Origin of the sequence: Gemmatirosa kalamazoonensis, assembly GCF_000522985.1 — a bacterium.
Lineage (GTDB): Bacteria > Gemmatimonadota > Gemmatimonadetes > Gemmatimonadales > Gemmatimonadaceae > Gemmatirosa > Gemmatirosa kalamazoonensis.
Genome location: NZ_CP007128.1, coordinates 633,925 through 691,595, shown reverse-complemented (window position 1 = coordinate 691,595; position 57,671 = coordinate 633,925). Strand labels below are relative to the sequence as shown.

Genomic DNA, 57,671 nt, shown 5'->3' with positions numbered 1-57,671 from the left:
ATCGCGCTCGTGCAGCCTAAACCCGTACACACCGATGTCGGCTCGTAGCCCGAGCTCGAGCTCCTCCGCGCGCTCGATCAACTCCTTGCGCACCCGCATCAGCTCGTCCGTGTCATCCGACTGCCACTTGGCAATGTACCGTCGGAGGAGAGCGCGAAACCCGTAGCAGCGGTTGCTGGTGTCCGGACCGAGTATGACTGCGTTTGCAGCATCCCAGTCTTCGATCCGCTGTGAGGTCGCCTCCAAGCCTTGAAGACTCGTCGTCTGAGCACGCATCTGTCGGGCGAGGATGCTGATCTCTGCGTACAATCCCGGGTACACGGCCAGCCGCCTCTCGATTAGCAACGCGAGCGCCGAAGCATGCGCCTGCAGGCGTGCCTTCGCCAAGTCGAGCCGCACGGCACGCCGGCTTGTGAACCATGCGACTAGCGCAGACACGACTGCGGACAGGATGGCAGGCATGAGGGCCACAAGCGGCTCGGCTGAGCGCGGACTCTGCATGGATCCGATTCTGGTTACGAGTTGCGTGTCTGCCCAACGCTGGAGTTCAGCTGCGGAGGCGCAGGGCTGGAGGGCTGCTGCTGGTCAGGAGGCCCGCGCGCCTCCGTCAGCTGCAACGATTCGTTAGGCCGCGGCGCGGTCGGCAGTCGGCGTGTAGCGGCACAGGCAGTACGTGAACGGCTGCGGGGCGCCCCACGGCGTATGATGGACCTCGCGGAGTTGCCGCAGCAGCGCGAAGTCCTCGCCGAACGCGCCGTGCAGCGCGGCGGCCGAGTAGCGCGCCACCGGCAGGCCGCTGCACCGCGCCGGGCCGTCCTCCGCGAACGTCGCGACGAGTACGAGCCCCCCCGGCCGGACGGCGCGGCGCACCTGCGCGACATACGCCGCGCGCTCCGCTGCCTCGGTGAGGAAGTGGAAGACCGCCCGGTCGTGCCAGACGTCGTACCGGCCAGGGGCCAGCGGCGCCGCGCACACGTCGGCGGCGAGCCACGCGACCTGCCCGGCGCCCTCGGCGCCGAGTCGCTCTCGCGCTCGCGCCAGCGCGCTCGGCGCGAGGTCGAGGACCGTGACGTCTCGGTAGCCGGCCGCGAGCAGCCCGTCGACGAGGGGCGAGGCACCACCGCCGACGTCGATCACCGCGGCCGTCCGGTCCGGCGCCATCTCCTGGATGCACGCCAGCGAGAGCGCCGCGTCGGACTGCTGCCAGCTCAGCTCCGTCAGATCCTTCGTGCGGTAGATGCCGTCCCAGTGGGCGTGCAGGTCCATCTCGGATGCTCCTCGTGGATAGTCGTAGCGGCCTAACGCCCGAGTTCAGCTGCGTGGCGGCCCATTCGGAGCCGTCGCGCGATGCGGAGGGCCGGGTCACCACGTCAGCTGCAACGATTCGTTAGGCCGCGGCCCGTTGGTGGCCGGCGTCCTACCGGTATTGTTCGGTCCCGCGGCGCGGGATCGCCGCCAGCGACGCGTCGGACCACGCCTCCAGCCACTCGACGAACTTCCCCAAGGTATCCTCCTCCGTCCCTCGCGTGAGGACGACGAGGGCGTCCATCGTGGGCCACGCCGCGTTCGTGATCGGGATCAGCCCCGCCCCATATACCGGCCACCCGACCGCCCGCGCCGCCGCCACGAGCGTGTCGAGCCGCCCCGCGTCCCCGTCGCGGTCCGGCCACTGGATGTGCACCGCAGGCCCGGCGGGCGGCTCGGCGTAGTCGTAGGCGCCGAGGGGCCGGTAGCGCGGCAGCGCATCCCACTCGCGCCAGTCCGGCGGCAAGTCGGGGAACACGTCCCGCCAGCCGGCGCCCGGCGGTAGGGTTCGCAATCGCGCGAGGAAGGGCTCGCGGGCGTCAGACGCCATCGCGAGACCCGGAAGCTCGGCGAGCGAGAGCCCGACGCGCGTGAGTTCGTGCTCCACCGCAGCGAGGTAGTCTGAATCGGTCACGTGCCCGTCAGATAGTGGACGTCGCGGCCTAACGCTAGAGTTGAGCTGCGAAGGCGCGAGCGTGATCTCGGCTGCCGGTGCGGAGAGTTGCGCGCCTTTGTCAGCTGCAACGACTCGTTAGGCGGCGCTCTTGCGGCGCCGTGCGGCGTCAGAGGAAGGCCGCGATTTCCGCGTGACGCTCCAGGGCCCGAAGTACCCGCCGGTGCAGCGCCGCGTCGGACGGCTCCGCCGGACTGGGGACCCCCACCAGCTCGGGCGCGCCGGTGGCAGACGCCTCCGGACCGGGCCCGACCACCACCTCATGCACGGCCACCACCTCCGGGCCGCCCTCGGGCGCATCGCGGACCAGGACGACCACCGTGCGCCCCTCCGCGGCGAACGGGAACTCCCGGCCGGCGACCCGTACGCGTCGGCGCTGCCTACTGTGGAGCACCTCCCGTGGACCGCCAGCATCGCTCGCCTCCTCCCACCCGGCGGGCAAGGACCGCGGCCCCGGGACGCGCGGCGGGGCGGCCGATCGCGCCGGTCCCTCTGGAGCCGGCGCCGCGGAGCGGTCCGTCGGCCCCTGCCGGACGACCACGGCGGTCACCCAAGGCTCGCCCTGGGGCCCCGTCTGGTGTGCGAAGAACGTGATCTCCCGGTCGGGCGTCTCGATCGAGCCGACACTGCTCATGTCTGCGATGTTCGGTGGATGGCGTGGAAGTCTACCGGTGGCCAAGCCGCCTAACGCTCAGGTTAAGCTGCGTGGGCGCGGGCCTGAAGCTTTCCCGTTCGAGGGACGTCGCGCGCCCACGTCAGCTGCAACGATTCGTTAGGCCACGGCTCCGCGCCGGTGGCTTGCGGCGCGTCCAATAGTATGATATATTGTCATACTCGGAGGTGCCAGATGCCCAAGCTCAAAGTCGCGGTGACCCTCGAGCGCCGCCTGCTCGACGAACTCGACGCGCTCGTCGACGCGCGCGAGTACCCCAACCGCAGCCAGGCGATCGAGGCCGCGCTGGCCGACGCCCTGGCGCGCCGCGCCCGGACCCGGCTCGCGGCCGAGTGCGCGAAGCTCGACCCTGCCGAGGAGCGCGCGCTGGCCGAGGAAGGCATGGGGGTCGAGGCGTGGCCGGAATACTGAGGGGCGAGATCCGGTGGGCCGACCTCGACCCCACCCGCGGCCACGGGCAGGCGGGCCAGCGGCCCGTCCTGATCCTCAGCGCCGACGTCTTCAACGAGCGCTCCGGCACCGTGATCGCCGTCGCGCTCACCAGCCAGGAGCCACGCGCGGGCTTCCCGCTCACCCTGGAGCTCACCGCGCGCGGGCTCCCCAAGCGGTCGTGGGTGAAGATCAGCCAGATCCGCACGCTGGCTGCCGAGCGGCTCGGCCGGCGGCTCGGGCGCGCGTCCGCCGAGGAGATGGCGCGCGTGATCGAGGGCCTCAACGAGATCATCGGCGGCTGAACGTCCCACGCGGGACGACGATGCCGGTCGTGGCCTAACGCGGGAGTTCAGCTGCGAGGGCGCGAGCGTGATCTATGCTGCCGCGAGGGGCACCGCGCACCCTCGTCAGCTGCAACAATTCGTTAGGCTGGCGGCTCGCGATCCCGGCCAGTTCGTCGGCGGGCGCGGAGCCAGACGAGCATGAAAATCGCCGGCGGCCCGAGGACGAGGGCCCCGAGCGTAGCAGCGGCCGGCCCGCTGACGAGCACTACGAAGTCGTGCGGCTCTGGCGGAAGATAGGCGATACGGTCACGCGTGGCGGCCGCGCGGGCCGCGGCATCTTCAGCGGCCTGCCTGCGCACGGCGCGAAGCGCAAGGGACGCCGCGCCGGCGGTGAAAAACAAGAGCGCGGCGGGCCACGCGAGTGCCGTCAGAGCCACGCGCCGCGCCGACCAGACGCCGAGGGGCCTCACTCGGCGGCTCCGGTTTCCGCACCGTCTTCCAAAGTACCCTCCCATTGTTGAAGGTCGTGCCAGCCTAACGCTAGAGTTCAGCTGCGGAGGCGCAGGGTTGGAGCCTTCCGATTTACGGAGCGCTGCGCGCCCTCGTCAGCTGCAACGATTCGTTGGGCAGCACGGGCGTCGCTCTCTGCCTCGCCGACTCCGCCTCGCGACTCTCGAGCCACAAGACAACGAGCACGGTCGCTGCCATGACCTTCTGCATGACCACCTGGGTGACCAGCCCGCGCTCCGAGTCGGGACTCGGGCCCAGGTGCGCCATCGCGATGAACCCCACGAGCACGAGCGTCAGCGCCGTCCAGCCCACCGTCGCGGGTCGTCGAAACCGCGCGTCCCGAGTCGTGGCCACGCCGAGTAGCGCGGTCCCCACCGGGAAACAATAGAACGCGACTCGCGACGACATGACGTGCAGGCGGAACGCGCGATCCGCGGGCGCGAGCGCGACGACCAGGAACCCTCCGCAGACGAGCGCGCCGGCGACGGCGGCGAGGCGCGCGAAAGGGCGCGCGCGCGGGGCGGCCGAGAGGAGTCGGACGGCCCCGACGAACGAGCCGGCCAGCACGACTACCCCGACGAGCATGCCGACGGCGAACAGCACCGCGCCGCGCGTGTTCTCCGCGCCGGCGAACGTGACGGTGCTTCCGAGATCGCTCAGGAAGTTGTGCGTGAACGAGTACCCGCGCGTCGATGGGTCGATCACCGTGCCACCGGGGTACAACAGCCCCGACGCGACGGCGGCCAGCACTGCGACGGCCAACGCGTAGCGGGCAAGTGCCCAGGCCCCTCGTCGAGCGTTCATGTCGGTGTCTGCGTAGGGGGCCGCGGTGCTACCCAACGCCGATTAGGCGGAACCGCCTTTGTCTTCCACCGCTACCCCTTACGGCAGCGTCTCTCGCGCCAGAACATGCGTCATGTGCTCGACCTCGCCAACGCCCGCCGCGCATGGCGGCTCTCAGCCCGTTTAGACAGCGTCTACCGGCCGCCACCACGCATCGTTGCCCGAGCACTAGCGGAGAAACGCTGCGCGTGAACGCTGCAGGCCGACCGAGCGCCACCACCATCGCACGCGGCTCATCGAACGCACAGCGGGGGCGCCGCTCTTCGAGCGACGCCCCCGCCGTCCATCTACCGCCTAACGCCTTACCTCACCACCACCACATCCGGAACGCCGGCGCATCCTTCTTCGGGAAGATCCCGCCATTGATGTCGGCCGAGTCCTCCTCGTCCTGACTGTCGGCCATCGCGGCGTTCTCGCCCATGCCGACCTTCTCCACGCGGAAGGTCTGCTTGTACGTCTGCCCGCCCGCGGTGAGCGTCACGACGTAGGACCCGGCATCGGCGAGCGAGCCACCGAACCCGCCGAACCCACCGCCGCCGCCACCGCCACGACCGCCGGCCACCTGCGGCGCGTGCATGCCGATGATGTCCCACACGCGCTGCACCGGATCGAGCGTCGCCGCGGCGCCGCCGCGCCGGCCGGCGTTCTGCGCGCCGGCACCCACGCCGCCGCCGCCGAAGCCGCCCTCGCCGCCCGCGGTATCAGCGGCAGCGCCGCCGCGTCCACCGCGACCCGCCGCCGCTGCCGGCGGCTCCGCGGGGCGCGCGCAGAACGTCTCCCACATCGTCGCCGGGTGCTCGCAGCCCACCTGTGCGTTGCGGCCCTGAGCGCCGCTGCCGCCCCCCCGGCCGCCGAAGCCGCCCTGGCCGGCCTGCTGCGGGTTCATGGCGAGGTTCACCACGCGCCTGACGTTCGCGAGCGCCGTCGTGTCGTAGCCCGCCTGCTTCAGCGAGTCGAGCACCTGCGGCGCACGCGTCTTGAGAAGGATCGAGTCGCGGCGCTCCGACGGCGTGAGCTCGCGGCGCGGCGCCGGCGCGCCCGTGAACGGCCACACCACCGTGTGCACGCCACGGCCCGCGGGGCCCGTCGCCGAGAAGAGCTGCGTGCCCGCGGCGTCGCTCACCGCGACGCGCACCGGGCCCGTCACCGAGTCCTTGAGGCGGTAGACGATGTTCGCGCCGTACGACGGCGGCGACACCACCCACGGCGCCTGGCCCCAGCCGTTGCCCGGCAGGCCGAGGTTCGGACCCTCGCCCCACTGGAACGCCGTGCGCGGCGCGTACAGCGCCACGTTCTCCGCGAGCGTCTTCGGCGTCATCTGCTCCAGGGCCGAGACGTCGACGAGCCAGATGCCGCGGCCGTGCGTCGCCGCCATCAGCTCGCGGTCGCGCGGATGGATCTTGAGGTCGTACACCGGCACGCTCGGCAGACCGCTCGAGAACTTCGTCCACGTCTTGCCGCGGTCAAGCGACGCGTACACGCCGATCGACGAGCCGACGAACAGCAGGTCGCGGTTGTGCGGGTCCTCGCGGACGACGTGCAGGTAGTCCGCCGGCGACGTGTTAGGCAGGTTGCTCACGATCGACTTGAACGTCTTGCCGCCGTCCTCGGTCATGTAGAGGTACGGCGTGAAGTCGTTCCACCGATGGTTGTCGAACGCGACGTAGAACGTGAGCGTGTCGAAGTGCGAGGGCTCGACGCGCGTCACGTACACGTCCTTGCTCGGCAGGCCGGGGAAGCGATCGCTCAGGTTCTCCCACGCGCCGCCGTCGGTGTGCGTGATCCACACGTTGCCGTCGTCGGTGCCGGCGAGCAGCAGGCCGGGCTTGATGTAGCTCTCCGCGAGCGCGACCACCGTGCCGTACGTCTCCGCGCCCGTCACGTCCGGCGTCACGCCGCCGGTGTACTTCGTCGCCGTGTCCATCCGCGCCTTCATCTGCTTCGACAGATCGGGCGAGATGGTGAACAGCTCCTCGCCGCGCTTCAGCGACTTGAGGACCTTGTTGCCGCCGAGGTAGAAGACGCTCGGGTTGTGCGGCGAGAGGAAGAACGGCGAGTTCCAGTTGAAGCGCAGCGCCTCGTCGACCGAGTCCTTCACCTGGCGCGCGCGGAGCTGCGCGATGCGCGCGTTCGCCTGCGACGTCGACGGCTGGAGCGGATCGCCGCGCACGACCGCGATGGAGTCCTCCCACTGCCGGTAGTGCTCCTGCCAGCTCGGCCGCGTCACGCGGAGCGTCTGCCCCGTCCTCAGGTTGCGCCCCTGCACGCCGGCGTTCTGCGACTCACCCCACACCCAGTCGCCGGCCGGGTCCTGCGCCGTGTAGAAGCCGTCACCGCCGGAGATCGTGAACCAGTAGCTGTTGTTGTTCACGCCGCGCCGCCGGCTCGGTCCGCACCACGCGCCGTTGTCCTGCGCGCCGGAGCAGACGTTGTACGGCACCTGATAGTCGTAGCTGATCTCGTAGAACTGCCCGATGGGGAGGTTCATCGGGTAGAAGAAGTTGCCGCCCTTGTCGAACGTGATGGCGACGCCGCCGTCGTTCGCGAGCGCCCACCGCTCCGGATCGTTCGGGTCGATCCAGATCCCGTGGTCGTCGACGTGGACGCCCTGCGCGGCGTTCTGGCTCGTCTTGCCGCCGTCGTTCGAGACCTGCAGCTCGGTCGACGAGAAGTACACGCGGTCCGGGTTCTTCGGGTCGACGCGCACCTGCGAGTAGTAGAACGGGCGCGTGTCGATGTTGTTCATGTGCTGCCACGTCTTGCCGCCGTCGGCCGAGCGATAGAGGCCGTTCGCGGACGGGCGCACGCCCTGCTGCATCGTGCCCTTCTGCGGCTCCATCGAGTACGCCTCGGTGAGCGCGTACACGACGTCGGGGTTGCTGCGCGAGATCGCGATGCCGATGCGGCCCTTCACGCCCTCGGGGTAGCCGTTGCCCTTGATCTCCGTCCACGTCTTGCCCGCGTCGGTGGACTTCCAGAGGCCCGAGCCGGGACCGCCGGAGTTCAGCGAGTACGGCGTGCGGTAGCGCTCCCAGCTCGACGCGTAGAGCACATCGGGGTTGCGCGGGTCGATCTGCACGTCGACGAAGCCGGCGCGGTCGCTGACGAACTTCACCAGGTTCCACGTCTTGCCGCCGTCGGTCGTCTTGTACAGGCCGCGCTCCGCGTTCGGCTTCCACGCGGCGCCTAACGCGGCGACGTAGACGACGTTCGCGTCGCGCGGGTCGACGGCGATGCGGCCGATGTGCTGGGTCTTCTCGAGCCCCATCAGCGTCCACGTGTTGCCGCCGTCGGTGGACTTGTAGATGCCGGCGCCGGGCTCGATGGTGTTGCGGCTGTTGGGCTCCCCCGTGCCGGCCCACACCACGTTCGTGTCGGAGGGCGCGATGGCGAGCACGCCCATCGAGATGATGCGCTTGTCGTCGAACACGGGGCGCCAGGTGACGCCGTTGTTCGTCGTCTTCCAGATGCCGCCGCCGGCCGCGGCGACGAACATCGTCTTCGACGGGCCGGGGATGCCGACGACGTCGGACAGGCGGCCCTGGAAGTTCGCCGGACCCACGGTGCGCCAGCGGAAGCCGGCGACGGCCGTGGAGTCCAGCGTCTGGCCGGAGGCGGGGACGGCCGCGGCGAGCAGCGCGGCGCCTCCGAGGAGCGAGGCGAGACGGGGGGTGCGCATGGGTCTCTGAAAGGGTGAGTCGAGCTTCCAGAGTACGGCCGGGCCCGGGACGGCGTTGTCCCGGCGCCGGTCGACGGCCGGTCGATCGTCGGTCAACCGGCGGAAAATAGCGACCGCACCTCCTCGCTCACCCGCCGCGGCCGCCCCGACCGTGGGTCGATCGGACACCACAGCGTCCGCGACTCCGCCAGCACGCGCCCGTCCGCCGCCCGCCGGATGTCGGTGAGCCGCTCGAACGTGATCCCCTCGAGGTGCCCCACCCGCGTGCGCACGATCACCTCGTCGCCGAGCCGCGCCGCCGCGCGGTAGTCGATCTCGTGGCGCAGCAGCGCCCACCCCACCGTCGCCTGGATGTCCGTGGTCGTCAGCGCCCGCCAGTGCGCGATCGCCGCGTCCTGCACCCAGCGCACGTAGACGACGTTGTTGACGTGGTCCTGGTCGTCGAGGTCCGTGGGCTCCACGCGCACGCGGACCTCGTATGGGCTCGGTGCGCTCACGCGGAGACGCGGAGAACTGCCTCTTCGAATCGAACCGCAGAGGACACAGAGGAGAACCACTTCAATTGGCTTCCTCCGTGTCCTCCGTGTCCTCTGTGGTTCAATTCAAAGAGGGCAGTCCCCTGCGGCCCTCTGCGTCCTCCGCGGTTCAACGTCACGCGCCGGTCGCGTCGACGAACGCCGAGGTGGCCAGCTCGCCGGCCGGGCCGCGGTGCGCGGTGAGGAAGACGCGGGTCAGGCTGCCTCGCTCCACCGAGCGCTTGAGCTGCGCGAGCTCGCCGCAGAAGTAGCGGTTGCAGGTGTCGGAGCGCATCTCGCGCGTCAGCGTGCAGCCGGTGGGGCCGTGGTAGATGCACGAGTCGTCGTGCGAGGTCTTCCCGACGCGCCGGAGGTAGCGCGCGACGACCGCGTTCACGGTCAGGCCGGGCTCCTTGCGCACCACGCGGCGGATCGTGTCGGCGGAGATGTAGGCGCGCTCGGAGCCGTTGCGGCAGCAGTGCCCCCCGCAGGTGGCGCACGCGGTGCCGAGCAGCCGCCCGACCGCGGGAGGCAGCGCGGGGTCGGTCTGCGGGTCGGGCGCCTCGTCCGAGCCCGCGTCGGGCTGCGCGATCGCCGCGGTCGCCACGCGCGTCAGGTGCGCGCGCAGCGCCCGCCGCCGCTCGCGCGGCACCGGCACCAGCCCGCCGCGGACGTATGCCGGCGTGAGCGCCACCACGTACGACTCGGCGTCGGCGATGCCTAACGCCGCGGCGCGCTCGGCCCGCAGCGCCGCCGCCTCCGCGCGCAGCGCCGTGTCCTCCTCGCGCCGGCGATCGCGCCACTGGCGCCACTCGCGCATCCGCTCGTCGCGGCACGCCGCGCGCCCGCACAGGCGCGACACCCGCTCCGCGAGGGCGAGCGGCCGGCCGCACACGCGACACTTCTCGCCGGCCGGCATCGTCGAGTAGCGCCACCGGCACGCGGACGAGCGGCAGGTGGGCTGCGTCGCGGCGTCGAGCAGCGTCAGCGGCGCGTCGCAGATCACGCAGTGGTCGGGGCTCGTCTGCATCCGATGTCCAGGGGTCGCGGGGTCGGCACGTCGGCCGCGCGTGCCATGCGTGCCACGCGTCGTGTCACGCGCAGCCCTTGTTGCGGCAGTCGATCACCCTCGACACCGAGCTCGTGGCGCCGATGGAGTTGGTCGCGGTGAGCGTGACGGTGTAGCTGGCGTGCCGCCGTGGAAAGGTATGGCTCACGTTCGTCAGGGTGGACGTCGTGCCGTCGCCGAAGCTCCAGGCGTACGACGTCGCCCCGGTCGACGTGTTCGTGAAGCTGCACGTCAGCCCGGCGCACGAGTAGACGAAGCTCGCCACCGGGGGCGGCGGCGGCGGGGCTGCCGGGGCGCGCGTGTAGAGTAGCAGGTTCGGCGTGCCGAGCGGGACGCCGATGATCGCCCCGGACGTGGCGTTGCTCGTCAGCGCGGACGCGACCTGCGCCGGCGAGTCGCCCGGGTGCGCCGCGAGATACAGTGCCGCCGCGCCGGTCACGTGCGGCGCGGCCATCGACGTGCCCTTCATCGTGTGCGTGCCGCCGTCCAGCCAGTCGGACACGATGTCCACTCCCGGCGCGAGGAGATCGACGCAGGCGCCGCGGTTCGAGAAGTACGCGAGCGAGTCCACCCGGTTGGTCGCGCCGATGGTCAGCGCGTCGGGCGCGCTGCCGGGCGAGTAGCTGCACGCATCGGCCGTGCTGTTGCCGGCCGCGATCACGTACGTGACGCCCGCGGCGATCGAGTTCTCGACCGCCTGGTTCAGCGTCGCCGAGTACGCGCCGGCGAGGCTCATGTTCGCCGACGCCGGGCGGCCGCCGACCTTCGTCGGATCGCCGCTCGCCTTCTGCACGTCGGCCGTCACCCAGTCCACGCCGGCGATGACGCCGGACACCGACCACACGCCCGTGCAATCGAGCACGCGCACGGCCACCAGCCGCACCTTCTTGGCGATGCCGGTGGAGGTCCCGCCGACCGTGCCCGCGACGTGGGTGCCGTGCCCGTGGCAGTCCGCCGCGGTACCGCCGGGCGTCACCTCGTCCACGCCCGTCACGGCGCGCCCGCCGAAGTCGGGGTGCGCGAAGTAGATGCCGGTGTCGAGGATGTAGACGCTCACGCCGGTGCCGTCGGTGTCGTACGTGTAGCTGTTGTCGAGCGGGAGCGCGCGCTGGTCCACGCGGTCGATCCCCCACGACGGTGTCGGCGACTCGACGCCGGCCGCGCGGATCTCCTGATCCTGCTCGACGAGCGCGACCCGCGGGTCGCTCGCCAGTCGCGCGGCGTCGGCGGCGCTGAGCGCGAGCGCGGCGCCCTTCAATGCCGACGTGTACAGATGCGCGAGCGTGCCGGCGTGCCTGCTCGCGAGATCTCTCGCCACCGCGCTCGGGTCGACCACGTCGGACCGGAAGACGACGATGTAGCTCCCGGCGATCGGCACCGACGCGGCGGCCGAGGTGAACGACGGAGCGACGACGTGCAGGTCGGTCGTGCGGGTCGCGGCGGTCGGCGCCGGTGCGTCGCCGCAGGCGGCGAGTCCGGCGAGCGTGCCGACCGCGACCGCCGTCGTGCCGAGCATCGTTGCACGCATGAGCGACCTCCTGTCGCCTCGGGTGGGCGAGCGTGCGCCGCGCGACGGTGTCGTCGTCCGGCGTCGTGACGGCGCTCGGCTATTGTATGCCCCCCCGATCGGACGGCAACCCACGCCGCCGGCCCCATCGGGAGCGCCACTCGACCATCTTTCGCACGACCTCCGCAGGAGCCTCGATGACGAACCGGACCGCCGCGGCGCTGGCCCTCCTCGCCGCGCTGCCGCTGCCGTCGCTGCAGCCGCTGCACGCCCAGACCCGCACGCCCCCGCCGCCACCGCGTGCCGTGCGGCGCGACATCCCGCTCACGAACATGATCCGCCGCGCGTTCGCCGCCGGCACGCGCGACTCCACCGGCCGCCCGGGGCGCAGCTACTGGCAGCTCCGCGTCGACTACTCCATCGACGCGCGGCTCGACGCGGCGACGTCGATCGTGCACGGCACGGAGCGCGTGACGATCCACAACGCGAGCGACTCCGCGCTGCGCACGATCGTGCTGCGGCTCGACCAGAACCTCTTCCGCCCCGACGCCGTGCGCGCCGAGGCGCTCACCGGCATCGAGATCACGGACGGGATGCGCGTCACGCGGCTCGCCGTGAACGGTCAGGCCGTGGACCTGAACCCCGCGCCGCGTGGCCGCAGCGACCCACCGTCCACCGTGCCGGCGGCGTCGGGGCTCACGACGACGGTGGCCACGATCCGCCTGCCCGACGCGATCGCCGCGCGCGGCCAGGCCACGCTCGACGCCGAGTGGTCGTTCAAGGTGCCGAGCGTCGGCGGCGGGTTCAGCGAGCGCATGGGCCGGTGGGCCGACTCGCTGTACCAGGTGGCGCAGTGGTACCCGCGCGTCGCGGTGTTCGACGACCTGCGCGGCTGGGACACCGATCCGTACCTCGGCCCGAGTGAGTTCTACAACAACTTCGGGAGCTTCGACGTGCGCGTCGACGTGCCTGCGGGATGGCTCGTCGCCGCGACCGGCACGCTGCGCAACCCCGAGGCGGTGCTCTCGCCGACGACGCGCGAGCGGCTGACGCACGTGCTGGAGTCGGACGCCACGCGGCCGATCGTCGGCGCGGCGGAGCGGGGCAAGGGAACGTTAGGCGCCGCCGGCGGCCGCCTCGTCTGGCACTTCACCGCGGACTCGGTCGCCGACTTCGCGTGGGCCACGTCGGACCGCTACGTGTGGGACGCGACGCGCGCGACGATCCCGGGAAGGGGCGCGGTGCCCGTGCACGTCCTCTACGAGCCGTCGCACGCGGCGCAGTTCCGGCAGGCGGGGCCCGTGGTGCGGCACGCGCTCCAGTTCTACTCGCGGCTCTGGATGCCGTACGCGTTCCCGCAGCTCACGATGGTCGACGGTCCCGAGCGCGGGATGGAGTATCCGCAGATCATCTTCTCCGGCGTCGGCGCGGCGGACCACGAGGCGGGGCACGAGTGGTGGCCGATGATGGTCGGTGTGAACGAGACGTGGTACGGCTTCATGGACGAGGGGTTCAACGAGTACATGAACCGCCTCTCCGACTACGACGCCGAGGGGAAGCCGGCGAACCTCGACACGCTGGGCCAGAGCTACGGCCGCGTGGCGGGGAACGAGCGCGAGGCGCCGCTGATGTGGAACGCGAACTACGGCGGCCCGATGTACTCGTTCCAGGCGTACGGCAAGGCGCCGATGATGCTCTCCGCGCTCGGCGGCGTCGTCGGCGACAGCGCGGTGTGGCGGGCGATGAGCGGCTACGCGCAGGCGTGGCGCTTCAAGCATCCCACGCCGTGGGACTACGCGTTCTACATGCAGAACGCGCTCGGCCAGGACCTCGGCTGGTTCTGGTACTCCTGGCTGTTCACCACCGCGTCGGTCGACGGGTCGATCGCGCGCGCGACGACGGTCACCGGCGGGCGCACCACGGTCACCGTGCGCCAGGACGGGGACATGCCGTCGCCGGTGGTGCTGGAGGTGAAGTTCGCCGCGGACGGCCCGGCGATCACGCCGATGTCGAACGCGCGCATGGTCGACGCGCGCACCGCGATCGTCACGTTCCCGGTGGACGTCTGGTTCGACGGGCGGCGGACGTACGACGCGGTGCTGGACTTCGGGCCGCGGAGCATCGAGCGGATCACGCTGGACCCCGGCATGCGGTTTCCGGACGGCGATCCCTTGGACAACGTCTGGCCCAGGGCGGGCGTGCCCTGACGTCGATCTGCGTGGCGACACCGGGCTCCACGTACGATATCTGGTGGGACTGAAGAAGGACTGAAGGAGGACTGAAGAAGGAGAACACCAACAGAGTTGTTGGTCCTTCTTCAGTCCTTCTTCAGTCCTTCTTCAGTCCAATGAAACCACGTACGTGGAGTCCGGAGAGGCGCGAAGCAACCCTCCTGGCGGTTCGCGCTGTCTATGCTCAAAATGAGCACAGCTACCTCCACCCGCCCGTCCCGTGTCCCCTCCGCGCCGCCGTGACCCGGACCCGCAGGACCTGCTCCCGCTGAAGCCGATCGAGCTGCTGATCCTCACCATGCTGAGCGCCGGCGCTCGGCACGGGTACGGGATCCGGCAGGACATCGTCGCGCACACGGAGGGGCGCATCGCGCTCGAGGCGGGGAACCTGTACCGCCACGTCCGCAACCTCGAGGGCGCCGGCGTCGTCGCCGAGTCGGACGCGCCGGACGAGGGGGACGAGCGGCGCATCCACTACTCGCTCACCCCGTTCGGCCGCCGCGTGCTCGCCGCCGAGCTGCTGCGGCTGCGCGAGCTGCTGCGCATCGCCGAAGAGCGGCGCATCATCGCGCCGGCGCGCGCGTGAGCGTCGAAGCGCGGATCGCCCGCGCGCTGCTGCGCCTCTATCCCGCCGAGTTCCGCCGCCGCTGGGGCCGCGCGATGGCGGAGTTCCATCACGACCGGCTGCGCCATGCGCGCGCGCTGGGCGAGCCGCGTGTGCTCGTGTGGCTGCGCATCGTCGTCGACACCGCGCTCTCCGCGCTCGCCGAGCGGCTGCGCGCGCGAAAGATCGTTCCCCTACACCGTCCGCCGGAGGATCCGATCGTGCGCACCCTGCTGCAGGACGCGCGGTTCGCGCTGCGCGACCTCGTCCGCCGTCCCGCGTTCACCGCGGTGGTGCTGGCCACGCTCGCGTTGGGCGTGGGCGCGAACGCCGCGATCTTCTCGGTCGTGAACGGCGTGCTGCTGCGCCCATTGCCGTACCCGCACGCGGAGCGCGTGGTCGCGTTCGGGCACGAGCCGCCGCACTGGCTCGCGGCGCCGCAGGACTTCCTCGACTACCGGCGCGAGCTGCGGAGCTTCGAGAAGCTCGCGGCGTACACGCGCCGCGAGGACACGCTCACCGGCGAGGGCGATCCCGAGCGCGTGCGCTTCGTGCCCGCGACCGAGGACTTCTTCCCGCTGCTCGGCGTCGCTCCGTTGCTGGGGCGCACGTTCCTCCCCGAGGAGTTCCAGGGTGACGCCGAGCACCCGTCGACGGTCGCCGTGTTGAGCCACGCGCTGTGGAAGCGGCGCTTCGGCGGCGACCGGTCGATCATCGGCAAGTCGATTCACGTGAACGGCCTGCCGCGCACCGTGGTCGGCGTGATGCCGGCGCACTTCGACTTCCCCGAGGCGCGCACCGACATGTGGGGCCCGATGCCGCCGCCGCGCCCCGACAGCGTGAACGGGCGTACGAATCACTTCCTGTTCATGGTCGGGCGTCTGCGGGCCGGCGCGACGATCGAGCAGGCGATGCGGGAGGCGACCGCGCTCGACCGGCGCATCATGCGCGACGAGCCGCAGCACTTCGACCCCGCGAAGCCGCTGCTGCCCCACATGGAAGGTGTGCGCGAGCAGCTCGTCGGGCCCACGCGCCCGTACCTGCTCGCGCTGCTCGGCGCCGTGGGCTTCGTGCTGCTCATCGCCTGCGCGAACGTGGGCAACCTGCTGCTCGCGCGCGGCGAGTCGCGGCGCAAGGAGATGGCGCTGCGCAACGCGCTCGGCGCGTCGACGCGTCGGCTGGTGACGCAGCTGCTCACGGAGAGCCTCGTGCTCGCGGTGCTCGGCGGCGTGGTCGGCGCGGCGGGGGCGTGGGGGCTGACGCGGCTGCTGCGCGCCGCGGCGCCGGACGGGCTGCCGCGCGTCGCCGCGATCGGTCTCGACTGGCGCGTGGCGCTGTTCACGTTGGGCATCGTCGCGGCAACGGGGCTGCTCATCGGCCTCGTGCCGGCGTGGCGGCTCGCGCCCGATGCCGCCGCGACGCTGAAGGAAGGGGGCAGGGGGACCGGGCCGCAGACCACGTCGGCGGGCGCGCGGCGGGCGCTCGTCGCGGCGGAGGTGGCGCTCGCCGTCGTCATGCTCTCCGGCGCCGGCATGCTGCTGCGCAGCCTCGCCCATCTGCGCGCGAACGATCTCGGCTTCGTGCCGCAGGGGGTGCTCACGGCGAAGGTGTCGATCTCGCGGCGCGACTACGACGACGCGCGCACCGCGGCGTTCTTCTCGCGCCTCATCGAGCGGCTGCGCGCCGTGCCGGGCGTGCGCGCGGTGGGCGCGTCGGGGTGGCTGCCGGTGGTGGACGCGGGGGGGCTGTGGGGCTTCCAGCCGGAGGGGGGCAACTACCCCGACGGGCGGTGGCCGTCCGCGGTGCCGCAGCAGGCGACGCCGGGCTACCTCGCGGCGATCGGGCTGCCGCTGCTCGCGGGGCGCGACTTCACGACGGCCGATGCCGCCGGCGCGCCGCTGGTGGCGATCGTGAGCGAGCGGTTCGCGAAGCTCGCGTGGCCGGGGCAGGACGCCGTCGGGCGCCGCTTCCAGCTCAGCCGCGAGTCGCCGCTCGTGACCGTCGTCGGCGTGGTGGGCGACATCCGCTCGCACGGCTTCGACGACACGCCGGAGCAGACGATGTACTTCCCGCACGCGCAGGCGGCGCAGAGCGCGTACTTCGTGCCTCGCGCGATGGCGATCCTGCTGCGCACCTCGGGCGACCCGGCGCGCCTCGCGCCCGCCCTGCGCGCCGCGGTGCGCGAGCTCGAGCCGACGGCGCCGGTGTCGGAGATCCGCACGCTGAACGACGTGGTCGCGACGTCGGTGGCGAGCCGGCGCTTCAGCACCGCGCTGCTGTCCGCGTTCGCGGCGCTCGCGCTGCTGCTCGCCGGCGTCGGCACGTACGGGGTGATCTCGTACGGCGTCTCGCAGCGCGCGTTCGAGCTCGGCCTGCGCATGGCGTTAGGCGCCGAGCGGCGCACGGTGCTGGGGCTCGTGCTGCGCGAGGGGCTGCGGATGTGCGGCGCGGGGCTCGCGGCGGGGCTCGTCGGCTCGGTGCTGGTGGCGCGCGCGATCCGGGCGATGCTCGTCGGCGTGTCGCCGGTGGATCTGCCGACGTTGGGCGGCGTGTGCGCGGTGCTGCTCGGCGTCGCGGTGTTGGCGAGCCTGGTGCCCGCGCGTCGAGCGATGGGCGTGGACCCGACGGAAGCGCTGCGTGGGTGAGCGCGGCGAGTCCTTACAAAGGACTGCGCCGACTGTACAATTGAACGACAGAGAGGGGGCGGGATTCGGGACTCGGGACTCGGGACTCGGGACTCGGGACTCGTTAGGCCCCGAGTCCCGAGTCCCGAGTCCCGAGTCCCGAGTCCCGACCCCTCTCTCCGGTTCAACACCAGCGAGCCACCGTCTCATGCGTCTCACGCCGCTCCTCGCCCTCCTCGCCCTCGCGGCGACGCAACCGCCCGCCAACCGCCGCGCGACGACGCGCCCGCCGAAGCTCGTTCGCCTGACGGCGGCCGAGCAGCGCAAGCTCGCCGACTCGGCGCAGCGCGCGGTGAGCGTGCAGGCGATCGGTGGGCTCGTCGCCACGCCGTGGGCGCCCGAGGGACTCGTCGCCGACCCGATCGCCATCGACGTCGACCCGCAGGGCGTCGTCTACGTGACCGGCTCCGAGCGCGCCGGCGCGGTGGGCAGCCTGCTCGACATCCGCGGGCACCCGACGTGGGTGCCCACGGTGCACACGCTCACCACGGTGCCGCAGCTCCACGACTTCTACCACAAGGAGCTCTCCCCGGCGCGCAGCGCGCAGAACCTCTGGATCCCCGACCTCAACCGCGACGGCTCGCACGACTGGCGCGACCTCACGGTGCCGGTCGACCGCGTGTACCGCGTCGTCGACCGTGCCGGCCGCGGGATGGCCGACGAGTCGCGCGTGCTGTACGAGGGGTTCAACGCGGACGCGGTGGACGACGTCGCCAACGGGCTCGTCGCGCTCCCCGGCGGCGACCTGCTCGTCGCCGCGGCGCCCGACGTCTCGCGGCTGCACGAGCGCAACGGCGTCGTCACGCGGACGCCGATCAGCAGTGGGTACAACGTGCACCCGGCGTTCTTCGGCCACGGCCTCGCCGGACTCACGTTAGGCCCGGACGGCCGCGTGTACTGGTCGATGGGCGACCTCGGGTTCGACCTCGTCGACAAGACGGGCAAGCGCTGGCGGCAGCCCAACAACGGCGCGATCCTGCGCGCGAACCCCGACGGCACCGACTTCGAGGTCTATGCGTCGGGACTGCGCAACCCGCAGGCGTTCGCGTTCGACGAGCTCGGGAACATCATCGCGTCGGACAACGACGGCGACCACCAGGGCGAGTACGAGCGCGTCGTCTACGTCACGAACGGATCCGACGCGGGCTGGCGCTCGACGTGGCAGTACGGCAAGTACACCGACCCGGCGAACAACCGCTACAACGTCTGGATGGACGAGCGGATGTTCACGCCACGCTTCCCGGGGCAGGCGGCGTACATCGTGCCGCCGGTCGCCCCGTCGCACGCCGGGCCGTCCGGGCTCGTGTACGAGCCGGGCACCGCGTTAGGCGACCGGTGGCGCCGCACGTTCTTCCTCACGAGCTTCGTCGGCACGCCGTCGGGCGCGCGCGTCTACGCGTTCACGGTCGCGCCCGACGGCGCCGGCTTCCGGCTCCAGTCGGACACCGTCGCGCTGCAGGGGATCCTGGGCGTCGGCCTGCGCTTCGGCCCCGACGGCGCCATCTACCTCGCCGACTGGATCGACGGCTGGGGCTCCAAGGGGCGCGGCCGCATCTGGAAGATCGACACCCCGGCCGACTCGGCGAGCCCCGCGCGCGCCGAGACGCGGAAGCTGATCGCCGAGTCGTTCGCGGGGCGCACGAGCGACCAGCTGCTCGCGCTCCTGCGCCACGCCGACATGCGCGTGCGCACGAAGGCGCAGTTCGAGCTCGTGCGCCGCAAGGACGCGCCCACGCTGCTCGCCGCGGTCGCCGACGCGCACGCCAGCCCGCGCACGTGGGCGTTCGTGCACGGCATCTGGGGCGTCGCGCAGCTCGCGCGCGTCGACGCGCGGCAGGCCGCCGCGCTCGTGCCGCTGCTCCGCGACACGGACGGCGAGGTGCGCGCGCAGGCGGCGAAGATGCTCGGCGACCTGCGCTACGCACCGGCCGCGGACTCGCTGCTGCCGCTGCTGAAGGACGACGCGCCGCGGGCGCGCTTCTTCGCCGCCGAGGCGTTAGGCAGGCTGGCGTACCGGCCCGCCGTGCAGGGAATCGTCGGCATGCTCGCCGACAACGACGACCGCGACGTGTGGCTGCGGCAGGCCGGCGCCACCGCGCTCGCGCGCATCGGCGACACGGCGCAGGTCGCGGCGCTCGCGTCACACCCGTCGCGCGGCGTGCGGCTCGCCGCGGTCGTCACGCTGCGCCGGTTGCGGAGCCCCGACGTCGCGCGCTTCCTCGACGACGCCGACGAGGCGGTGGTGACGGAGGCCGCGCGCGCGATCAACGACGACGGTGGGATCGTGCCGGCGCTGCCGGCGCTCGCGCGGCAGCTCGCCGCGACGCGCTTCGCGAACACGCCGCTCGTGCGCCGCGCCATCAGCGCGAACCTGCGCGTCGGCTCGCGCGAGGCGCTCGACCGGCTGGCATCCTACGCCTCGAGCAGCGGCGGCGCGGCGAACGCCGACACGCTGCGCGCCGAGGCGCTCGCCGCGCTCGGTGCGTGGGCGAACCCGTCGCCGATGGACCGCGTGGACGGCGCGTGGCTCGGCCCCGTGCCGCCGCGCGACGCCGTCGCCGCGCGCGCCGTGGTGGCGAAGCTCGTCACGTCGCTCCCTGCCGACGCGAACGAGGAGCTCACGCTCGCCGCGCTGAACGCGGTGGCGAACATCGGCGCGAAGGAGGCGGCGCCGATGCTGCTCGCGAAGTTCCAGTCCAGCGCGCCGCGCGCGGTGCGCGCCGCCGCGCTGCGTGCGCTGCGCGCGGTCGGCGCCGACGAGACGGAGCAGGCCGTGCGCACCGCGCTCGCCGACCCGGATCCGGTGCTGCGCTCCGCCGCGTTGGGCATGGTGCCGGCGCTCCGTCTCTCCGACGACGGCAGCGCGGAGCTCCTCGGCGGCGTCGCGGAGAAGGGCACCACGACGGAGCAGCAGAGCGCGCTCGCGTCGCTCGGCGCGCTCCACGGCACGCGTGCGCAGGCCTCACTGGATCAGTTGTTCGGCAAGCTGGAGTCGGGCGCGCTGGCCCCCGAGGTGCGGCTCGACGTCGCCGAGGCGGCGAAGGCGGGCGCGTCGCCGGCGGTGCGGGAGCGTGCGCGTCGCTGGCTCGCGCCGGTGGCCGAGGGGAAGGCGCCCGGCGCGCTCGGCGAGGCGCTGCGGCGCGGCGGCAGCGCGCAGCACGGCCGCGAGATCGTGCTCGCGGGCCCGGCGTCGGAGTGCACGCGCTGCCACAGCATCGGCACCCCGGGCGCCGACGTCGGCCCCGACCTCACGCACATCGCGTCGCGCATCACGAAGGAGCAGATGCTCGAGGCGCTGCTCACGCCGAGCGCGCGCCTCGCGCCGGGCTACGGCACCGTGCTGCTCACGCTGAAGGACGGCAAGTCCGTCGTCGGCACGCTGCGCGAGGAGTCGGGTGGTGAGCTCGTCGTCGAGACCGCGCCCGGCAAGCGCCAGCGCGTCGCGACGGGCGACGTCGCCAAGCGCACGAATCTGCCGTCGCCGATGCCGCCGATGGGCAAGCTGCTCACGCCGCGCGAGATCCGGGACGTCGTGGAGTATCTCTCGACGCTGCGTTAGGCGTAGCGGCGGCCCGACTCTCACCGCAGAGGGGCGCAGAGGACTGCACTCCTCTGCGGCTCATGAAGGCGCCTAACGCCGATGCCGCGCCCGCTCGAGGAACGCGGTCACCGAGTCCGCGAATGCGGTCGATCGCATCGTCGCGCCGTGATCGCCGGGCACGGTCACCAGCGTGGCGCGCGGGAACAGTCGCGCGAGCTCCTCGGGCGAGCCGTCCTCCTGGTCGGCGTCGCCGGAGATCACGAGCACCGGCACGCGCACGCGCCCCAGCGCCGCGCGCGAGCTGCTCGGCTGCGCCTGCTGCTGCATGGCGAGCACGCGGCGGTCGAGGCCGCGCTGGTCGGCCGCCCGCACCATCCCGGCGACCGGTGCCAGCGCCGCCGAGTCGAGCGGCAGGCCGGCGAGCGCGCGGTGCGCCGCCACGCGACGCGGCCACGCGGGGTTCGTGAAGTCGGCGCCCATGCCGCCGAGCACCGCGCACCGCACGTGCGGGTCGAGCTCGAGCAGCCGCGCCGCGACGATGGAGCCGCGCGAGTAGCCCGCCACGCAGTACTCGCCGAGGCCGAGCGCCTGCGCGACGCCGACGACGTCGCGCGTCTCGGCGTCGTTCGCCCAGGCCTCGGGCGCCGTCGGCTTGTCGGAGGCGCCGTTGCCGCGCAGGTCCACCACCACCACGCGAAAGCCCGCGTCGACCAGGCGAGCGTACGCCGGCGTGCGCCGCCACGACGTGCCGTCGTTCAGGAAGCCGTGCAGCAGCACGACCGCGGGGCCGGCGCCGGCCGCGGTGTAGTGGATGCGCGCGCCGTCCGCCGCGGTGTAGAGGCCGCCCGTCGTGTCGCTCTGGGCCGGCAGCCGCGCGGCCCAGAGCGTCGCGCCCAGCAGCGCGCCGCGCAGCGCCGGTCTCACCGGTCGGCCGCCGCGGCCTTCGGGCTCTTCTTCAGGTGCTCGTCGTACCAGCCGACGATGCGCCCCACGTAGTCGCGGTAGTCCGCCTCGCTCGCGTTCCCCGCGCCGTGGCCGCCGTTCACGTAGTTCACCCACGTGACTTCCTTGCCGAGCCGCCGCAGCGCGTAGAACATCTCGCGCGTGTTGTCGGCCGGCACGTTGGAGTCCTGGCCGCCGGTGAGCAGCAGCAGCGGCGTCGTGATGCGGTCGGCGAACATCACCGCGGAGTGCTGCACGTACTTCTGCGGCTGCTGCCACAGCGTGGCGCCGAGTCGGTCCTGGCTCTTCTCGGCCGCGTGCACGTTGCGCACGCCGAGCCGCGGGCTGTCGGTGTAGAAGGAGATGATGTCCACCTTGCCCGAGATGTTGATCGCCGCGCGGAACCGGTTCGTCTGGGTGATGAGCAGGTTCGTGGCATAGCCGCCGTAGCTCGTGCCGTGCACGCCGAGCTTCGACGAGTCGGCGACGCCGAGGTCGATGAGGCGGTTCGCCGCAGCGGTGACGCCCTTCACCCACGCCTCGCCCGGGTAGCCGACGTCGAAGTCCACCGACGGCTGCACGACGACGTAGCCGTTCGCGGTGAGGACGTTGATCACCGGGTCGAACGTGTCGTTGAAGAAGTCCTCGTACACGTTGAACACCGTCGGGTAGCGCGTCCCCTTCGCGTAGTCGGGCGGGTAGTAGACGACGCCGTACTTGCGGTGCCCGTCGGCGTCGAGGTAGTCGACGAGGCCCGCGGTGCCTAACGCCTTCCCGTCGAGCTGCGGGTTCGTGCGCACCAGGCGGCGGAGATCCTTGAGGTCCGGGCCCGCCGCGTACACGTCGCCCGGCCGCGCGACGTCGGCGATGGTGAGCACGATCGTGCTGCCGTCGCGCGCGACCTGCACGTTGCCGTAGCTGCGCGTGTCGAGCGCCAGCGTGTCGAGCCGGCGCGCGGTGCGATCCCAGCGCACGATGCCGCGCTCCCACTTGTCGCGCGATGCCTGCGACAGGTAGATCCACCGCCCGTCGGCGCTCCAGCCGATGACGCTGCGCGTCGGCGCGCGCGCGACGTGGAGTCGGGCGTCTCGACGAACATCTCGCGCCGGCCCGTCGCGACGTCGACGAGCCACAGCCCGTCCTTGCTCGACGCCACGAGCGCGTCGCCCGCCTTGCTGAAGCGTACCGGCGTGAAGCGGAGCTTCTCGCGCGCCTTGCGTGCGCTGTCGGCGGCGGCGCTGTCGGTGGGGAGCTTGGCGGTGTCGGCGGCGGCGAGCACGCGCGCCGTCGTGTCGTCGATCGACGCGACCGAGAGCCGGCCGTCCTTCGCCCACGCGTAGTGGCGGCCGTCGTCCGCCCACACGACGGTGACGTTCTTCAGCGACGGCAGCAGCACGCGCGGCGTTCCGTTCGTGCCGCGGGTGACGAGCTTGTTCTCGCTCCCGAAGATGACGTCGTAGTCGGTCTTCTTCGTCACGTCCTCCGTCCACGTCACCGCGCCGCCGTCGCGCGCGAGCACGTACGACCCCATCATCGCCTGCGGCAGCACCTCGCGCGTGCGTCCCGTGGCGAGGTCGTACGCGACGACGGACCGCACGTTGCCGCGGCGGCGCAGCTCGTCCCACGCGAGGAACGGATCCTTGCTCGACTGGACGAAGATCGGTCCCGCGGTCTGCCGCGCGAACTGCGCGCGCGCCGAGTCGCGCCACGCCGTCGTGTGCGTCGAGAGCAGCACCGACTTCCCATCGCCGCTCCACCGCACGTCGCCCTGCTCGGCCGGGTACGTGCCGTCGGGGAGCGGGATGCTCGTGAACTTCCCGGACGCGCGCTCCCAGATCAGCGGCTGCCACGCGTCGCCCTTGCGCACGAGCAGCGCGAGTCGGCTCGCGTCGGGCGACCAGCGCAGCGCGCCGACGTCGCGCTTGTCGGGGAACAGCGCGCGCGTGGCACCGGTGCGCGTGTCGACGACCCACACGCGCGACGGCAGCGGCCGCAGGTACGTCGGGTCGCCGTCGCGCCGGTAGTCGACGCCTAACGCGTCGCGCCGAGTGCTGGACGTCGCGACGAGCCACGCGCCGTCGTCGGAGAGATCGGCGAGTCGATACGTCGCGAGGTCGAGCGCGTCGTCGACGGTGAAGCGCGTCGGCGTCTGCGCGGCGGCCGGGAACGCGGCGAACGCGGCGCACGTGGCGAGCGCGGCGAGCGCGGCGATGGCGAGATGGCGGCGGTTCATCGGGAGCGGGAACGGGTGGGAGGCGCGGCCGAACGTGCACTCCGCTCTCGGGCACCGCCAGGCCGAGCCGAGTCGCGGCACGCAGGCTGCCAGCGGACCCGGTGCCGCGCGCCGGCGAATTCACGGCTGCGTCGTGTCGTCGATCACAGACGAGCGCGAACGGGCGGGAACGGGTCGCCGGGCGCGGTGTCGGTCATGGTGACCGAGCGGGGCGTGGGCGGGGTGGGGTGGGGAAGAGACTCGACCGAACCACGAAGACCCTCGCGTCGCATTCACTCGTGGTTCGGAGGATCGAAGTCATGTCGTCAGGCTGGAACACCAGGCTCGGCGCAGCCGCGTGCGCTGCCGCCCTCGCGCTCGCCGCGTGCACCGATCGCGCGCTCGTCGGTCCCACGGACGTCGCGTCGAAAGACGGGTACGTGCCGGGGCAGTACATCGTGATGTTCAGGGGCGGCGAGTCTGCGGGCGCCGCACCCGGCGCCGGCGTCGCGCGCAGCGTGACCCCCGGCGTCTCGCGCCTGCGCACGGCGATCACGGCGCACGGCGGCACGATCGTGCGCACGACCTCCGGCGTCGTGGACGCGATGACGGTGCAGCTCAGCGACTCGGCGGCCGAGGCGCTGCGCGCCGATCCGTCGGTCGCGCTCGTGGAGCGTGACCCCATCGTGGAGCTCGACGCCGGCGGCACGGAGACGAGTGCGCCGTGGGACATCGACCGCCTCGACCAGCCCGCGCTGCCGCTGAACGGGACGTACGCGTACCCGGGCACCGGCGCGGGGGTGTGGATCTACGTCTTCGACAGCGGCATCTGGTACTCGCACACCGACTTCGGCGGCCGCGCCGTGAAGGGCTACGACGCCACGAAGGCGATCGGCGACGCGAGCGACTGCGCCGGGCACGGCACCGAGGTCGCCTCGATCGCCGGCGGCGCGACGTTAGGCGTGGCGAAGGGCGTCCGGCTCGTCTCGGTGAAGGTCCGCGACTGCAAGCTCGCGACGACCGGCTCGATCCTGCTGGATGGGTTGAACTGGATCGCGACGCAGCGGCAGGCGAACCCGAGCCAGCCGGCCGTCGTGAACATGAGCATGTCGGGCACCATGGCGTCCACGCTCGACAGCGCGGTCACGCGGCTCGTGAAGCTCGGCCTGCCGGTGGTCGTCGCGGCCGGCAACGGCACGACGGACGCGTGCACGAAGTGGCCGTCGCGCGACACGACGGCGATCGTCGTCGGCGGCTCCGACGCACGCGACCTGTGGTACTCGGCCTCGAACTACGGCCGGTGCGTCGACGTGGTCGCGCCGGCGCAGTACGTGGTCACCGCATACCTGAGCGGCAGTCAGACCGTGGTGACGACCGGCACCTCGTTCGCGTCGCCGGCGGTCGCCGGGATCGCCGCGCTGTACCTCGAGACGCACCCGACGGCGACGCCCGCGCAGGTCGCGGCGGCGATCGTCGGCGGCTCGGTGAAGAACGTGCTCCGGAACGTACCGGCGGGCACGCCGAACCGGCTCGCGAGCGTGTCGTTCCTCGGCGGCAGCACCGCCGCGATCAACACGCCGCCGACGGCGAGCGTGACCTCGCCGCCTAACGGCGCGAGCTACGTCCAGGGCGCGAGCGTGACGTTCACGGGCACGGGCAGCGACGCGGAGGACGGCGCGCTCTCCGGCGCGTCGCTCGTGTGGACGTCGAGCCTCGACGGCCAGATCGGCACGGGCACGAGCTTCACCACGTCGGCGCTGTCCGCCGGCACGCACACCATCACGCTGACCGCGACGGACTCCAAGGGCGCGACCGGTACCGCGACGCGCACGCTCACCGTCACGGCGAGCGGCAGCACGAGTCAGACGCCGGTCGCGGGCTTCACGTGGACGTGCACGGCGGCGGGCCTGAACACGCACCAGTGCGCGCTCGACGCGAGCGGCTCGACGTCGAGCGCGGCGATCGTGTCGTACGCGTGGAGCTGGGGCGACGGGCGCAGCGAGACGAAGACCACCCCCACGACGAAGAACACGTGGGCCGCGGCCGGCACGTACACCGTGACGCTGAAGGTCACCGACGGCAGCGGCCGCACGGCGACGACGAGCCAGGCCGTCGTGGTGCGGTGAGACAGTGCGAATCGCGTAGTGCGCATGACGTCGTGCGCACTACGCGATCGCTCACGGCACCGTCCCGTTCGCGGACGCGAGCGCCTTCGTGAGCCGGTACAGGAACTCCTGGCCCTCGTAGAACGACTGCACGCGCATGCGCTCGTCGCGGCCGTGCGCACGCGCGTCGACCTTGGGATCGCTGAACAGCCCCGACACGCCGTACGAGGGGACGCCCAACGCGAGGAAGAAGCGCGAGTCGTTCGCCCCCGTCGACATCGTCGGGATCACCGGGATGTCGCCGAACATGTCGCGGGTGATCTGGGTCACCGGACCCACGATCGCCGGCGACAGCGGCGACGTCGGCGACGTCGGGCGCTGGGTGCGGATGAGCACCTGCACCGCGGTGTCGTTCACGACGCGCGCGAGCGAGTCGCGCACCTGCTCCGCCGTCTCGGACGGCAGGATGCGGCAGTTCACGTTCGCCTCGGCGAGCTGCGGGAGCGCGTTCGTCGCGTGGCCGCCGGAGAGCATGGTGGCGACGCACGTCGTGCGCAGGATCGAGCTGTAGCGGTCGTCGCGCGCGATCGCCGCCGCGGCCGCGGCGTCGTTGGGGTTGGCGGCGAGGGCGCGCATCGCGCGGGCGATCTCCGGCGACTCCACGGCGGCGGTCTTCGCGAAGAACTCGCGCGTCACGTCGCTCAGGTGCACGGGGAAGTGGTAGCGCCCCACCTTCGACAGCGCGTCGGCGAGCGACGTGATCGCGTTGTCGTCGCGTGGCACCGACGAGTGGCCGCCGCGGTTCGTGGCCCGCAGCGTGAGGTTCGTGGTCACCTTCTGCGCCACCTGCAGCGCCTGGAACAGCGGCTTGCCGTCGCGCAGCGTGCCGCCGCCGCCCTCGTTGATCACCATCCCGGCGTCGACCAGCTCCTTGTGGTTCTTCAGCAGCCAGTCGACGCCGTTGTACGCGCCGCTCTCCTCGTCCGCGGTGAGCGCGATGATCACGTCGCGGTCGGGCACCCAGCCCTCGCGCTTCAGGCGGATGGCGTTCGCGACGAAGATCGCCGCCATCGCCTTGTCGTCGGCCGTGCCGCGCCCGTAGTAGTAGCCGTCCTTCTCGGTGAACGTGAACGGGTCGAACTCGGGCGACCAGTCCGCCTTCAGCGCCTCCACGACGTCGAGGTGCGCGAGCAGCAGCAGCGGCTTGCCCGCGTTAGGCCCACCCTTGCCGCGGATGCGCGCCACGACGTTGTGCTTCTCCGGCCGCGGCCCGCCCACGAACACGTCGGAGTCGAGAATCCCCGCGTCGCGCAGCCGGCGCGCCATCGCCACCGCGGCCGTCGTGACGTTCCCCGTCGTCACGCCGCTCTGGATCTCGACGAGCTCCTTGTACACGTCGCGCGCCACCTGCTGGTGCGGCGCGAGCTGGCCGGGCACGTAGACCGGCGACTTCGTGACGCGCTGGGCGGCGAGCGGCGCGGCGAACAGCGCCGCGGCGAACAGCGCCGGGGAGACGGCGAGCGTGAGCGGGGCGAAGCGGGCGTGGCGCACCGGGCGAGGCTCCAGGATCCGTGACGGAAAAGTGTGACGCGACGTCACCCATCGTGCGCGCACGCCTCGCGTTCGGCAAGGCGCGAGTCATGGGGATCCCCCTTATCACCCGCGCACTCCCGACGGCCAGGTACGCACGTCATGTTGAGCGCCGGCGACGCTGCCACACGAGACGTACACGAACGCGGAGTACACGATGACGCACGTGAATCTCGCCCGACGACCGGTGCTCGAACTCGCGCTCGGCGCGGTGTTGCTCGCGGGCTGCGCGGGGCCCGACGCCGTCGTGGCGCCTAACGCGACGCCGCCGGCGCACCCGAGCCTCGCGGCCGCGGCGGCGGGAAGGGTGGTGCGCGTGCGCCCCGGCGAGTCGATCCAGGCCGCGGTCGATGCCGCCGGCGCGGGGGGCACCGTGCAGATCGAGCCCGGCGAGTACGCCGAGGCGGTCACCGTCGCGGTGCCGAACCTGCGCATCATGGGACTGGGCAACCCCGGCGACGTCGTGCTGCGCAACCCGGGCAGCGCCACCAACGGCATCCGCGTCACCACCGCCGGCGACGGGTTCGACCTCGACAACATCACCGTGCGCGGGTTCGAGGCGAACGGCGTGCTGCTCGTGCGCGTCGACGGCTTCCGGCTGTCGCGCGTGCGCACGGAGAACAACGGCGAGTACGGGCTGTTCCCGGTGCTCTCGTCGCACGGCGTGATCGACGGCTGCACGGCCACCGGGCACGCCGACACCGGCATCTACGTCGGGCAGTCGTCGGACGTCGAGATCCGCAACAGCGTCGCGTGGGGGAACGTCGCCGGCTTCGAGCTCGAGAACACGACGCGCGCGTCGCTCACGAACAGCGAGGCGTACGACAACACGGTCGGCATCCTCGTGAGCCTCGTGCCGCCGGCGCCGTACATCTCCGTGCTCACCGCGACCGACAACCTCGTGGCGCACAACCGGGTGCACGACAACAACCACGCGAACTTCGGCGAGGAGGGCGACCTCGCGGCGCTGCTCCCGGCGGGCACGGGCATCCTCGTCGTCGGCCCGGACCGCACGACGATCGAGCACAACACCGTCACGAACAACGTCTCCAGCGGCATCGCCGTCGTGGACGCCGCGGTGCTCGCGCTGCTCTCCGGCGACGCGGATGCCTACGGCACCCTGAACACCGCCCCCGACGGCACGCGCGTGCAGCTCAACACGGTGCTCGGCAACGGCACCGCGCCGCAGCCGCCGCTGAACGAGTTCTTCCCCGGCGTCGACCTGCTGTGGGACGGCTCCGGCGTGGGCAACTGCTGGTGGCAGAACAGGTACGGCACGAGCTTCCCGGACCCGCTGCCGGCGTGCAAGTGAATTGAACCGCAGAGGACGCAGAGGGTCGCAGAGGACTGCCGCTTCGAACGGCAAAAAATCTGGGGGTCAAAGGATCCTGGGATCCTTTCATCCCCAGGTCTTTGCTGTCGATGTTCTCTGCGGCCCTCTGCGTCCTCTGCGGTTCAATGATTCCTGCCGTAGCCCGGCCCCCGCACGAGCTGCCCCGGCGTCGCCCCGGTGACGCGCGAGTCGCGCACCGTCGCGACGCCGTTCACGAACACGTCGCGCACGCCCACGGAGAGCTGGTGCGGGCGCTCGTACGTCGCGCGATCGATGATGGTGTTCGGGTCGAACACCATCACGTCCGCCTTGAGCCCCTCGCGCAGCACGCCGCGGTCCTGGATCGACAGCCGCGATGCGACGGCGCCGGTCATCTTGCGCACCGCGTCCTCCAGCGTGAGCACGCGCTGCTCGCGCACGTACCGGCCGAGGATGCGCGGGTACGTGCCGTAGGTGCGCGGATGCGTCGCGCCGCGCGCGCGCTGTCCGGGTTCGCCGCCTCGGCGTCGGTGCCGAACTTCATCCACGGCTGGCGGATCTGCATCGCCACGTTCGAGTCGCTCGCCACGAAGATCACCTGGCCGAGCTGGTTCCGTTCGGCGAGCGTGAGGTCGATGAGCGCGTCGGCCCAGTCCTTCCCCATCGCGCGCGCGATGTCGGGGAGGCGCATCCCCTCGTACTGCTTCAGCGCGGCGGTCTTGAAGCCCACGACCTCGACGCCGGCCGGCGTCGCCGCGACGCACAGGCTCTCCCAGTCCGCGTCCTCGCGCAGCATCTCGGCGTGGATGCGCGTGCGCGTCGCCGGATCCGTTAGGCGCTGGAGGAGCCGGCCGTCGGCGTGCGCCCACGGCGGGATGCAGCTCGACAGGTTGTTCGAGCCGGCGACGTACGGGTACTGGTCGGCGGCGACGTCCTGCCCGGCGGCGCGGGCCGAGTCGATCTTCGCGACCACCAGGGCCGCCTTCGGCCAGTTGCGCACGCCCGCCGCCTTGAGGTGGTAGATCTCCACCGGCACGCCCCCCTCCCGGCCGATGCGGATCGCCTCGTCCACCGCCTCGACGAGCCGGTCGCCCTCGGAGCGCATGTGCGTGATGTAGATCCCGCCGTACGGCGCCATCGCCTTCGCCTCCTGCACCAGCTCCTCGGTGGACGCGTACGAGCCGGGCGGGTAGATCAGCGCGCTCGCCACGCCGAGCGCGCCGTCGCGCATCGCGTCGCGCACCACGCGTCGCATGGTGTCCAGCTCCGCCGCCGTCGCCGGCCCCTCGGCCTCGCCCTTCGCGTACGCACGCACCGTGGCGGCGCCGAGGAACGAGCCGACGTTCACCGCGCCGCCGTGCGCGTGCATCGCGTCGAGCCACGCGCCGAAGCCGCGTGCGCCGCCGAACGCGCCGATCGCGCGCAGGAACGTCGTGTCGCCGGCGAAGTCCGCGAGCGCGAGGATGTGCGCGTTCGCCGGTGCGGGCGTCGTCCCCTCGCCGAGGATCATCGTCGTCACGCCCTGCGTGGCCATCGACACGACGCGTCCGTCGCCGGTGAGCAGCGGTCCGTACGACTGCGCCTGGATGTCGATGATCCCCGGCGCGACGACCATCCCGCGCGCGTCGATGCGCTCGTGCGCGGACGCATCGCGGAGCAGGCCCGCGGGGGCGATGCGCGCGATGCGGTCGCCGCGCAGCGCCACGTCGCCGTAGAACCATGGCGAGCCGGTGCCGTCGACGATGCGGCCGCCGGCGATGACCACGTCGTACGGCGCATCGTTAGGCGCTCCTGCGGTCTGCACGGCATGCGCGCAGGCTGAGACCACGAGCGCGAGGGCGAGGTACGGGCGAGGGCGCATCGGGACGAGGTGGAGGAAACCAAGACGCATCAGGTCCATCGCGTTTCCATCACTTCCATGGGTGACGGCATCTGGCGGCGAAGCGCCATGGGTATGATGGTAACGCCATGAACATGATGCGTATCGCCCTCGCCGCGAGCCTCGTCCCGACCCTCGCCCTCGCGCAGCAGCAGCCCCCCACGAACCTCGGCTTCGAGGAGGCCCACCCCGCCGCGGACGGCCACCTCGTGCCGGTGGGCTGGTACACCGGCGGCGATGGCTACGAGGTCGCCGTGGACACCACCGAGCGCGTCGAGGGGCGCGCGAGCCTGCGCATGCGCCTCGTGCAGGCGACGCCGACGTCGGGCGGGCCGCCGCGGTTCGCGGTCTCGTCGCGCATGTTCCCGCTCCCGCTCGCGATCGGGCGGACGCTGCGCCTCACCGGGTGGATCCGCACCGACGGCATCACCGACGGCTTCGCCGGATTGTGGATGCGCGTCGACGGCGTGGGCCGGACGATCGCGTTCGACAACATGCAGGAGCGCGGTCCGCGCGGCACCACGCCGTGGACCCGCTACGTCGTCGAGCTGCCGGTGGACTCGGGCGCGACGGCAGTGCTGTTCGGCATGCTGCACCCCGGCAACGGCAGCGCGTGGTTCGACTCGCTGAGCGTGGAGGTGGTCGGCCCACCGATGCCGCGCCGCGTCGCGAGCACGCCGCCGTACGCCGCGCCCCCGCGCCCCGCGGAGGACCTCGGCCGCCTGCTGACCGACGCCGAGCTCGCCCCGGCCCCCGACTCCGTGGCGCCCGCGGTCGACTCGGCGGCGGCGGCGTGGGTGCGCGCGAACGCCCACGCCGTGCGGTCGTTAGGCGCCCGCGAGGCGAGCGACCTCGCGTTCCTCGCGCCGCTGCTCGCCGGCAAGCTCGTCGTGCAGCTCGGCGAGAGCGGCCACGGCGTGCGCGAGTTCGACCTCGCGAAGGTCCGGCTCATCCGGCACCTGCACGAGGCGCTCGGCTACGACGTGATCGCGTTCGAGAGCTCGCTGTTCGCCTGCGACCGCGTGGGCCGCAAGGCCGACTCGCTCTCGGCGATGGAGCTCATGCGCGGCTGCATCTTCGGCGTCTGGCACACGAACGAGGTGCTGCCGCTGTTCGAGTACATCAAGGAGACGCAGCGCACCGCGCACCCGCTCGTGCTCACCGGCTTCGACGTGCAGCGCAGCGGCGACGGCGACCGCGAACGCTCGACGTTCCTGCGCCGCGTCGTCGCGACGCTCGACACGGCGTACGCGCGGCGCGTCTACGCGACCGATTCGGCGTTCTACGCGACGATGCCGACGGGCAACGGGCCGGCCGTGTCGCCGGCGGACCGCGACCGGCTCGTGGCGTTCTACGACTCGCTCGCCGCGTGGATCCGCGCCCGCGAGCGTCCGCTCGCGAAGTCGTTCCGCGACGACCCGATCGCGCCGGCGCTCGCGCGGCAGACGGCGATCTCCATGTCGTTCTTCGCGCGCGAGCTCGCCGCCGGCGTCGCCACCGAGGGCACGGTCGTCCGCGACCGCGGCATGGCCGACAACCTCGACTTCGTGCTCGACGAGCTGCACCCGAGGAAGAAGGTGATCGTGTGGGCGCACAACTTCCACATCCAGCACCGCGGGTTCGCGCCGCGCGCCGCGCCGAGCGTTCCCGTACGCACGATGGGCACGTACGTGGCCGAGCGCCATCGCAAGGAGCTCTACACGGTGGGGCTGTACATGTACCGCGGCAGCGGCGCGATGAACAACCGCCAGGTCTATCCCATCGCGCCCGCCACGGCGGGGACGCTGGAGGCGATCGTGCACCAGGCGCCGTGGCGCTACACGTTCGTCGACCTGTCACGCGCGACGGAGGGCCCGGGCACGGCGTGGATGTTCCGGCCGCTCCTCGCGCGCGAGTGGGGCACGAACACGCTGTCCATCGTGCCGCGCGACGAGTACGACGGCATCCTCCTCGTCGACACGACGTGGCCGCCGGACTACGTGCCGTACGCGCGGTGACGCGCGCCCGACGTCAGGGCCGGTTCGCGACCGCGCGCACGAGCGACTCCGCCACGTCGACGACGCGTCGGATCCCGGGCACGTTCACGCGCGCGGGCGTGTCGCTCGCGCGGTGATAGTCGGCGTGGAAGCCGGTGAACAGCGCCACCGCCGGTACCGGCCACTCCGCGAACGTGCTCTGGTCCGAGCGCCCCGATGTCTCGCTCGTCGGCACGGGGCGCAGCGACCCGGCGCGCGTCACGCTGTCGACGAGCGCCTGCACCGCGCGGCCGCCGCGTGCCACCTCGACGTACAACCGGTCGGCGCGCAGCCGGCCGACCATGTCGAGGTTCAGCATGAGCCGCACGGCGGAGCGCGCGACCGGCGGGTGCTCGATGAACGCCTGCGACCCGAGCAGCCCGAGCTCCTCGGCGTCGAAGTGCACGACGAGCACCGTGCGACGCGTCGGGCGGGCCGCGAGCCGTCGCGCGACCTCGAGCACCGCCGCCGTGCCCGATGCGTTGTCGTCGGCGCCCGGGCGCAGCACGGGGCCGAGGTCCGGATCCATCGCGAGCCACGCCGAATGGCCGATGTGGTCGCGGTGCGCGCCGACGACGATGACCTCGCGCGCGAGCGCGCGGTCGGTGCCGGGGATCACCGCGGCGACGTTCGTCGCCTGACCGTCGGACATGCGGAAGCGCTGCCGGTAGCCCGACTCGTACGCGCCGGCGATGCCTAACGCCTGGTAGCGCCGCTCGAGGTACGCCGCCACCGAGTCGCTCTCGCGCGTGCCCGCGTAGCGCCCGTTGCGCGCCGGCGCCGCGAGCCACGCGACGTCGGCGCGGAGCTGCGCCTCGGACGCCGCGGCCGCGGAATCGAGCGGCGTCGCCGGTGCTGGCGGCGTCGCGACGGCCTCCGGACGCCCCGCGCACCCGACGACGGCGACGAGCACGGCGACGGCGAGGCGCGACGCGCGACGACGGGCAGAGCGGGGAGACGGAAACGTCACGATGGGCAACGGCGGGGGATGTGCGCTAACCTAGTGCGGGGCGCGCTGGCCGCGAGGCGGCGGGCCGGATAGCTTCGGCGAGCCACGCCCCCGCCTAACAGGACGCCCGATGCCCCGTCGACGACACACATCCGCCGCGCTCGGGCCGTTGCTCGCGCTTGCCGCCGCCCCACTCGGAGCGCAATCGGCGCCCGCCCCGCCGATCGAGGTGCCGGCGTGGGCGTTCCCGCTGCTCTCGTCGGGCGCGCCGCAACCGCCGTTCGACTCGGTGACGCGCGTGACGGTGCCGGGGAGCCGCATGCTGTACACGGAGGCCGAGATCCTCGGTCACAGCGTCGTCCCCGACTGGCACCCGGCGGATCACCCTCCCATGCCGCCGTCGGTCGCGCGCGGCCGCATGCCGGCGGTGCAGGGGTGCGCGTTCTGCCATCTGCCGAACGGCCTCGGTCGCCCCGAGAACGCGCAGATCGCCGGGCTGCCCGCCGAGTACATCGTGCGCCAGGTCGCCGACATGAAGTCCGGTGCGCGCCGCCCCGCGTGGACCGGCAACCCCGCGTGGGGCACGTCGATGACGCGCGTGGCGATGAACGCGACCGACGCCGAGGTGGCGGAGGCGGCGGCGTACTTCGCGCGGCTGCCGGCGCGGTCGCACGTGCGCGTCGTGGAATCCACGACCGTGCCGGCGACGCGCGTCGCGGGGAGCCTGTACGCGCTGGTGCCTAACGGCGGCACGGAGCCGCTCGGCGCGCGGCTGGTGGAATTCGCGACCGACCACGCGCGGCACGAGCGGCACGACGACGGCGTCGGGTACGTCGCGTACGTGCCGCCGGGGAGCGTGGCGCGCGGGGCGCGGTTGGCGGCGCGCGGCACCGACGGCCCGGCGACGGCGTGCGTCGCCTGCCACGGGCCTGGGCTCCGCGGTCTCTCGGGGACCGGCGCCCCGCCGCTCGCCGGCCGCTCGCCGTCGCACCTGCTGCGCCAGCTCCTCGCGTTCCGCACCGGCACGCGCGACACGCCCGCCGGCCAGCCGATGCGCGCGGTCGTCGCGCCGATGACGATCGAGGACATGATCGCCGCGGTGGCGTACGCGGCGTCGCTCCGGCCCTGAGGCGAGCGTTTCGGGCCGCCGTCGCGTAACTGGTCGGACGCGCCCGAGCACGACTCCACGGAGAGGGGTTTCAATTCATTGAATTTCGAGAATTCATTGAATTGCGAGCCAGAGAACGTGGAGCCGTTCCCGGCGCGACAAACGAGCACCACAGAGGAGGTCTTTCCATGATCGGCAGTCCCCTGCGGCTCGCGATCGCGCTGCCGCTGCTCGCGCTCCCGACGCCGAAGCGTCCGCCGGTGCTCGCGCCTGCTCGCGCCGCGGTCGCCGACATCGACACGACGTTCCTGAAGGGCTTCCGCTGGCGCTCGCTCGGCCCCGACCGCGGCGGACGCTCCATCGCCGTGAGCGGCGTGCGCGGGCGGCCGCGCGAGGCATACTTCGGCGCGACGGGCGGCGGGCTGTGGAAGACCACCGACGGCGGCGAGACGTGGACGCCGATCACCGACGGCAAGATCAAGAGCGCGTCGGTCGGCGCGATCGCCGTGTCGGAGTCGAGCCCCGACGTCGTCTACATCGGCATGGGCGAGTCGTGCATCCGCGGCAACATCATGCCCGGCGACGGCGTCTACAAGTCGACCGACGCGGGCAAGACGTGGACGCACGTCGGCTTCTCCAACAGCGACGCGATCTCGAAGATCCGCGTCCACCCGAAGGACCCGAACACCGTGTTCGTCGCGTCGTTCGGCAAGTACGGCGCGCCGAGCGCGGAGCGCGGCGTGTACAAGAGCACCGACGGCGGCAAGACGTGGAAGCGCGTGCTGTTCCGCGACGACAGGACCGGCGCCGTCGACATCGCGATCGACCAAACGAATCCGAACGTGATGTACGCCGCGCTGTGGGAGGCGTACCGCGTCGAGTGGGGGATGTCGAGCGGCGGGCCGGGGAGCGGGCTGTTCAAGTCGGTCGACGGCGGCGAGACGTGGACGGAGCTCACGCGCACCACCGGCATGCCCGCCGGCGTGATCGGCCGCATCGGGGTCACCGTGTCGCCGGCGAACCCGCAGCGCGTGTGGGCGCTCGTCGAGAACGAGAACGGAGGGCTGTTCCGCTCCGACGACGGCGGCGGCACGTGGACCAAGACGACCGCCGACCGCAGCATCCGCCAGCGCGCGTTCTACTACACGCACGTCTTCGCCGACCCGAAGAGCGCCGACGTCGTGTACGCGCTGAACACGAGCGCCTATCGCTCCGCCGACGCCGGCAAGACGTTAGGCCCGTTGGGCGGCCGTGGCGGCCAGGCGGACGGCGGCACGCACGGCGACTTCCACGACCTGTGGATCGATCCCGACAACCCGCAGCACATGGTCGTCGGCAACGACGGCGGCGGCGCGGTGACGACGAACGGCGGCCGCGCATGGACGGCGGAGGATTATCCGACGGGACAGTTCTATCACGCGGTCGCCACCGCCCACGTGCCGTTCCACGTCTGCGGCTCGCAGCAGGACTCGAACGAGCAGTGCGTGCCGACGAACCTCGGCGGCGGCTTCGGGCGCGGCGCGGCGGCGGCGACGGCGGTGTACAGCCCCGGCGGATCCGAGAACGGCTACATCGCGCCGGATCCGCTGAACCCCGACGTATTCTACTCCGGCACGAACGCGAACGGCGGCGGCTTCCTGCAGCGGCTCGACCGGCGCACGGGCCAGTCGCGCGAGGTGAGCCCGTATCCGCGCATGTTCCAGGGCGAGGAGTCCGCGGTGCTGAAGGAGCGCTGGCAGTGGACGTATCCGATCGTCTTCTCGCCGGTGAACCCGCGCGTGCTGTACGCGAGCTCGCAGCACGTGTGGAAGACGACGAACGGTGGCCAGAGCTGGACGAAGATCAGCCCCGACCTCACCCGTCACGACCCGAAGACGATGGGCCCCTCGGGCGGCCCGATCACGCGCGACATGAACATGCCGGAGGTGTACGCGGTCGTGTTCGCGCTCGCGCCGTCGAAGCGCTCGGTGAACGTGATCTGGGCCGGCTCCGACGACGGGCTGATTCACGTCACGAAGGACGGCGGCACGACGTGGACGAACGTCACGCCGAAGGACATGCCCGACTTCGGCCGCGTGAGCATCATCGACGCGTCGGCGTTCGACTCCGCGACCGCGTACGTCGCCGTGAAGCGGCCGCTGCTCGACGACCGCGCGGCCTACGTGTGGCGCACGCACGACTTCGGGAAGACGTGGACGAAGATCACGAACGGCATCGCGCCGAACGACTACGTGCACGCCGTCCGCGAGGATCCCGCGCGGCGCGGGCTGCTCTACGCGGCGACGCAGCACGGCGTCTACCTCTCGCTCGACGACGGCGACCACTGGCAGCCGCTGTCGCTCAACCTCCCCGACGTGCCGGTCGCGGATCTCATCGTGGAGGGGAACGTCGTCGCCATCGCCACGCACGGGCGCGGCTTCTACGTGCTCGACGACGTGACGCCGCTGCGCGAGTACGGCCCCACGATGGTGGCGTCCGACGTGAAGCTGTTCGCGCCCGTCGCCGCGACGCGCTCGGCGAACCCGGCGCAGATCCGCTACTGGCTCGCGCGCCCCGCGCAGAAGGTCACCGTCGACATCCTCGACGCGTCGGGGAAGGTGCTGCGTACGTTCGCCCCGGACACGGCGCGCCGCGACTCGACGCGTCGTGACTCGACCTCGCGCCGCGACTCCACGCGTGCCGACTCGGCCCGCGCCGACTCGGCGGGCGGCGGTGGCGGTGGGCGCGGACGCTTCGCGCAGGCGAACGTCGCGCCGCCGACGACGGCGGGGCTCAACACCGTGACGTGGGATCTCCGCACGGCGAGCGCGGTGACGTTCCCGGGGATGATCCTGTGGGGCGCGACGACGAACGGCCCCGCGGTGCCGCCCGGCCGGTACACGGTGCGGCTCAACGTCGACGGCAAGGTCGCGACGGCGCCGATCACGGTGCGACGCAACCCGACCTCCGAAGCGAGCGACGCGGACCTCCGCGCGCAGTACGCGCTCGCCACGCGCATCCGCGACAAGGTGAGCGAGGCGAACGACGCGGTGGTGCGCATCCGCGACGTGAAGACGCAGGTCGCCGACCGGCTGAAGAAGTCGACCGACGCCGGCCTCAAGACGCGCGGCGACACGCTCACGCGCCATCTGAGCGACGTCGAGGAGGACATCTACCAGGTGCGCAACCAGAGCGGCCAGGACCCGCTCAACTTCCCGATCAAGGTCAACAACCGCCTGGCCTCGCTGCTCGGCGTCGTCTCCGGCGGCGACAACCGGCCGATCGACGCCGCGGAGCCGATCTTCATCGACCTGAGCGGCGAGCTGAAGGTGCAGATCGACCGCCTGAACCGCGTCCTCTCGACCGACCTGCCGGCGTTCAACGCCGAGGCGCGCCGGTTAGGCATCGATCCCGTCACCCCCAAGGCGCCGGCGACGGTCACGTTGCAGTAGTGATCGTCCGCAGATTACGCAGATTACGCGGACTGGTCTTCACCAGCTCTGCGTAATCGGCGTAATCTGCGGACACCACGAACAGCGACAGCCGATGACCGACCTCCTCGCCGCGCGCTCGCAGATGGCGGTCTCGCTCGCGTTCCACATCGTGTTCGCGGCGCTCGGCATCGCGCTGCCGGTGCTGATGTGTGTCGCGGAGTGGCGCGCGCGGCGCACGGGCGATCCGGGCTACCGCGCGCTCGCGAAGCGGTGGGCGAAGGGCACCGCGATCCTGTTCGCCGTCGGTGCGGTGTCGGGCACGGTGCTCTCGTTCGAGCTCGGCCTGCTCTGGCCGACGTTCATGGCGCGCTCCGGCGCGGCGATCGGGCTGCCGTTCGCGCTCGAGGGGTTCGCGTTCTTCACCGAGGCGATCTTCCTCGGCATCTACCTCTACGGGTGGGACCGCGTGCCGCCGCGCGCGCACCTCGCGGCGGGGATCATCGTCGCGGTGAGCGGCACGCTGTCGGGGATCTTCGTCGTGCTCGTGAACGCGTGGATGAACGCGCCGGTCGGCTTCGCGCTCGCCGCCGACGGCACGCTGCGCGACGTCGACCCGCTGCGCGCGATGGGCTCCCCGGCCGCGCTGGCCGAGGCGCTGCACATGACGCTCGCCGCGTACGCCGCGACCGGGATGGCGGTGGCCGGCGTGCACGCGCTCCTGCTGCGCCGTCCCGCGACGCGCGCCGACCGCGTCGCCGCGGCCTTCCATCGAAGAGCATTGGGCGTCGCGCTGCTCGTCGGCGCGCCGTCGATGATCCTCCAGGCGGTCGCCGGCCACTACAGCGCGGCCACCGTCGCCCGCGTGCAGCCGGTGAAGCTCGCCGCACTGGAAGGGCAGTGGACCACGATGCGCGGCGCGCCGCTGCGCATCGGCGGGTGGCCCGACGAGCGGGCGCAGCGCACGCGGTGGGCGCTCGAGATCCCGTACGGGTTGTCGCTGCTCGCGTTCGACGACCCGCACGCGCTCGTGCGCGGACTCGGCGACGTGCCGCCTAACGACCGCCCGCCGGTGCTCGTCACGCACCTCGCGTTCCAGACGATGGTCGGATGCGGCATGCTCTCGGCGCTCGTCGCGGCGTGGGCGCTGTGGGCGCTGTACCAATCGCGCCGCGCACGTCGCGCGGGGCGGCCGGGCGTCGGGCTCGCGGGGCGGCCGCGGCTGCTGCTCGCGTTAGGCATCACCGCGCCCGCGGGCTTCGTGGCGATCGAGGCGGGGTGGGTCGTCACCGAGGTGGGGCGGCAGCCGTGGATCGTGCAGGGCGTGCTCCGCACCGCCGACGCGGTGACGCCGATGCCGGGACTCGTCGTGCCGTTCGCGGGCTTCACGCTGCTCTACGTCCTCCTCGCCGCGGTCGTCGTGTGGCTGCTGCGCCGGCAGATCGACGCCACCGAGCGTACCGGGCCGGGGCGGCTGACCGCGGAGTACCCGGCGCGCGCGTGATGACGGCGCTCACGTTGGGCGGCGTCCCGATCGGGCTCCCGGAGATCGCGGCGGGGGTGATGGCGCTCGCGCTGAACGCCTACGCGCTGCTCGGCGGCGCCGACTTCGGCGGCGGCGTGTGGGACCTGCTCGCGCGCGGACCGCGCCGCGCCGCCCAGCGCGCGCTCATCGCCGAGACCATCGCGCCGATCTGGGAGGCGAACCACGTCTGGCTGATCCTCGTGGTGGTGCTGTGCTTCACCTGCTTTCCGCCGGCGTTCGCGCAGCTCGCCACCGTGCTCCACGTACCGCTCACGCTCATGCTCGTCGGCATCGTGCTGCGCGGCTCGGCGTTCGTCTTCCGCGCGTACGACGTGCAGTCGGACGACGTGAAGCAGCGACGCTGGGGACTGCCGTTCGCCGTGGCGTCGCTCGTCACGCCGGTGCTGCTCGGCGTCACGCTCGGCGCGCTCGCGTCGGGCGCGGTCGGGGCGGTGGACCCGACGCGCGGCACGTTCGCCGAGCGGTTCGTCGCGCCGTGGGCGACGCCGTTCTCGCTCGCGATCGGCGCGCTCACGCTCGCGCTGTTCGCGCTCCTCGCGGCGACGTACCTCACCGTGGAAGCGGACGACCCCGCGCTCGCCGACGACTTCCGTCGTCGCGCGCTCGCCGCGCAGGCGGCGACGGTGCTCGCCGCGGCGGTGGCGCCGCTGCTCGCGCCGGCGGAGAGCCCCATGCGCGGCGTGGCCGCCGAGGGCGCGCTCGCTCGGCTCATCGCGGTGGCGGCGGCGGTGTGCGCGGCTGCGGTGTGCGTGGCGCTGTGGCGTCGACGCTGGCTCCTCGCGCGACTCGCCGCGCAGGGTGAGGCGGCGTGTCTCGTGTGGGGATGGGCATGGGCACAGTTCCCGGCGGTGATCCCGCCTAACGGCACCGCGGCGCGCCTCGCCGCGCCGCCGGCCACGCTGGCGTGGGCGCTGGGCGCGCTCGCCGTCGGCACGGCCATCCTGCTGCCGTCGTTCGTGTACCTGTTCCGCGTGTTCGACCGGCACCGGCAGGGGGCCGGCTAGCGTCGGCGCGCCATTCAGGACTCCACGTACGTGTTTCTCGAGGACTGAAGAAGGACTGAAGGAGGACACACGTACGTGGAGTCCCGAGCGGCGCATCGAAACCGGCATCGTGGCGACGACGTAAGCGGACGGGAAACCTCGAGCATCGGGCCATGTCTCTCTCCTCCTCCGTCCGCCCCGTCTGGCGATCGCTGCGCCGCACGCCGGCGTTCACGATCACCGCCGTCATCACGCTCGCGCTGGGACTCGGCGCCGCGGTCGCCATCTTCGCGCTCGTGAACGGCGTGCTGCTCCGACCGCTTCCCTATGGCGACCCGGACCGGCTGGTCGCGGTGTGGCACGACATGCCCGGCGTGTCGATGCACAAGGGGAATCAGACGCGGTCGACGTACTACACGTACCGGACGTTCGCGCGGTCGCTCGCCGCGATCGGCGTCTATCAGAGCGGCGCGGTCAACCTGTCCGATCCGCGCGGCGGGAGCGAGCCGCAGCGCATCACGACGGCGTGGCTCACGCAGAGCGTCTTCCCGGTGCTCATGGTGCCGCCGCTGAAGGGGCGCGGCTTCACCGAGGCCGAGGATCTGCCGAACGGGCCGCGCGTCGTCGTCATCAGCGAGGTGCTGTGGCGCACACGCTTCGGCGCCGACCCCGCCGTCGTCGGCCGCACGCTCGAGGTGAACGGACGGACGCACGAGATCGTCGGCGTGATGCCGCAGCGCTTCCGGTTCCCGACGGCGGCGACGCAGCTCTGGCTCCCCTTGCAGCTCGAGCGGAACGCGCAGTACTCGGGCGGCTTCAACTACGACGCGGTCGCCCGACTCAAGCCCGGCGTGACGGTGGCGGCGGCGGATCGCGACCTCGCCGCGGTGCTGCCGCGCATCATGGATATCTCGCCGAACCTCGCCCCCGGCGTCTCCACGGCGATGCTGCTGGAGCAGGCGCGGCCTCGGCCGTTCGTCGTCCCGCTCAAGGACGACATCACCGGCGGCATCGCGCGGACGTTGTGGATCGTGGCCGCCGCGGCGGGGCTCGTGCTCGTCGTCGCCTGTGCGAACGTCACGAACCTCATCCTCGTGCGCGCCGAGGCGCGCCAGCGCGAGACCGCGGTGCGCGAGGCGTTAGGCGCCGGACGCGTGCGCGTGCTCGCACACTTCTTCGCGGAGTCGGTGGCGATCACGACGGTCGCCGGCGCGGTGGGAGTCGCTGCCGCGGCGCTCGCCCTTCGCCTGCTGGTGAGCCTCGGCCCCGCCGAGCTGCCGCGTCTCGCCGAGGTGCATGTCGATCCAGCGACGATCGCGTTCGCCGCGGTGGCGTCGCTCATCGTCGCTTGCCTGTGCAGCATCGTCCCGGCGCTGCGACTCGGCGGCGTGCCGCTGCTGCGAGCGCTGCGCGAGGGCGGGCGCGGCGGCACCGCGAGCAAGACGCAGCAGCGCGTGCGCGGCGGGCTCGTGGCCGCGCAGATCGCGTTCGCGCTCGTCGCGCTCGCGAGCAGTGGGCTGCTCATGCGCACGTTCCAGCGCCTCAACGCGGTGCGTCCCGGCTTCGACGTCGACGGCGTGGCGACGTTCTGGATGTCGCTGCCGCGGGCGCGCTACGCCAGCGACACCGCGGTGGTTCGCTTCTACGGCGCGCTGCTCGACCGCGTGCGCGCGCTGCCGGGCGTGCGCGCCGCGGGCATCACGTCGCGGCTGCCGCTCGAGACGAACGGGATGGACCAGGACCCGTTCTATCCGGAAGGCGACGCATCGTACGACAAGAAGATCCCGCCGCTGCAGCTCTACACGTGGGTCGACGGCGGGTACTTCCGCACGATGGGCATCTCGCTCGTCGCCGGGCGCACGTTCGGCTCGCTCGACTCGCAGCGGTCGGACGAGGCGATCATCAGCCAGGCGACGGCGTACCAGTTCTTCGGCGACTCGACGGGCCGGAGCGTCATCGGCAAGCGCTTCCGCGAGATCCCCAGCACGCCGTGGCGCACGATCGTCGGTGTCGTCGGCAGCACGCGGGACACGGCCCTCGCGGCCGCACCGTCGATGGTCGTCTACAGCCCGCAGGTGCTCGCGGCCTCGAGCGACGACAACGGACCGCAGAACACGATGGCGCTGGCGGTGCGCACCACGGGCGACGCGAGCGCGATCGTCCCGGCGGTGACGCGCGCCGTGCGCGAGCTCGATCCGTCGCTGCCGCTGTTCGACGTGCGCCCGATGCCCGCCGTCTTCCGCGCCTCCATGGCGCAGCTGACGTTCACGATCCTCGTGCTCGGGGCGGCGGCGCTCGTGACGCTCGCCGTCGGCGCGGTCGGCCTCTACGGCGTGATGGCGTACGTCGTCTCGCTGAGCACCCGCGAGATGGGCGTGCGGCTGGCGCTCGGCGCGAGCCCGCGCGCCGTGGTCGCGATGCTCACGCGGCAGGGCGTGCTCCTCGCCGGCGCCGGCATCGGCGTGGGGCTCGTGCTGTTCGCGCTCGTCGCGCGGTTCCTGCGCACGCTCCTCGTCGGCGTCGCGCCGGGCGACCCGCTCACGCTCGCCGCGACGTCGCTCCTCCTCGTCGCGATCGCGGCGCTCGCGAGCTGGATCCCCGCTCGCCGCACGGCACGGCTCGACCCGGCGGACGTGCTGCGAGTCGAGTAGCGAACCGCCGTCCGGCGGCGTCGTTCACGACTCCACGTACGTGTTTCTCGTAGGACTGAAGAAGGACTGAAGGAGGACAACTGCAAGGACCAACAACGAGAGTCGTTGGTCCTTCTTCAGTCCTTCTTCAGTCTTTCTTCAGTCCCACGGAAAACACGTACGTGGAGCCCAGCCCGGAGCGCCCGAGCCTAACGGTTCACCGACGACATGTCGGCGTACCGCTCCCCGGCGGCCTGGCCCACGGCGTCCAGCCGCGCCAGGTCGTCGGCGGTGAGCGGCACGTCGAGCGCGGCGACGTTCTGCTCGAGGTACGTGCGGCGCTTCGTCCCGGGAATGGGCACGATGTCGTCGCCCTGCGCGTGCACCCACGCGAGCGCGATCTGCGCCGGCGTCGCGCCCTTCGCGCGTGCCACCTGCTCGATGACGCCGACGATCGCGCGGTTGCGCTCGAGGTTCGCGCCCTGCAGCCGCGGCTGCGAGCGGCGGAAGTCGTCGGGCGGCAGCTCGTCCGGGGAGCGGAAGCCGGCGGCGAGGAAGCCGCGGCCTAACGGGCTGTACGGCACGAAGCCGACGCCGAGCGTGCGCAGCGTCGGCAGGATCTCCGCCTCCGGCTGCCGGGCCCAGATCGAGTACTCGGTCTGCAGCGCGCTCACCGGATGCGTCGCGTGCGCGCGGCGGATCGTGTCCGGCGCCGCCTCGGAGAGGCCGATGTAGCGCACCTTGCCCGCGCGGACGAGATCGCCCATCGCGCCGACGGTCTCCTCGATCGGCGTCTTCGGATCGACGCGGTGCAGGTAGTAGAGGTCGATGTGGTCCGTACCGAGCCGCCGCAGCGAGCCCTCGCACGCCTCGCGCACGTACTCGGGGCGGCCATTCAGTCCGCGGCGCGTCGGGTCGGCGGGGTCGCGCAGGATGCCGAACTTCGTCGCGATCACGGCCCGCTCGCGCCGGTCGGCGATCGCGCGCCCGACGAGCTGCTCGTTCGTGTACGGCCCGTACATGTCGCTCGTGTCGAGCAGCGTGACGCCCAGCTCGAGCGCCCGGTGGATGGTCGCGATCGACTCCGCGTCGTCCCGCCCGGCGTAGAAGTCGGACATGCCCATGCAGCCGAGCCCCTGGCGGGAGACGACGAGGCCCTGCGTGCCGAGTGTGGTGGTCTGCATGTGGTGCAAGCTACCGCATCGCACGCGGAGACGCGGAGAACGCGGAGTGGCGCCTCCGCTGTGTGAATGAACCGCAGAGGACGCAGAGGGCCGCAGAGAACATCAACAGCAAAGACCTGGGGATGAAAGGATCCCAGGATCCCTGAGGATCCTTTCATCCCCAGATCGCTTGCTGTTCGAAGAGGCAGTCCTCTGCGGCCCTCTGCGTCCTCTGCGGTTCGATCATGCAGCAAGGGTCGCCTAACGCTCCCTCACGGCGTCGCCGTCCCGGTCGCGCGCGCCATGAGGTACACCGCCCCGTCGGCCGGCGCCGTGATCCCGGTCCGTGCTCCCGTCCACCGTGCACGCGTGGTCGCGAAGATGTAGCGCGCGTCGAAGAGGTCGAGCGACGGACCGCCGCCGCTCACCCACCAGTCGACCGCGGCCCCCGTGCGCAGCGCGAACTGCGTGTCCCAGCCGACCGCCGCGCTGAGGTCGGGGATCTGCAGGTCGTAGCTCGTCGCGCCGCCGAGGAACCCGCTCGTGGCGTGCACCGTGGCGAAGCGCGCCGTCGTCGTCTGCGTGACGTCGAGCGACACGCCCGCCGCGTACTCAGCCGGGAGCGTGCCCTGCGCGCGCAGCCGCCCCGCCGGCGCGCCGGTGATCGCCGTCACCGTCGGCGCGGGCATCGCGGGACCGAACGCGATCGTGCGGTCGGCGAGCGTGTGCGCGTAGGCGATGATCTGCCGCGTCGCGCGTGGCTTCGCGACCGTGCTCACGGTGGCGATCACCTGGTGCAGGTCGCCCGCCACGAGCTGCGCCGCGGGCACGGCGTACACGGTCCGCGTCGTCACCGCGGCGTCGGTCTGCGGCACCGCGTGGAACAGTCCCACCGTGCCGGCGGCCGTGATGAGCTGCTGCGTCACGCTGAACGCCTGCGCGCCGGTGTTGCCGAACGTCCACGTCACCAGCTGCGGCGCGAACGCTTCGGTCGACGCGAAGTCGAGCGGCGGTACCGACGCCCCCGCGGCCGGGTTGATGCCTCGGCGGAGGATCATGCGGTTCGGCCCGAACACGATCGTGCCGCCGAGCGGCGTGCCCGTCGAGCGCACGGCGAGCAGGTCCAGCGGACCGTTAGGCAGGTTCTGGAGCGAGTACCCGCCGTTGCCCGCGCTCGAGCCGGACCACCAGCCCATGCTCGCGATCACGAAGTCGCTTCCCACGCCGGCGAACGTGCCGCTCGCCGTGCGCGTCGTGACGCCGGGATACAGCGCGCACTCGGCGGCGGCGAGCGCGGCGATCTCCTGCGCGGTGCCCTCGTAGAGCGTCGTGCGGAAGCCGCCGGAGTCGTTCGTCACGAGCGCGACCTGCGCCGTCGGCTGCGACAGGTCGAACGCGAACGTCGAGCCGTTCGGCACCACGCGCGTCCACGGCCCGCCGCCGTCCTTCACGGCGAAGAAGTAGCGCGGCGACCGCACGCCGTTCTCGCAGAACTGCCACTTGATCGAGCCGGTGGACGGTGGCGCGACCACGACGCGCAGCGTCACCGTACGCTCGCCGAGCCCGCCCGCCGCCGCGCCGCGGATCGTGACGTCGTAGCTGCCGTTCGGCGCGCCGCCGTTCAGGACGACGAGCGAGGCCGTCGAGCCGGTGACGTTCGTCGGTGTCACGCCGACCACGAGTCCGACCGGCAGACCGCTCACGCTGACCGCCACGGGACCGGTGAAGCCGGCGTTGCGCGCGATCGTGAGCACCGGCGTCGCGGGGAGGATCGTCGCCGGCAGCGCGAGGTACGACGACGCGCTGAGCGACATCGTGAACGGTCCCGGCACCGCGGCGGGCGGCGCGACGGTGAGCGCGAACGTCGCGGCCGATCCGGTCGCTCCGGTCGCCGTGCCCGAGACGCTCGCCGTCGCCGGCCCCGCGGCCGCCGTGCTCGACGCCGTGAGCGTGAGCGTGCTCGTCGTCTGTCCAGCGGCGATCTGGGCGGGGTCGAACGCCGCCGTCACGCCGTTAGGCAGGCCGGTCGCGGCGAGCGTCACCGCGCCGGTGAAGCTGCCGGTGCGGGCGAGCGTGACGGTGGCCGTGGTCGTGGCGCTCTGCGAGATGCTGAGCGTCGCCGGCGACAGGGCGAGCGTGAACCCGCCCGCCGTGCCGCCGCCCGTGCCGCCCCCCGTGCCACCGGTCGAGCCCCCGGTGGTGCCGCCCGGGGGCGGCGGCGTGACGCCGCCGTCGCTGCCCCCGCCGCCGCACGCGGCGAGTCCACAGGTGAGCAGCACGGCGCGGGCGGTACGAGCGGTGGAGGGGCGCATCGAGGATCCCGGGGCGCGGCGTGAAGCGCGCACCGCCGGGGTGTCGACGGCGCGCTCACCGCGCCTTGCGCAGAACCCCCGCGCGAGCCGTCATCGCGTCGGGCCGCGCACCGCGAGCGTCCGGGTCACGCGCACGTCGGCGGAGCTCCCGCCCACCTGCAGCTCCACCGGCTCGCTCTCCACCGCCCATGCGTGCCGCTCGGTGTTCCAGTAGGCGAGCGACCGCGCGGCGAGCGGGAACGACACCGTGCGCGTCTCCCCCGGCTTCAGCGACACGCGCCGGTAGCCGCGCAGATCCTTGATCGGCCGCTCCACCTTCGAGCCGGCGTGGCGCACGTACAGCTGCACGACCTCGTCCCCCGCTCGGCGGCCGGTGTTGGTCACGTCGACGCTCACCGTCACCGTGCCGTCGCTCGCCAGCGACGGCGCGCTCGTGCGGAGGTTCCTGTACGCGAACGTCGTGTAGCTCAATCCGTAGCCGAAGGGAAAGAGCGGCGTCCCCTTGAAGAAGCGATACGTGCGCCCCTGCATCGCGTAGCTCGTGAACGGCGGCAGGTCGGTCGTGTCCTTGTAGAACGTGACGGGCAGTCGGCCGCCCGGGTTGTAGTCGCCGAACAGCACGTCGGCGATCGCCTGGCCGCCCGCCTGTCCGGGGTACCACGCCTCGACGATCGCGGGGACGTTCGCCTGCGCCCAGTTCACGGCGAGCGCGGATCCGTTCAGCAGCACGAGCACCGTCGGCTTGCCTAACGCCGTCACCTGCTCGAGCAGCCGCTGCTGCGGCGCCGGCAGGTCGAGCGTCGTGCGGTCGCCGCCGCGGAAGCCGGGGATCTGCACGCGCATCTCCTCGCCCTCCAGGTTCGCCGTGAGGCCGAGGAACAGCACGACCGCGTCGGCCTGGCGGGCGACGCCTAACGCTTCCTCGGCCAGCGTCTCGCCCGGCGGCGACCAGACGAGCTGCATCTCCGCCTCGCCGTACGACTCCTGCGCGTCGACGCGCAGCCGGTACGTGCGCCCACCCTCGAGCGTGACGGGCGGCGACTGCACGAGCCGCGGGTCGGGGAACTCGCCGTCGCGCGACGGATAGACCGAGCGCACGATCACGCTGTCGTCGAGCGCGAGCGTGAACTTCATCGTCCCGATGAGGCCGAGCCGATACGTGCCGCTCTTCGGCGGCGTCAGCGTCGCGGTCCACCGCACGCCGAAGTCGTCGGGGTTCATCCCCGCCCGCGGCGCGGCCTCGTGCCAGTTCACGTCGAGCGTCGTGTCGGTCGCCGTCTCCGCCGGCGCGCCCGTCATCGCACGCCCGGCGAAGTACTCGGCCCGCAGCCCCGGCCGCCCGTCCGCCGACAGCGCCGTCGATGGCACGACGCCGAGCACCGGGAATCCCTCGGCGAGGTCGGAGCCGCGCGCGGTGAGCACGCGCGTCGACTTCGCGACGGCCTCGCGGATCCCGCGCAGCGGCGTGACCGGATCCTTCGGGATGCCGTTGTAGTTGCCGAGCAGCATGCGCCAGTTGTCGGCGTTCGGCCCGATGACGGCGATCGTGCCGAGGTCCTTGCGCAGCGGCAGTGTGTTGCGGTCGTTCTTCAGCAGCACCATCGACTCGCGCGCCACCTGCCGGGCGAGCGCGCGGTGCTCCGGCGAGTCGACCGTGGAGTACGGGATCTGCGCCCACTTCACGCGCGCCGGCGGATCGAACATGCCGAGCTTCATGCGGGCGAGGAACAGTCGTCGAAGCGAGACGTCGATCTCGCGCTCGGTGATGAGCCCCTGCTGCACCGCCTGCGCGAGGTTCGGGTACACGCGACCGCAGTCGAGGTCCGTGCCCGTCTTCACGGCGAGCGCCGCGGCGGCGGGTGCGGTGCTGACGTCCTTGTGCCGGAGATAGATGTCGTCGATCGCGCCGCAGTCGGAGACGACGTAGCCGGGGAACTTCCACTCGCCGCGCAGCACGTCCTTCAGCAGCAGGTCGCTCGCGCACGCCGAGTGGCCGTAGATCGCGTTGTACGCGCACATCAGCGAGTACGCGCCGCCGTCCCGGATCCCCATCTCGAAGTGCGGCAGGTACGTCTCGCGCAGGTCGCGCTCGCTCACCACGGCGTCGAACTCGTGGCGCTCCGGCTCGGGCCCCGAGTGCACGGCGAAGTGCTTCACGGTGGCGACGGTCTTCAGGTATGTCGGGTCGTCGCCCTGGAGTCCCTTGATGAACTGCACCGCGAGGTGGCCGGTGAGCCACGGGTCCTCGCCGTACGTCTCCTGTCCGCGTCCCCACCGCGGGTCGCGGAACAGGTTGATGTTCGGCGACCAGATCGTGAGGCCCTGGTAGCGCGCGTGGCTGTCGTGGCGCAGGTACTCGTGGTGCTTCGCGCGCGCCTCGTCGGAGATGACGGTCGCCATGCGGAAGACGAGCGGGTCGTCCCACGTCGCGGCGAAGCCGATCGCCTGCGGGAACACCGTCGCGAGCCCCGACCGCGCGACGCCGTGCAGCGCCTCGTTCCACCAGTTGTACTCCGGCACGCCGAGTCGCGGGATCGCCGGCGCGACGTCCTTCATCTGCTGCACCTTCTCGTCGAGCGTCATGCGCGACACGAGATCGGCGGCGCGCTGCTCGAACGGCAGGTTGGGATTCTGGTAGGGCGCCGGCGACTGCTGGGCGGCGGCGGTCGATGCTGTGAGGAGCAGGGCGGCGGCGGCGAGCGTGCGCATCGTCTCGTGAGGGCGGGGGCTGGTCGTTGGCACGTTCCAAACGTGGCGGGCGATGCGGGGGAGCGCCAGCGGCGATGCGGGGTGAGGCGAGGGCAACTGCCCTGGGGATCCAAGGGCGATCCGGTGGGATCTCGGGATAGGCTGGAGGCTCGAGCCGCGAGCCTATCCCAGGATCCTTTCGGTCGCCGTCGGATCCCCAGGGCTGTGCTTTTCCCAGGACCGTTAGGCGACGGCTATCGGGCTCACTCTTCGTGCGCCCTGATCAACCGCTTCGGCGCCGTCATCCGCCACGCGTCGCGCAGCAGCTCGCCGAGTTCCTCCCAGTCGACCGCGCCGTCGAGGTACACGCCCACCCAGCCGCTCGTCCCGACGTACGGCGGTCGGAAGAACCGGTGGGGATAGGCGTGGATCATGAGGTCCTGGTTCTCGGGCGACGCCTTCACCCACACCGCCTCGCGCCCCTGCGTGTGGTGCGTGCCGACCGACGCGTGCATCGCGAACAGCTTGTTGCGCACGCGGAACGTGGGCTCGCCCCATGCCTCCACCTCGTGGGCCTCGGGCAGCGCGAGCGCGAGCTTGCGCAGGCGAGTGAGCGGACGCGGGGGCACGTGCCTAACGAATGCGCCCGGCCGCGCGGTCCACCCGCAGATCCGTGACGAGGAGGTCGAGGTTGTGGTTCACGCGCACGCCGACGACGCCGTCGGTCGGGATGCGGAGGTCGGCGCGGGCGAGCGCGCGCACCACGCGGTCGTTCGCGACGAACCACACCGAGTCGACGTCGACGCGCACCGCGAGGCGGTTCGTCGCCGCGCCGTCGCCCGCGCGCTCGCGGTGCACCGCGGGGTGCACGGTCCACGGCACGAGCGCCGTCGGGCGCGCGTCGGACGTGCGCCGGCTCACGAGGATGCCGCCGTCCTGCGGACGGACGACGAAGTACAGGTACCGCTCGCGTCCATCGTCGAGATGCGCGCCGCCGACGAGCAGCCCGTACGCCTCGTGCGCCATGCCGCGCGTCTGCGTGAACGTCGCCGATACGGTGAACCGCCCGCTCGCGACGTCGCTCGCGCGCCAGTAGATCGCGGCCGGTCCGGAGCGCACGCGCACCCCGCCCGCGACGGCCTGCACGTCGACGTCGGTCGCGCGTGGCGGCGCGGGCGCGGGGCGTCCGGCGCGCGCGACGATCGGATCGAAGCGCATCGCCCACCCTGCCGGCATGCGACCGCTGCCGCTGACCTTGTGCGTCGGGTCGCTGTACGGCCCGGCCCCCACGCCGATCGACTGCGCGCCGGCGGGCGTCACGAGTGTCAGAAGCAGGAGGACGGCGGAGCGCACCCGGAATACTTGGCGCGTGGCACGGGCGGGCGCCAGAGTGTGCGCAGCCACCCCATCGTCTCGTCCATCATGCGCGCCCAGTCCTCGCCGGACACGAGATGCTCGGCGCCCGCCAGCTCGACGTAGCGTGCGCGCATCGTGTCGGGCAGCGTGTCATGGAACCGACGCGCCTCCTCCGGCGGCACGCTCGCGTCGCGCTCCGCGGTGACCGAGAGCAGCGCGACGTCGCGGAACGCGTCGGGGCGACGGTGTGGGCTCTCCATGTCGTCGGGCCACACCGGGGAGCCGAGCAGCGCGACGACGGCGCGCAGCGTCGGCATGCGGAGCACGGCGCGATACGCGACGTAGCCGCCGAGCGAGATGCCGACGAGCGACACACGGGCGGGGTCGGCGAGCCCCTCGGCCGCGAGCGCCGCGACGAGCGCCGGCGTCTCGTCCGCCGTCGCGGCGGCGATCGACAGCATGAAGCGGAACACGCTCCCCGGCGGCCCCGCGCGCGCCGCGGCGAGCCGCGCGTCCCAGTCGGCGAACCGCCGCGCGCCGTGCCCCACCGCGTCGACGCCGGCGGCGCGGAAGCCCAGCGCCGCAACGCGGGCCAGCTCCGCGCGATGCGATTCCTTCGCCGCCGAGAAGCCGTGATGCCACAGCACGAGCGGCGGTGCGGCGACGTCATCGGGCGCGGCGAGCAGCAGCGGCACGCCGGCGACGGTGCGCTCGGTGAACGAGACGGGACCGGTCATCCGTAGGATCCGAGCGCGTTAGGCGGTTCAGTGAGTCCACCCGTGCGTGCCGCGCGACCCGAAGCGGGCATCACGACACTGCCGGATCCCGCTCCAGCGCGCGCGCGAGCCGCTCGCCCCCGCTGAACCAGTTCGCGCGCACCGCGCGCTCGCACGCCGCGCCGTCGCCCTTCGCCACGGCGTGAATGAAGGCCGCGTGCTCGCGGAACGTGGCGCGGAAGTCGGGGCCGATGAGCGGCGCGTACATCCACTCGTAGCGGTCGAGGCGCGGCCGCACGGTGTCGAGCAGCGCGCGCGTCGCCGGACCCGCGCACGCGTCGAGCAGCGCGTCGTGCACCGCGTCGTGGCACTCGAACAGTAGGTCGTAGTCGAGCGGGCGTCGACGCGTCGCCTCGCGGAACGCGCGCTCGCGGCGCCGCAGCTCGGCGGCGAGCGCGCGGCGCGCGGCGGGGGCGAGGGTCGCGACGTTGCGCGCGGCGATGCCCTCGAGCGCGCCCGCCGCGCGATACAGCTCGAGCGCGTCGGACGCGCTCACCGGCGGCACCGCGACGCGCGGCCGCGCGCCGCCTCCCGCGCGCGACAGCAGCCCCTCGGCCAGCAGCCGGTGCATCGCGGCGCGCGCCGGCGTGCGGCTGATGCCGAAGCGCCCCGCCAGCTCGGCCTCCGACACGCGGGCCGCCGGGGCGAGCCGACCGCGCACGATGAGCGCGCGCAGCCGCCGGTACGCATCCGCGTGGGCGGCGTCGCTGTCGGGCGCGGAGAGCGTCGCGGTGGCGGTGGTGGGCATCGGTGGGTGGCGGAAAGGGATACCAATAAGGTATACCTTTTTCGCGCCAGCGGAAACCATTCCGGGGTCGGTCGCGTCCTAACGAGGAGGCGGCCGCGCCGCGGCCGCGCCGGACCCCCACCCCCCGCCCGATGCACCGCTCCATCCGACTGCGCCTCCTCCTGGCCGTGGCGATCGCGCCGGCCGCCCGCGCCCAGGCGCCCATGGCCGCCGCGCCGACCGTCGATGCGCCGACGCGCCGCGACGTCGTCGACTCCATCGGCGACCGCCTGCGCCGCTACTACGCCGACGCCGACACGGGCCGGCTCATCGCCGAGCACCTCGAGCGGCGCGCGAAGGCGGGCGCGTTCGACACGCTGACGAATGCGCTGCGCTTCGCCGACGTGCTCACGCGCGAGCTGCAGGTGGTCAACGGCGATCGGCACCTGTACGTGCGCTACGCGCCCGACGATCCCGGCATGCGGCCCGGGCCCGAGGGGATTCGCATGCTCGCGCGCGCGGGCGGTGGTGGACGCGAGCCGTCGCCGGCCGCGATCGAGAGCGCGCGCCGCGCGCACTGGGCGCTCGGCCGGCTCGACGTGCTGCCCGGCAACGTCGGCTACATGGACGTGCGCGGCTTCGCGTCCGGGCCCGGCGTCGACGACGCGATCGTGAACGCGCTGCGCTACCTCGACGGCACCGACGCGATGATCATCGACCTGCGCCGCAACGGCGGCGGCAGCGCGGAGTCGGTGAACATGCTCCTGAGCCACTTCACGACCGCCGACACCGTCGCGTCGCTGCGCGTCTCGAACCGCTCGGGGCAGGAAGCGTTCACGCGCTACACGCTCGCGCGCGTCCCCGGTCCGCGGCGGCCGGACGTGCCGCTGTTCGTGCTGACGAGCGGTGTCACCGCATCGGCCGGCGAGGACTTCGCGTTCGTGGCGAAGAACCTCGGCCGCGCGAAGCTGGTCGGCGCCGTGACGGCGGGCGCGGGGCGCAACAACGCGCAGCTCGACGTCGGCCACGGCTTCGGCGCGTCGATCTCGTTCTCGCGCGTGCAGGACCCGCGCACGGGCAAGGAGTGGGAGCGCGTCGGCGTGCAGCCCGACGTCGCGGTCGATGCGACGCGCGCGCTCGACGTCGCGCACGCGATGGCGCTCGCGGCGATCGCCGAGCGCGAGCCGGCGCCGCCGCGCAAGCAGCTGCTCGCGCTGCTGCGCGAGGCCGTGCTCGCGCAGTCCGAGCCGCGTGCGGTGTCGCCGGAGCTGCTCGCGTCGTACGCCGGCACGTACGCGAGCGGCCGTATCGTGACGCTCGACGCCGGCCGCCTGCTGTGGAGCCCCCGCCCCGGCGCGCTGCCGGAGCCGCTCGTGCCGCTGTCCGATTCGACGTTCGCGCAGGGCGCGCTCCGCATCGCGTTCGAGCGCGACGCCGGCCGCGTCGCGCGCCTGCGGCTCACGTCCCCGGGCGACGTCGTGACGTTCGCGCGCGTGCCGTGAATTGAACCGCAGAGGACGCAGAGGGCCGCAGAGGACTGCCAAGACGAGTGCAGTCCTCTGCGGCCCTCTGCGTCCTCTGCGGTTCGATACGAACAGCGCCTAACGCGCCCGAATCCTCCGGTACCGCGCGTTCAGCAGCTCGTACACCCCGTACGCCACAAGGCCCAACGCGATCGCGGCGAGCGGAAGGCGGCCGAGCCGCGCGACCTCACGGAGCGCGTCGCCGATGCCGCCCGCCTCGCCGGGCGAGTGGTGCAACGCCGCACGCGTGAGCAGCAGGCCGATGGCGCCGAACACGATCCCGCGCGCCGCGATCCCCACGCGGCTCACGCCGATCACCCACCGTCCGGCCTCCGCGGACATGCGGCCGAGGTCGAGCTGCTTGCTCAGCTTCGCGGCGGCGGCGCGCCAGATCTGCCACGCGCCGTATCCGATGAGCGCCGCGGCGGCGGCCCACACGAGCGCCTCGCCAGCGGGAAGGTCGAGCGCGCGCGCCGTCCATCCTTCAGCCTTGCCGCCGCCGCCGTCCGACGAGCCGCCGTTGCGGAGCGCGATGCGCGCCGCGCTCACCGCGAGCGCACCGTGCACCACCGCGCGCGCGACGAAGCTCGCGCGGACCGCGATCCCCTTCGCGTCGCTGCCGTGCCCCTCCGGGTCCGCGATCGCCTCGATCACGCGCCAGATCGCGTGACCGAGCAGGCCGAGCGCGATGACGGCGAGCAGCGCGCGACCGAACGGCGCCGCGACGACGGCCGCCATCGCGCCGCGCTGGTCGGTGGTGCGGCCGCCGTCGCCGAGCGCGGCGCGGGCCGCGAGCAGGCCGACGGTGGCGTAGAGCACCGCCTTCGCGGCATAGCCGACGCGCGCCAGGCGCTCGACCCACGGGGCGGCGGCCGCGGAGGCCTGGGAGGTGACGGGCATGCGGCGCGCCTGAAGCGAGGAGCGTGCCCCGGAGCGCCCGAAGCGTGACGCGCGACGCGTGCGCTCGGGCCTGTCGCGCGTCGGATTGGTACCGCGGCGCGCTCGGCGCGTAGCACCTTGGGCGAAGGGGGGGGAGCCCCCCCTGGTAACTGCGATCCCGCGCGTGACGCCTAACGCTCCCGCCGCACCAGCCGCTTCAGGTGCGACAGCGCCGGCACGCGCGCCACGGCCGCGGCACCGTACTGCGTCTCGACGAGCGTGAGCGCCTCGGCGGTGAGGCGGCGCAGCGTGACGAAGCTCGCCACGAGGCGGCGCAGCGGCTCGTCGCCCGCCGCCTTCGCCCGCGCGAGGAGCGCGCGCAGCTCGTCGTCGGTGAGGCCCGACGCGTCGTCGGGGGCGAGGCCGTCGGTGAGGGGAATGTCGGAGGGCATGTCGGCGCGGGTGAGGTCGGACCCCACCCGCACCGCGACTACCGGGCCACGCCCATCGGCCCGGCGCCTATCGCGCCAGCGCCGCCGCCTGTCCGAACGCGCGCACCGCCGCGCCGATCTGCGGGTCGAGCTGCGCGTCGGCGCGATACCAGCCCGCCTCGCCCCATCTCGCCGCCGCCACCGCGCGCACGAGCGCGCGCTGCAGCCGCGCGTCGGCCGCGGTGTCGGTGGGGATCGCCACCCCCTGCTTCGCGGCGAACGCGCGGAAGTCGGCGATCGCCTCGGCCGGCAGCGAGGGGGTGACGTGCAGGAACGCGTCGAGCGACGCGAGCGCGGTCGCGTGCGCCTCCACGTACCCGCCGACCCACGCCAGCACGAGCGACTGCTCGGCCACGCGCGTGGCCCACGCCGGTACGTCGGGCGCCGGGTCGAGCGGCACGTCGGGATACACGCCGCCGCCGCCGTACACCACGCGCCCCGCGTCCGTCCGGCACGACGGGCGCCCCGCCGTGTCGCGGTCCGCGCTCGCCAGCCGGTAGTACTCGTGGCGCGAGATCGTACGATACTCGCGCTGCACCACGCGCCCGCACGGCGTGCGCACGCGGCCCACCACGAGCTCGATGATCGATCCGTCGGACAGCGGGAAGCCGCGCATGAGCAGCGACTTGCCGAAGCTCGGCCGCCCGACGACGAGCGCGCGGTCGTGGTCCTGCAGCGCGCCGGCGACGAGCTCCGACGCGCTCGCCGTGCCGCCGTTCACCATGACGACGATCGGATAGCGCCGCTCGCTCCGCCAAAACGAGCGCGACACGCGTCCGGTGTCGGTGGTCTCCGCCTTGCGCCCCTCCGCCGTGTAGACGATCGCGCCGTTAGGCAGGAACTCGCCGGCGACGTGCGCGGCTTCGGCCACGCTGCCGCCGCCGTTGTCCCGCAGGTCGAGCACGAGTCGCGTCATCCCCTGCTTCTCGAGCCGGCCGAGCGCATCGTGCAGATCCTCCGCCACCCGCTCGTTCATGAACGTCGTCACGCGCACGTAGCCGGTGGTCGAGTCGAGCAGCACCGCGACCGGCACGGCGGTCGCCTCGCCGCTTCGCTCCCGGCGCACGCGACGCTCGAGCCGCACGAGCGAGCCATCCTGTCGCCGCCGCTCGATGCCTAACGCCACCTCGCTCTCCTTCGCGCCGGCGAGCGCGATCGCCAGCTCCTCGCTGCTCTCGGCGAGCACGTGCTGGCCGTCGATCGACACGAGCTCGTCGCCCGGGAGGATGTCGAGGCGGCTCGCCGCGGTGCCGGCGGCGACGCTCGCCACGACCGGCGCGCCGCCGACGAACGTGAAGTCCACCGGCACCGGCACGAGCTTGCCCGCGCGCAGCTGCTCCTCCTTGCCCGGCACGAGCCGCACCGCGGGAATCACGAACGAGTGCGGGTCGGCGGCGCGCACCATCCCCTCGATCGCCGCGACGAGCAGCTCGTGCGTGTCGAGCGAGTCGGGGTGGTTCACGCGGATCTGGTTCAGCACCTGCGAGAACATCTGCAGGTCCTCGTACGCCGACCGCGCGCGCACGGGACCGCCCGCCGTCGCCTGCGCGGCGAGCGGCGCGCCGACCAGCAGGCCGGCGGCGATGAGCGCGGCGCGCCTCACGGCTTCGCCGCCGCGGTGAGCGCCGCCACGCGCTGCTCCACGAACTCGCGCTGCGCGTCGTGACGGCTCGCGCGCGCGAGGAACGCGCGGTACGCGGCGAGCGCCTCGTCGGTGAAGCTCGCCGCCTCGTAGATGCGGCCGATCGTCACGTGCGGCAGCGCGTAGTACGGCTCGAGCTCCGCCGCCGTCTTCAGCTCCGTGAGCGCGTCGTCGGCCTTGCCGCGGATCATCACCATCGCCGCGCCGACGAGCGCGTGCACGTACGCCTCGTCGGGCGCGATCTGCGACGCGAGCGTCAGCTCGCTCAGCGCCGCCGCCGTGTCCTGCGCGGTGAGCGCCACCATGCCGAGCCGCACGTGCGCCGGCCAGTACGACAGATCCTCCTGCAGGGCGCGCCCGTACGCCTCGCGCGCGGCGCCCACGCTGTCCTGCTGCTCCAGCAGCATGCCGATCGCCTGCTCGAGCACCGCCTTCGAGTTGTACAGCACCACGACGTCCTTCGCGTCGCGCGCCCGCAGCTCGACGAGCGCCTGCCGGAACTCCGCGATCGCGCTGTCGGCGTTCGCGCGTTGACCGAAGATGCGGCCGCGCTCCACGCGCAGGTCGGCCTTCTCCTTCGTCTCCTTCATGGCCGACGCGTAGTTCGAGAGCGCCGCGGAGAAGTCGCCGCTCCCGTACGCCATCCAACCGCGCATGTACGGGCCGGCCCGCGACAGCCAGACGTCGATCGCGTGGTTGATCTCGACGGACGACGGCTGCTGGCCGCCCTCCTGCCGCGCCGCGTGCTCGATCGCGCGCGTCCAGTACGTGCGCAGCATCTCGAGGTCGAGGCGCCGGTACAGGAACGGGTTCAGCATGACGGCGCGCAGCTGCAGCGAGTCCAGGGCGCGCATCCCCTTCGACGCGCCGCGGCGGGTGCCGC

Annotated in this window: 42 protein-coding genes (2 of these 42 only partly in view); 15 read left to right on the top strand and 27 right to left on the bottom strand. The window is 72.7% G+C overall.

Annotation, left to right across the window (positions count from 1 at the left end):
* The 4 genes from J421_RS02955 to J421_RS31960 form a co-directional block, all read right to left on the bottom strand.
* A protein-coding gene (locus tag J421_RS02955; protein ID WP_148306130.1) for a hypothetical protein crosses the window boundary here: on the bottom strand, positions 1-462 show its 5' portion. Its footprint begins 75 nt before the window's first position; 462 of the gene's 537 nt are visible here — the first part of the coding sequence; it begins with the start codon at positions 460-462; the stop codon falls past the left edge of the window.
* A 162-nt stretch (positions 463-624) separates the two neighbouring features.
* Entirely contained in the window at positions 625-1,266 is a 642-nt protein-coding gene (locus tag J421_RS02950; RefSeq protein WP_025409675.1) for a class I SAM-dependent methyltransferase, read from the bottom strand.
* Between the two features lie 151 nt (positions 1,267-1,417).
* Positions 1,418-1,939 (bottom strand): hypothetical protein, encoded by a 522-nt coding sequence (locus J421_RS02945; protein WP_025409674.1) that lies wholly within the window; start codon positions 1,937-1,939, stop codon positions 1,418-1,420.
* 148 nt (positions 1,940-2,087) lie between these two features.
* Positions 2,088-2,297: a hypothetical protein gene (locus J421_RS31960; protein ID WP_148306129.1), complete on the bottom strand. Its 210-nt coding sequence runs from the start codon at positions 2,295-2,297 to the stop codon at positions 2,088-2,090.
* Between the two features lie 528 nt (positions 2,298-2,825).
* Between J421_RS31960 and J421_RS02935 the strand changes: the two genes are divergently transcribed.
* The gene (locus tag J421_RS02935) at positions 2,826-3,062 is read left to right on the top strand and encodes a ribbon-helix-helix domain-containing protein (RefSeq protein ID WP_025409672.1); all 237 of its coding nucleotides are present in this window, start codon (positions 2,826-2,828) and stop codon (positions 3,060-3,062) included.
* A complete protein-coding gene (locus tag J421_RS02930) occupies positions 3,047-3,385 on the top strand; it encodes a type II toxin-antitoxin system PemK/MazF family toxin (RefSeq protein ID WP_025409671.1) in 339 nt (112 codons plus the stop codon). The genes J421_RS02935 and J421_RS02930 overlap by 16 nt, the downstream gene beginning before the upstream one ends.
* A 564-nt stretch (positions 3,386-3,949) precedes the next feature.
* On the opposite strand, the gene J421_RS02920 is transcribed toward J421_RS02930, so the two are convergent.
* The 5 genes from J421_RS02920 to J421_RS02900 form a co-directional block, all read right to left on the bottom strand.
* Positions 3,950-4,681 carry a DUF998 domain-containing protein gene (locus J421_RS02920; protein WP_104022178.1) on the bottom strand — a complete coding sequence of 244 codons (732 nt, stop codon included), beginning with the start codon at positions 4,679-4,681 and terminating at the stop codon, positions 3,950-3,952.
* A gap of 346 nt (positions 4,682-5,027) precedes the next feature.
* Positions 5,028-8,399 (bottom strand): WD40/YVTN/BNR-like repeat-containing protein, encoded by a 3,372-nt coding sequence (locus tag J421_RS34275; RefSeq protein ID WP_025409668.1) that lies wholly within the window; start codon positions 8,397-8,399, stop codon positions 5,028-5,030.
* Between the two features lie 92 nt (positions 8,400-8,491).
* Positions 8,492-8,896 (bottom strand): acyl-CoA thioesterase, encoded by a 405-nt coding sequence (locus J421_RS02910; RefSeq protein WP_025409667.1) that lies wholly within the window; start codon positions 8,894-8,896, stop codon positions 8,492-8,494.
* Between the two features lie 154 nt (positions 8,897-9,050).
* A complete protein-coding gene (locus J421_RS02905) occupies positions 9,051-9,944 on the bottom strand; it encodes a hypothetical protein (RefSeq protein WP_025409666.1) in 894 nt (297 codons plus the stop codon).
* Between the two features lie 64 nt (positions 9,945-10,008).
* Entirely contained in the window at positions 10,009-11,511 is a 1,503-nt protein-coding gene (locus tag J421_RS02900; RefSeq protein ID WP_158508641.1) for a S8 family serine peptidase, read from the bottom strand.
* A 176-nt stretch (positions 11,512-11,687) separates the two neighbouring features.
* On the opposite strand from J421_RS02900, the gene J421_RS02895 reads away from it, so the two are divergent.
* The 4 genes from J421_RS02895 (at position 11,688) to J421_RS02880 (ending at position 20,568) form a co-directional block, all read left to right on the top strand.
* Positions 11,688-13,697, top strand: coding sequence for a M1 family metallopeptidase (locus J421_RS02895; RefSeq protein ID WP_025409664.1), 2,010 nt, complete (start codon positions 11,688-11,690; stop codon positions 13,695-13,697).
* Positions 13,698-13,941: 244 nt separating this feature from the next.
* Positions 13,942-14,307: a PadR family transcriptional regulator gene (locus J421_RS02890; protein WP_025409663.1), complete on the top strand. Its 366-nt coding sequence runs from the start codon at positions 13,942-13,944 to the stop codon at positions 14,305-14,307.
* Entirely contained in the window at positions 14,304-16,970 is a 2,667-nt protein-coding gene (locus J421_RS02885) for an ABC transporter permease (protein WP_104022177.1), read from the top strand. The genes J421_RS02890 and J421_RS02885 overlap by 4 nt, the downstream gene beginning before the upstream one ends.
* 187 nt (positions 16,971-17,157) lie before the next feature.
* Positions 17,158-20,568, top strand: a complete 3,411-nt coding sequence (locus J421_RS02880) for a HEAT repeat domain-containing protein (protein WP_025409661.1) — start codon at positions 17,158-17,160, stop codon at positions 20,566-20,568.
* Between the two features lie 72 nt (positions 20,569-20,640).
* On the opposite strand, the gene J421_RS02875 is transcribed toward J421_RS02880, so the two are convergent.
* From J421_RS02875 to J421_RS32560, 3 genes are read right to left on the bottom strand one after another with little or no spacing between them, the layout of a single operon-like run.
* On the bottom strand, positions 20,641-21,474 hold the full coding sequence (locus J421_RS02875; protein ID WP_025409660.1) for an alpha/beta fold hydrolase: 834 nt from the start codon (positions 21,472-21,474) through the stop codon (positions 20,641-20,643).
* Entirely contained in the window at positions 21,471-22,370 is a 900-nt protein-coding gene (locus tag J421_RS32565; RefSeq protein WP_158508640.1) for an alpha/beta hydrolase family protein, read from the bottom strand. Before J421_RS32565 ends, J421_RS02875 begins: the two co-directional genes overlap by 4 nt.
* Positions 22,256-23,725, bottom strand: coding sequence for a TolB-like translocation protein (locus J421_RS32560; RefSeq protein WP_025409658.1), 1,470 nt, complete (start codon positions 23,723-23,725; stop codon positions 22,256-22,258). The genes J421_RS32565 and J421_RS32560 overlap by 115 nt, the downstream gene beginning before the upstream one ends.
* A gap of 299 nt (positions 23,726-24,024) precedes the next feature.
* Here J421_RS32560 and J421_RS02865 point away from each other — a divergent pair, with 299 nt between their 5' ends.
* Complete coding sequence (locus J421_RS02865; protein WP_025409657.1) at positions 24,025-25,830, top strand: S8 family serine peptidase; 1,806 nt, start codon at positions 24,025-24,027, stop codon at positions 25,828-25,830.
* Positions 25,831-25,881: 51 nt separating this feature from the next.
* Here J421_RS02865 and J421_RS02860 read toward each other — a convergent pair whose 3' ends face one another.
* Positions 25,882-27,360: a M20/M25/M40 family metallo-hydrolase gene (locus tag J421_RS02860; protein WP_025409656.1), complete on the bottom strand. Its 1,479-nt coding sequence runs from the start codon at positions 27,358-27,360 to the stop codon at positions 25,882-25,884.
* 196 nt (positions 27,361-27,556) lie between these two features.
* Here J421_RS02860 and J421_RS02855 point away from each other — a divergent pair, with 196 nt between their 5' ends.
* Entirely contained in the window at positions 27,557-28,711 is a 1,155-nt protein-coding gene (locus J421_RS02855; RefSeq protein WP_025409655.1) for a parallel beta-helix domain-containing protein, read from the top strand.
* Positions 28,712-28,854: 143 nt separating this feature from the next.
* Here J421_RS02855 and J421_RS33530 read toward each other — a convergent pair whose 3' ends face one another.
* Together J421_RS33530 and J421_RS02850 are read right to left on the bottom strand one after the other, a co-directional pair.
* Entirely contained in the window at positions 28,855-29,151 is a 297-nt protein-coding gene (locus J421_RS33530; protein WP_201773087.1) for an amidohydrolase family protein, read from the bottom strand.
* Positions 29,103-30,572: an N-acyl-D-amino-acid deacylase family protein gene (locus J421_RS02850; protein WP_201773086.1), complete on the bottom strand. Its 1,470-nt coding sequence runs from the start codon at positions 30,570-30,572 to the stop codon at positions 29,103-29,105. The genes J421_RS33530 and J421_RS02850 overlap by 49 nt, the downstream gene beginning before the upstream one ends.
* A gap of 107 nt (positions 30,573-30,679) precedes the next feature.
* Here J421_RS02850 and J421_RS02845 point away from each other — a divergent pair, with 107 nt between their 5' ends.
* On the top strand, positions 30,680-32,587 hold the full coding sequence (locus J421_RS02845) for an erythromycin esterase family protein (protein WP_025409654.1): 1,908 nt from the start codon (positions 30,680-30,682) through the stop codon (positions 32,585-32,587).
* A gap of 13 nt (positions 32,588-32,600) precedes the next feature.
* Here the strand turns inward: J421_RS02845 and J421_RS02840 are convergent, their stop codons facing one another.
* On the bottom strand, positions 32,601-33,575 hold the full coding sequence (locus J421_RS02840) for a M20/M25/M40 family metallo-hydrolase (RefSeq protein WP_148306128.1): 975 nt from the start codon (positions 33,573-33,575) through the stop codon (positions 32,601-32,603).
* Positions 33,576-33,684: 109 nt separating this feature from the next.
* Between J421_RS02840 and J421_RS02835 the strand changes: the two genes are divergently transcribed.
* The 5 genes from J421_RS02835 to J421_RS02815 all read left to right on the top strand — a co-directional run bounded on the left by J421_RS02835 (position 33,685) and on the right by J421_RS02815 (position 43,252).
* The gene (locus J421_RS02835; protein WP_148306127.1) at positions 33,685-34,683 is read left to right on the top strand and encodes a c-type cytochrome; all 999 of its coding nucleotides are present in this window, start codon (positions 33,685-33,687) and stop codon (positions 34,681-34,683) included.
* Positions 34,684-34,850: 167 nt separating this feature from the next.
* Complete coding sequence (locus J421_RS02830; protein ID WP_025409651.1) at positions 34,851-38,093, top strand: WD40/YVTN/BNR-like repeat-containing protein; 3,243 nt, start codon at positions 34,851-34,853, stop codon at positions 38,091-38,093.
* Between the two features lie 94 nt (positions 38,094-38,187).
* The gene (locus tag J421_RS02825) at positions 38,188-39,576 is read left to right on the top strand and encodes a cytochrome ubiquinol oxidase subunit I (protein WP_025409650.1); all 1,389 of its coding nucleotides are present in this window, start codon (positions 38,188-38,190) and stop codon (positions 39,574-39,576) included.
* Entirely contained in the window at positions 39,576-40,622 is a 1,047-nt protein-coding gene (locus J421_RS02820; protein ID WP_025409649.1) for a cytochrome d ubiquinol oxidase subunit II, read from the top strand. Before J421_RS02825 ends, J421_RS02820 begins: the two co-directional genes overlap by 1 nt.
* A 152-nt stretch (positions 40,623-40,774) precedes the next feature.
* Entirely contained in the window at positions 40,775-43,252 is a 2,478-nt protein-coding gene (locus J421_RS02815; RefSeq protein ID WP_025409648.1) for an ABC transporter permease, read from the top strand.
* Positions 43,253-43,440: 188 nt separating this feature from the next.
* On the opposite strand, the gene J421_RS02810 is transcribed toward J421_RS02815, so the two are convergent.
* The 7 genes from J421_RS02810 to J421_RS02780 form a co-directional block, all read right to left on the bottom strand.
* On the bottom strand, positions 43,441-44,415 hold the full coding sequence (locus J421_RS02810; RefSeq protein WP_025409647.1) for an aldo/keto reductase: 975 nt from the start codon (positions 44,413-44,415) through the stop codon (positions 43,441-43,443).
* Between the two features lie 251 nt (positions 44,416-44,666).
* Entirely contained in the window at positions 44,667-46,706 is a 2,040-nt protein-coding gene (locus J421_RS02805) for a hypothetical protein (protein ID WP_148306126.1), read from the bottom strand.
* Positions 46,707-46,796: 90 nt separating this feature from the next.
* Positions 46,797-49,415, bottom strand: coding sequence for a glycoside hydrolase family 3 C-terminal domain-containing protein (locus J421_RS02800; RefSeq protein ID WP_104022175.1), 2,619 nt, complete (start codon positions 49,413-49,415; stop codon positions 46,797-46,799).
* 242 nt (positions 49,416-49,657) lie between these two features.
* The gene (locus J421_RS02795; RefSeq protein WP_025409644.1) at positions 49,658-50,023 is read right to left on the bottom strand and encodes an MmcQ/YjbR family DNA-binding protein; all 366 of its coding nucleotides are present in this window, start codon (positions 50,021-50,023) and stop codon (positions 49,658-49,660) included.
* Between the two features lie 4 nt (positions 50,024-50,027).
* Positions 50,028-50,714 (bottom strand): hypothetical protein, encoded by a 687-nt coding sequence (locus J421_RS02790; protein ID WP_148306125.1) that lies wholly within the window; start codon positions 50,712-50,714, stop codon positions 50,028-50,030.
* Positions 50,715-50,719: 5 nt separating this feature from the next.
* Entirely contained in the window at positions 50,720-51,487 is a 768-nt protein-coding gene (locus tag J421_RS02785; protein WP_025409642.1) for an alpha/beta hydrolase family protein, read from the bottom strand.
* A gap of 70 nt (positions 51,488-51,557) precedes the next feature.
* Positions 51,558-52,274, bottom strand: coding sequence for a GntR family transcriptional regulator (locus J421_RS02780; protein ID WP_025409641.1), 717 nt, complete (start codon positions 52,272-52,274; stop codon positions 51,558-51,560).
* Positions 52,275-52,405: 131 nt separating this feature from the next.
* Here J421_RS02780 and J421_RS02775 point away from each other — a divergent pair, with 131 nt between their 5' ends.
* Positions 52,406-53,755, top strand: coding sequence for a S41 family peptidase (locus tag J421_RS02775; RefSeq protein WP_025409640.1), 1,350 nt, complete (start codon positions 52,406-52,408; stop codon positions 53,753-53,755).
* A 99-nt stretch (positions 53,756-53,854) separates the two neighbouring features.
* Here the strand turns inward: J421_RS02775 and J421_RS02770 are convergent, their stop codons facing one another.
* From J421_RS02770 to J421_RS02755, 4 genes are all read right to left on the bottom strand, one after another.
* Entirely contained in the window at positions 53,855-54,676 is an 822-nt protein-coding gene (locus J421_RS02770) for a DUF1206 domain-containing protein (RefSeq protein WP_025409639.1), read from the bottom strand.
* Between the two features lie 170 nt (positions 54,677-54,846).
* The gene (locus J421_RS02765) at positions 54,847-55,107 is read right to left on the bottom strand and encodes a hypothetical protein (protein WP_148306124.1); all 261 of its coding nucleotides are present in this window, start codon (positions 55,105-55,107) and stop codon (positions 54,847-54,849) included.
* Between the two features lie 67 nt (positions 55,108-55,174).
* Positions 55,175-56,749, bottom strand: coding sequence for a S41 family peptidase (locus J421_RS02760; RefSeq protein WP_025409637.1), 1,575 nt, complete (start codon positions 56,747-56,749; stop codon positions 55,175-55,177).
* Positions 56,746-57,671, bottom strand: the 3' portion of a protein-coding gene (locus tag J421_RS02755; protein WP_025409636.1) for a tetratricopeptide repeat protein. The gene runs 289 nt beyond the window's last position; 926 of the gene's 1,215 nt are visible here — the last part of the coding sequence; its start codon lies off the right edge, out of view; its stop codon occupies positions 56,746-56,748. The genes J421_RS02760 and J421_RS02755 overlap by 4 nt, the downstream gene beginning before the upstream one ends.

Excerpts from the sequence above, each read along its gene's own strand:
- J421_RS02845 (WP_025409654.1), top strand. The coding sequence starts at position 30,680 with ATGAACATGATGCGTATCGCCCTCGCCGCGAGCCTCGTCCCGACCCTC.
- J421_RS02775 (WP_025409640.1), top strand. The coding sequence starts at position 52,406 with ATGCACCGCTCCATCCGACTGCGCCTCCTCCTGGCCGTGGCGATCGCG.
- J421_RS02880 (WP_025409661.1), top strand. The coding sequence starts at position 17,158 with ATGCGTCTCACGCCGCTCCTCGCCCTCCTCGCCCTCGCGGCGACGCAA.
- J421_RS02770 (WP_025409639.1), bottom strand. The coding sequence starts at position 54,676 with ATGCCCGTCACCTCCCAGGCCTCCGCGGCCGCCGCCCCGTGGGTCGAG.
- J421_RS02765 (WP_148306124.1), bottom strand. The coding sequence starts at position 55,107 with ATGCCCTCCGACATTCCCCTCACCGACGGCCTCGCCCCCGACGACGCG.
- J421_RS02905 (WP_025409666.1), bottom strand. The coding sequence starts at position 9,944 with ATGCAGACGAGCCCCGACCACTGCGTGATCTGCGACGCGCCGCTGACG.
- J421_RS02850 (WP_201773086.1), bottom strand. The coding sequence starts at position 30,572 with ATGCGCCCTCGCCCGTACCTCGCCCTCGCGCTCGTGGTCTCAGCCTGC.
- J421_RS02855 (WP_025409655.1), top strand. The coding sequence starts at position 27,557 with ATGACGCACGTGAATCTCGCCCGACGACCGGTGCTCGAACTCGCGCTC.
- J421_RS02900 (WP_158508641.1), bottom strand. The coding sequence starts at position 11,511 with ATGCGTGCAACGATGCTCGGCACGACGGCGGTCGCGGTCGGCACGCTC.
- J421_RS02920 (WP_104022178.1), bottom strand. The coding sequence starts at position 4,681 with ATGAACGCTCGACGAGGGGCCTGGGCACTTGCCCGCTACGCGTTGGCC.
- J421_RS02800 (WP_104022175.1), bottom strand. The coding sequence starts at position 49,415 with ATGCGCACGCTCGCCGCCGCCGCCCTGCTCCTCACAGCATCGACCGCC.
- J421_RS02825 (WP_025409650.1), top strand. The coding sequence starts at position 38,188 with ATGACCGACCTCCTCGCCGCGCGCTCGCAGATGGCGGTCTCGCTCGCG.
- J421_RS02830 (WP_025409651.1), top strand. The coding sequence starts at position 34,851 with ATGATCGGCAGTCCCCTGCGGCTCGCGATCGCGCTGCCGCTGCTCGCG.
- J421_RS02820 (WP_025409649.1), top strand. The coding sequence starts at position 39,576 with ATGACGGCGCTCACGTTGGGCGGCGTCCCGATCGGGCTCCCGGAGATC.
- J421_RS02785 (WP_025409642.1), bottom strand. The coding sequence starts at position 51,487 with ATGACCGGTCCCGTCTCGTTCACCGAGCGCACCGTCGCCGGCGTGCCG.
- J421_RS32560 (WP_025409658.1), bottom strand. The coding sequence starts at position 23,725 with ATGAACCGCCGCCATCTCGCCATCGCCGCGCTCGCCGCGCTCGCCACG.
- J421_RS02815 (WP_025409648.1), top strand. The coding sequence starts at position 40,775 with ATGTCTCTCTCCTCCTCCGTCCGCCCCGTCTGGCGATCGCTGCGCCGC.
- J421_RS34275 (WP_025409668.1), bottom strand. The coding sequence starts at position 8,399 with ATGCGCACCCCCCGTCTCGCCTCGCTCCTCGGAGGCGCCGCGCTGCTC.
- J421_RS02780 (WP_025409641.1), bottom strand. The coding sequence starts at position 52,274 with ATGCCCACCACCGCCACCGCGACGCTCTCCGCGCCCGACAGCGACGCC.
- J421_RS02810 (WP_025409647.1), bottom strand. The coding sequence starts at position 44,415 with ATGCAGACCACCACACTCGGCACGCAGGGCCTCGTCGTCTCCCGCCAG.
- J421_RS02805 (WP_148306126.1), bottom strand. The coding sequence starts at position 46,706 with ATGCGCCCCTCCACCGCTCGTACCGCCCGCGCCGTGCTGCTCACCTGT.
- J421_RS02950 (WP_025409675.1), bottom strand. The coding sequence starts at position 1,266 with ATGGACCTGCACGCCCACTGGGACGGCATCTACCGCACGAAGGATCTG.
- J421_RS02895 (WP_025409664.1), top strand. The coding sequence starts at position 11,688 with ATGACGAACCGGACCGCCGCGGCGCTGGCCCTCCTCGCCGCGCTGCCG.
- J421_RS02835 (WP_148306127.1), top strand. The coding sequence starts at position 33,685 with ATGCCCCGTCGACGACACACATCCGCCGCGCTCGGGCCGTTGCTCGCG.
- J421_RS02865 (WP_025409657.1), top strand. The coding sequence starts at position 24,025 with ATGTCGTCAGGCTGGAACACCAGGCTCGGCGCAGCCGCGTGCGCTGCC.
- J421_RS02935 (WP_025409672.1), top strand. The coding sequence starts at position 2,826 with ATGCCCAAGCTCAAAGTCGCGGTGACCCTCGAGCGCCGCCTGCTCGAC.